Annotated in this window: 39 protein-coding genes; 22 read left to right on the top strand and 17 right to left on the bottom strand. The window is 75.8% G+C overall.

Annotated elements, in window-relative coordinates:
- Positions 1-523: 523 nt before the first annotated feature.
- Together AAHH18_RS14955 and AAHH18_RS14950 are read right to left on the bottom strand one after the other, a co-directional pair.
- Positions 524-1,462: an endonuclease domain-containing protein gene (locus tag AAHH18_RS14955; RefSeq protein WP_343302142.1), complete on the bottom strand. Its 939-nt coding sequence runs from the start codon at positions 1,460-1,462 to the stop codon at positions 524-526.
- Positions 1,463-1,663: 201 nt separating this feature from the next.
- Entirely contained in the window at positions 1,664-2,650 is a 987-nt protein-coding gene (locus tag AAHH18_RS14950) for an LLM class F420-dependent oxidoreductase (protein ID WP_283319525.1), read from the bottom strand.
- A gap of 63 nt (positions 2,651-2,713) precedes the next feature.
- Between AAHH18_RS14950 and AAHH18_RS14945 the strand changes: the two genes are divergently transcribed.
- From AAHH18_RS14945 to rimI, 6 genes are all read left to right on the top strand, one after another.
- Positions 2,714-4,291, top strand: a complete 1,578-nt coding sequence (locus tag AAHH18_RS14945) for an NAD(P)H-hydrate dehydratase (protein WP_343302141.1) — start codon at positions 2,714-2,716, stop codon at positions 4,289-4,291.
- A 91-nt stretch (positions 4,292-4,382) separates the two neighbouring features.
- Positions 4,383-5,015 (top strand): nucleoside/nucleotide kinase family protein, encoded by a 633-nt coding sequence (locus tag AAHH18_RS14940; RefSeq protein ID WP_459349150.1) that lies wholly within the window; start codon positions 4,383-4,385, stop codon positions 5,013-5,015.
- Between the two features lie 114 nt (positions 5,016-5,129).
- Entirely contained in the window at positions 5,130-6,308 is a 1,179-nt protein-coding gene (gene alr / locus AAHH18_RS14935; RefSeq protein WP_343302140.1) for an alanine racemase, read from the top strand.
- A complete protein-coding gene (gene tsaE, locus AAHH18_RS14930; protein ID WP_283319528.1) occupies positions 6,305-6,838 on the top strand; it encodes a tRNA (adenosine(37)-N6)-threonylcarbamoyltransferase complex ATPase subunit type 1 TsaE in 534 nt (177 codons plus the stop codon). The genes alr and tsaE overlap by 4 nt, the downstream gene beginning before the upstream one ends.
- 93 nt (positions 6,839-6,931) lie before the next feature.
- The gene (gene tsaB, locus AAHH18_RS14925; protein WP_343302139.1) at positions 6,932-7,633 is read left to right on the top strand and encodes a tRNA (adenosine(37)-N6)-threonylcarbamoyltransferase complex dimerization subunit type 1 TsaB; all 702 of its coding nucleotides are present in this window, start codon (positions 6,932-6,934) and stop codon (positions 7,631-7,633) included.
- Positions 7,630-8,145 carry a ribosomal protein S18-alanine N-acetyltransferase gene (gene rimI, locus AAHH18_RS14920; RefSeq protein ID WP_343302138.1) on the top strand — a complete coding sequence of 172 codons (516 nt, stop codon included), beginning with the start codon at positions 7,630-7,632 and terminating at the stop codon, positions 8,143-8,145. Before tsaB ends, rimI begins: the two co-directional genes overlap by 4 nt.
- A 33-nt stretch (positions 8,146-8,178) precedes the next feature.
- Here rimI and AAHH18_RS14915 read toward each other — a convergent pair whose 3' ends face one another.
- Positions 8,179-8,814, bottom strand: coding sequence for a malonic semialdehyde reductase (locus AAHH18_RS14915; protein ID WP_283319531.1), 636 nt, complete (start codon positions 8,812-8,814; stop codon positions 8,179-8,181).
- A gap of 105 nt (positions 8,815-8,919) precedes the next feature.
- On the opposite strand from AAHH18_RS14915, the gene tsaD reads away from it, so the two are divergent.
- Positions 8,920-9,978 (top strand): tRNA (adenosine(37)-N6)-threonylcarbamoyltransferase complex transferase subunit TsaD, encoded by a 1,059-nt coding sequence (gene tsaD / locus AAHH18_RS14910; RefSeq protein ID WP_283319532.1) that lies wholly within the window; start codon positions 8,920-8,922, stop codon positions 9,976-9,978.
- A gap of 19 nt (positions 9,979-9,997) precedes the next feature.
- Here the strand turns inward: tsaD and AAHH18_RS14905 are convergent, their stop codons facing one another.
- Together AAHH18_RS14905 and AAHH18_RS14900 are read right to left on the bottom strand one after the other, a co-directional pair.
- A complete protein-coding gene (locus AAHH18_RS14905) occupies positions 9,998-11,146 on the bottom strand; it encodes a glutamate--cysteine ligase (protein ID WP_283319533.1) in 1,149 nt (382 codons plus the stop codon).
- On the bottom strand, positions 11,143-12,342 hold the full coding sequence (locus AAHH18_RS14900) for a class I SAM-dependent methyltransferase (protein ID WP_283319534.1): 1,200 nt from the start codon (positions 12,340-12,342) through the stop codon (positions 11,143-11,145). The genes AAHH18_RS14905 and AAHH18_RS14900 overlap by 4 nt, the downstream gene beginning before the upstream one ends.
- 225 nt (positions 12,343-12,567) lie before the next feature.
- Between AAHH18_RS14900 and groES the strand changes: the two genes are divergently transcribed.
- Positions 12,568-12,864, top strand: coding sequence for a co-chaperone GroES (groES, locus tag AAHH18_RS14895; protein ID WP_222170211.1), 297 nt, complete (start codon positions 12,568-12,570; stop codon positions 12,862-12,864).
- 240 nt (positions 12,865-13,104) lie between these two features.
- Here the strand turns inward: groES and AAHH18_RS14890 are convergent, their stop codons facing one another.
- Positions 13,105-13,401, bottom strand: coding sequence for a WhiB family transcriptional regulator (locus AAHH18_RS14890; protein WP_283319535.1), 297 nt, complete (start codon positions 13,399-13,401; stop codon positions 13,105-13,107).
- Positions 13,402-13,727: 326 nt separating this feature from the next.
- On the opposite strand from AAHH18_RS14890, the gene AAHH18_RS14885 reads away from it, so the two are divergent.
- The 3 genes from AAHH18_RS14885 to guaB all read left to right on the top strand — a co-directional run bounded on the left by AAHH18_RS14885 (position 13,728) and on the right by guaB (position 17,285).
- Positions 13,728-14,909, top strand: coding sequence for a MerR family transcriptional regulator (locus tag AAHH18_RS14885; protein ID WP_343302137.1), 1,182 nt, complete (start codon positions 13,728-13,730; stop codon positions 14,907-14,909).
- Between the two features lie 100 nt (positions 14,910-15,009).
- On the top strand, positions 15,010-15,687 hold the full coding sequence (locus AAHH18_RS14880; protein WP_283319537.1) for a LuxR C-terminal-related transcriptional regulator: 678 nt from the start codon (positions 15,010-15,012) through the stop codon (positions 15,685-15,687).
- A 68-nt stretch (positions 15,688-15,755) separates the two neighbouring features.
- Complete coding sequence (gene guaB, locus AAHH18_RS14875) at positions 15,756-17,285, top strand: IMP dehydrogenase (RefSeq protein ID WP_343302136.1); 1,530 nt, start codon at positions 15,756-15,758, stop codon at positions 17,283-17,285.
- Positions 17,286-17,441: 156 nt separating this feature from the next.
- Here guaB and AAHH18_RS14870 read toward each other — a convergent pair whose 3' ends face one another.
- Positions 17,442-18,977 carry a helix-turn-helix domain-containing protein gene (locus tag AAHH18_RS14870; protein ID WP_283321980.1) on the bottom strand — a complete coding sequence of 512 codons (1,536 nt, stop codon included), beginning with the start codon at positions 18,975-18,977 and terminating at the stop codon, positions 17,442-17,444.
- A 175-nt stretch (positions 18,978-19,152) separates the two neighbouring features.
- A complete protein-coding gene (locus AAHH18_RS14865) occupies positions 19,153-19,938 on the bottom strand; it encodes an exonuclease domain-containing protein (protein WP_283319539.1) in 786 nt (261 codons plus the stop codon).
- Between the two features lie 211 nt (positions 19,939-20,149).
- Between AAHH18_RS14865 and AAHH18_RS14860 the strand changes: the two genes are divergently transcribed.
- From AAHH18_RS14860 to AAHH18_RS14835, 6 genes are all read left to right on the top strand, one after another.
- On the top strand, positions 20,150-20,704 hold the full coding sequence (locus tag AAHH18_RS14860) for a type 1 glutamine amidotransferase domain-containing protein (RefSeq protein ID WP_283319540.1): 555 nt from the start codon (positions 20,150-20,152) through the stop codon (positions 20,702-20,704).
- 66 nt (positions 20,705-20,770) lie between these two features.
- Positions 20,771-21,895 (top strand): GuaB3 family IMP dehydrogenase-related protein, encoded by a 1,125-nt coding sequence (locus AAHH18_RS14855; RefSeq protein ID WP_283319541.1) that lies wholly within the window; start codon positions 20,771-20,773, stop codon positions 21,893-21,895.
- A 158-nt stretch (positions 21,896-22,053) separates the two neighbouring features.
- Positions 22,054-22,815, top strand: a complete 762-nt coding sequence (locus tag AAHH18_RS14850) for a DeoR/GlpR family DNA-binding transcription regulator (RefSeq protein ID WP_283319542.1) — start codon at positions 22,054-22,056, stop codon at positions 22,813-22,815.
- The gene (pfkB, locus tag AAHH18_RS14845; protein ID WP_343302135.1) at positions 22,812-23,789 is read left to right on the top strand and encodes a 1-phosphofructokinase; all 978 of its coding nucleotides are present in this window, start codon (positions 22,812-22,814) and stop codon (positions 23,787-23,789) included. The genes AAHH18_RS14850 and pfkB overlap by 4 nt, the downstream gene beginning before the upstream one ends.
- Before the next feature lie 64 nt (positions 23,790-23,853).
- A complete protein-coding gene (gene ptsP / locus AAHH18_RS14840) occupies positions 23,854-25,587 on the top strand; it encodes a phosphoenolpyruvate--protein phosphotransferase (RefSeq protein WP_343302134.1) in 1,734 nt (577 codons plus the stop codon).
- Between the two features lie 123 nt (positions 25,588-25,710).
- Positions 25,711-27,348, top strand: a complete 1,638-nt coding sequence (locus tag AAHH18_RS14835) for a succinic semialdehyde dehydrogenase (protein WP_343302133.1) — start codon at positions 25,711-25,713, stop codon at positions 27,346-27,348.
- 81 nt (positions 27,349-27,429) lie between these two features.
- Here AAHH18_RS14835 and AAHH18_RS14830 read toward each other — a convergent pair whose 3' ends face one another.
- The 4 genes from AAHH18_RS14830 to AAHH18_RS14815 form a co-directional block, all read right to left on the bottom strand.
- The gene (locus AAHH18_RS14830; RefSeq protein ID WP_283319546.1) at positions 27,430-29,133 is read right to left on the bottom strand and encodes a diguanylate cyclase; all 1,704 of its coding nucleotides are present in this window, start codon (positions 29,131-29,133) and stop codon (positions 27,430-27,432) included.
- 165 nt (positions 29,134-29,298) lie between these two features.
- On the bottom strand, positions 29,299-30,486 hold the full coding sequence (locus AAHH18_RS14825; RefSeq protein WP_343302132.1) for an acetate/propionate family kinase: 1,188 nt from the start codon (positions 30,484-30,486) through the stop codon (positions 29,299-29,301).
- Positions 30,483-32,564 carry a phosphate acetyltransferase gene (pta, locus tag AAHH18_RS14820; RefSeq protein ID WP_283319548.1) on the bottom strand — a complete coding sequence of 694 codons (2,082 nt, stop codon included), beginning with the start codon at positions 32,562-32,564 and terminating at the stop codon, positions 30,483-30,485. The genes AAHH18_RS14825 and pta overlap by 4 nt, the downstream gene beginning before the upstream one ends.
- A 209-nt stretch (positions 32,565-32,773) precedes the next feature.
- Positions 32,774-35,260, bottom strand: a complete 2,487-nt coding sequence (locus AAHH18_RS14815) for a phosphoketolase family protein (RefSeq protein ID WP_283319549.1) — start codon at positions 35,258-35,260, stop codon at positions 32,774-32,776.
- 262 nt (positions 35,261-35,522) lie between these two features.
- Here AAHH18_RS14815 and AAHH18_RS14810 point away from each other — a divergent pair, with 262 nt between their 5' ends.
- Positions 35,523-36,386, top strand: a complete 864-nt coding sequence (locus AAHH18_RS14810; protein ID WP_343302131.1) for an SURF1 family protein — start codon at positions 35,523-35,525, stop codon at positions 36,384-36,386.
- Between the two features lie 23 nt (positions 36,387-36,409).
- On the opposite strand, the gene AAHH18_RS14805 is transcribed toward AAHH18_RS14810, so the two are convergent.
- Both AAHH18_RS14805 and AAHH18_RS14800 read right to left on the bottom strand, forming a co-directional pair.
- Positions 36,410-38,143, bottom strand: coding sequence for an ABC transporter ATP-binding protein (locus AAHH18_RS14805; protein WP_343302130.1), 1,734 nt, complete (start codon positions 38,141-38,143; stop codon positions 36,410-36,412).
- Positions 38,124-39,995, bottom strand: a complete 1,872-nt coding sequence (locus tag AAHH18_RS14800; RefSeq protein WP_343302129.1) for an ABC transporter ATP-binding protein — start codon at positions 39,993-39,995, stop codon at positions 38,124-38,126. Before AAHH18_RS14800 ends, AAHH18_RS14805 begins: the two co-directional genes overlap by 20 nt.
- 125 nt (positions 39,996-40,120) lie before the next feature.
- Here AAHH18_RS14800 and AAHH18_RS14795 point away from each other — a divergent pair, with 125 nt between their 5' ends.
- Positions 40,121-40,534 carry a DUF3817 domain-containing protein gene (locus AAHH18_RS14795; RefSeq protein WP_283319553.1) on the top strand — a complete coding sequence of 138 codons (414 nt, stop codon included), beginning with the start codon at positions 40,121-40,123 and terminating at the stop codon, positions 40,532-40,534.
- Here the strand turns inward: AAHH18_RS14795 and AAHH18_RS14790 are convergent.
- Positions 40,449-41,579, bottom strand: a complete 1,131-nt coding sequence (locus AAHH18_RS14790) for an acyltransferase family protein (RefSeq protein ID WP_343302128.1) — start codon at positions 41,577-41,579, stop codon at positions 40,449-40,451. The two genes, AAHH18_RS14795 and AAHH18_RS14790, sit on opposite strands and share 86 nt — an antisense overlap.
- A gap of 227 nt (positions 41,580-41,806) precedes the next feature.
- On the opposite strand from AAHH18_RS14790, the gene AAHH18_RS14785 reads away from it, so the two are divergent.
- From AAHH18_RS14785 to AAHH18_RS14775, 3 genes are all read left to right on the top strand, one after another.
- Positions 41,807-42,211 (top strand): MerR family transcriptional regulator, encoded by a 405-nt coding sequence (locus tag AAHH18_RS14785; protein ID WP_459349149.1) that lies wholly within the window; start codon positions 41,807-41,809, stop codon positions 42,209-42,211.
- Between the two features lie 42 nt (positions 42,212-42,253).
- Complete coding sequence (gene guaA / locus AAHH18_RS14780) at positions 42,254-43,870, top strand: glutamine-hydrolyzing GMP synthase (protein WP_459349148.1); 1,617 nt, start codon at positions 42,254-42,256, stop codon at positions 43,868-43,870.
- Positions 43,871-44,189: 319 nt separating this feature from the next.
- Positions 44,190-44,681, top strand: a complete 492-nt coding sequence (locus AAHH18_RS14775; protein ID WP_283319555.1) for an aromatic ring-opening dioxygenase LigA — start codon at positions 44,190-44,192, stop codon at positions 44,679-44,681.
- Between the two features lie 67 nt (positions 44,682-44,748).
- Here the strand turns inward: AAHH18_RS14775 and AAHH18_RS14770 are convergent, their stop codons facing one another.
- A complete protein-coding gene (locus AAHH18_RS14770) occupies positions 44,749-45,405 on the bottom strand; it encodes a hypothetical protein (RefSeq protein ID WP_343302126.1) in 657 nt (218 codons plus the stop codon).
- Positions 45,402-46,156 (bottom strand): LiaF domain-containing protein (locus tag AAHH18_RS14765; protein ID WP_343302125.1); only part of this gene is annotated, 755 nt, incomplete at its 5' end. The genes AAHH18_RS14770 and AAHH18_RS14765, both read right to left, overlap by 4 nt.

Raw genomic sequence — 46,156 nt, 5'->3', positions numbered from 1 at the left:
CTCGCGTCGGCATGTCCTGGCTTCTCGACGCCGCGCAGCGCGCGCGTGCGCTGTGCGTGCCCGCGCTCTGCACGTGCGTGTGCGCGTGTGCTGCGTGTGCGTGTGCGTGTGCGTCTGCGCTGAGCGTGCGCTCGCGCTCTGCGCGTCTCGCTGCCTCCGTGCCGAGACTCCAGGACGCGCCCGGGTTTCGTGCGGCCGCGTCGGCGTGTCCTGGCCTCTCGACGCTGCGCAGCGCGCGGGAGTGCCGTGCGTGCCCGCGCGCTGCGCGTGTGCTGCGTGTGCGTGTGCTCGCGCTGTGCGCGTCTCGCTGCCTCCGCGCCGAGAGACCAGGACACGCCCGGGCTTCGTGCGGCTGCCTCGGCGTGTCCTGGCGTCTCGGTGTGGGAAGCGAGCGGGATGAAGGCTCGGGTACGTGGGCAGGCGGGTCGTGTAGGTGGGCGGGAAGGTCGGGCACGGGGGCCGGCGGGTCGGCAGGGCGGGCACGGGAACCGGCGAGGGGGCGTCGGACCGAGGGGCGGGCGCGTCAGCGCGCGTGGGGCGGCCAGGGGTCGCCGGCGCGGCGCGGGCCGAGCGCGGCGCGGATCCAGGCGAGTGCGCGGGCCGGCGCACGGACGTCGTCGGCGGTGCACGTGATGACGCGCCAACCCTCGTGCTCGAGGGCCTGCCGGCGCGCGACGTCGCGACGCCACGTCCGGGCGTCCGTGCGGTGCACGTCGCCGTCGTACTCGACGGCGAGGCGGCGGGCCGGGTAGCTGAGGTCGGGCAGCGCCACGAAGCGCCCGCCCGCGTCGAGCACCGGCCGGTTCACCTCGGGGCAGGGCAACCCGTCGCGCACCAGCGCCAGTCGGAGCCGGGTCTCCTGGCACGAGTCGGTCCCGGCGCGGAGCAGCGGCAGCGCGCGCCGTAGCCGTCGCAGTCCGCGCGCACCGGCGTCCAGCCCCTCGACGGCCCTCGTCAGCTCGGGCAGCCCGACGCGGGGGTCCCGGCGACGGAGCAGTGCGTCTCCGGCGACGACGAGCTCGTCCTCGTCCAGCTCCCCGGCGAGCTGGACCCAGAGCCGCGGCGCGGTGACGGCGGGGATGCCTCCGACGAGCCGGACCGGCGCTCGCGGTCCCGACCGGCGGTGGCCCACGACGCCCCGGCGACGCGGCGGACGGGCGCCGGACCCGACCTCGACGTGCACGTCGTCCGGTCGCCGCAGACCGCGCGGGCGGTCGACGCCGAGGAGGTCGAGGGCCGTCGTGTGGCTGAAGACGGCCTGGGGCGGCAGCACGGGCAGGAGCTCCCGGCAGCGGGCGAGCAGGTCCGCAGGGGAGGGACCGGTGGCGCGCAGGCCGCGCGCCGGTCGTCGCAGCGCCGGGTCGCGCAGGTCCCGGGACGACAGCCCTGCGGCGCGACCCTCCGCGACCGTGAAGGACCGCCCGGCGAGGTCGTCGGGGAGAGCGGGCGCGGACCGGACCATGCGCCGGACCCTCTCGCACGGCAGCTCGTCCACGCACATCGCCCGCCCCACCCTGTGGACGACCTCGCGCGACCGCAGCGCCCCGTGCGCCTCCCGGCACGACCGAGAGTCCAGGACACGCCGGCGATCTCGACGGATCCCGGGCGTGTCCTGGACTCTCGGTGAGCGGGTGAGCGGGCGAGGCGGTGAGCGGGCGCGCGGTCAGCGCAGGGCCGGGACGACCTCGCGCTCGAACAGCTCGATGCCCGAGCGGTCGTACGCGGCCTCGGCGAAGTACGTGATGGCGTACGTCATGCCGAGGGCCTCGAGCTCGCGCAGCTTCTCGACGATCTGCTCCGGCGTGCCGACCAGCGGGCCGTTGCGGAACTCCTCGGCGACGCCCGGCGCCTTGTCCGGCACGGTGCGTGCGTAGTGCTCCTCGACCCACGCGATGCGGTCGTCCACCTCGGCCTCGGTCGCGCCGATCACGACGTTGTAGTTGGCCGAGCGCGTGATCTCGTCGTAGTTGCGGCCGATCGCCGCGCAGTGCTCCTGCAGGACCTGCGACTTGTGGGCGAACCCGGCGGGCGTGCCGTCGAAGTTCGTGTACTGCGCGTGCTCGGCCGCGATGCGCAGCGTCTTGCGCTCGCCGCCGCCGGCGATCCACAGCGGCGGGCCGTCGACCTGGAGCGGCAGCGGGGAGAGCTGCGCGCCGTCGACCTGGTAGTGCGCGCCGTCGAGGGTCGCGACCCCGTTGGTCCAGAGCTGCTTCATGATCTGGACGCCCTCGTCCAGCATCGCGATCCGCTCGCCGGCGCGCGGGAAGCCGTAGCCGTAGGCGCGCCACTCGTGCTCGTACCAGCCGGCGCCGATGCCCATCTGGACGCGGCCGCCGGAGATGACGTCCGCCGTGGTCGCGACCTTCGCGAGGTAGGCGGGGTTCCGGTACGCCATGCAGGTGCACATCTGCCCGAGCTTCACGCGGCTCGTCGTGGCGGCGTACGCGTTCATGAGGCTCCAGGCCTCGTGCGTCGCCTCGCCGTTGGGCTCGGGGACGGCGTGGAAGTGGTCGTAGACCCAGATGGAGTCGAACGTGTCGCCGTCGTCGGCGTGCCGGGCGAGCCCGTTCATGACGGACCAGTGCTCGGCCGGCTCGATGCCGGTGAGGTCCTGCCGCCAGCCCTGGGGGATGAAGAGTCCGAAGCGCATGGGGCCGAACCTATCGCCGCCGGAGCCTGAGCGCCGCGCGACGAGGTCGGCCAGGATGGACGCATGATCATCGGGTACCCGGCGGCCCAGGTGCGTGCGGCGGAGGAGCCGCTGCTCGCGCGTGGCGTGCCGCTCATGCAGCAGGCGGCGGGCGGGCTCGCGACGCGGGTCCTGGCGGAGCTGGTGTCCCGCCGGGGCGCGGTCCGCGGGGCCTCCGTGGTGGCGCTGGTCGGCTCCGGGAACAACGGGGGCGACGCGCTGCACGCGGGTGCGGTCCTCGCCCGGCGGGGCGTGCGGGTGGTGGCGCTGTGCACGACGGGGACGCCGCACGCGGAGGGGCTGGCGGCGCTGCGGCGGGCCGGCGGGCGTGCGGTGCGCGTCGGGGACGCGAGGGACGCGGGGGACGGACGCCCGGGGGCGGGGGACGGGCCGGACCTGCCGGTCGTCTGGCTCGGTGACGCGGTCGCCGAGGCGTACGCCGCGGACGTCGTCCTCGACGGGCTGCTCGGCATCGGCGGCCGGGGCGCCCCGCGAGGCGTCGCCGGCCTGCTCACCGCCCTGCTCGCGGAGCTGCTCGCCGACGAGGGGGCCCCGGACGCGCCCGGGCCGCTGGTCGTCGCCGTCGACGTGCCGAGCGGGATCGGGGTGGACGACGGCTCGCTGCCGGACGGCCCCGTGCTGCCCGCGGGGCTGACGGTGACGTTCGGGACAGCGAAGCCCGGGCTGCTGCTGCCCCCGGCGTCACGGCTGGCGGGGCGGCTCGCCGTCGTGGACCTGGGGCTGCCGCTGCCGGGCGCCCCGGCCGTCGCGCGGCTGGGGCCGGCCGACGTCGCCGCGCTGTGGCCGGTGCCCGGCCCGGGCGACCACAAGTACAGCCGCGGCGTGCTGGGCGTGGTGGCGGGCACGCCCACGTACCCCGGGGCGGCGGTGCTCTGCGTGTCCGCCGCCGTGCGGGCGGGAGTCGGGATGGTCCGGTACGTCGGGCCGGCGGCGGTGCGGCGCGCGGTCCTGGCGGCGCGCCCCGAGGTCGTCGCCGGCGAGGGCCGGGTGCAGGCCTGGCTGCTCGGCCCCGGGGTCGACCCCGCGCACGCGAAGCAGGCCCGTCGGGTCGGGGACGCGCTCGAGCGCGCGCTGACCGAGGGGCAGCCGGCGGTGCTCGACGCGGGGGCCCTGGCCCTGGCGCCCGAGACGCTCGCCCCGTGGTGCGTCCTCACCCCGCACGCCGGGGAGCTGGCGACCCTGCTCACCCGCCTCGGCGAGGACGTGGACCGCGCGGCGGTGACGGCGGAGCCGCTGCGGTGGGCCCGCCGCGCCCACGAGCGCACCGGGGCGACGGTCCTGCTGAAGGGCAGCACCACGGTGGTCGCCGGTGCGGGCGGGGCGGTGTTCGCGCAGGCGGACGCGCCGGGGTGGCTCGCGACCGCCGGGTCGGGCGACGTGCTGGCGGGGCTGCTCGCCGCGCTGCTCGCGGGCCGGGCGGGCGACGTGCTCGCCGACCCCCCGCTCGCGGCCGCGCTCGCGGCGGCCGCCGCGCTCGTGCACGGGCACGCCGCGTCCGCCGCGGTCCCCGGCGGCCCGGTCGCGGCGCTGGACGTCGCGCACGCCCTGCCCGCCGTCGTGGCAGGGTTGCTCCGTGGCTGAGGACACCGACGTCGACCCGACCGGCACCACCGGCACCACCGGCTCGAACGGCACCGCCCGCGCCGCCGCGGCGGACCCCGTGCTCCCGCCGCTGCGGGACGACCTGCACCGCCGGGTCGCCGCGCTGCTCACCCCGGAGCCGGGCACGGACCGGCCGGCGCGCCGGCTGCTCGGGATCGCGGGGCCGCCCGGGGCCGGCAAGTCGACGCTGTCGGCCCAGATCCTCGCCGCGTTCGCGGGCTCGTGCGTCGTCGCCCCGATGGACGGGTTCCACCTGGCGCAGACCGAGCTGGAGCGGCTCGGTCGGCAGGACCGCAAGGGCGCCCCGGACACGTTCGACGCGGCCGGGTACGTCGCGCTGCTCCGGCGGCTGCGCGCGGCCGTGCCCGGCGAGACGGTGTACGCGCCCGAGTACCGGCGCGACCTGCGCAACGGGATCGCCGGGGCGATCGCCGTCCCGGCCGACGTGCCGCTCGTCATCACCGAGGGCAACTACCTGCTGCTGGACGACCACGGGTTCGGCCCGGTGCGGGGCCTGCTCGACGAGTGCTGGTACGCCGAGCTGCCGGAGTCCGTGCGGGCGGAGCGGCTCGTGGCGCGCCACCGGCTGTTCGGCAAGGCCCCGGAGGCCGCGTACGCCTGGACCCACGGCCCGGACCAGCGCAACGCCGACCTCGTCGCCGGCACCCGCGACCGCGCGGACGTGGTGGTGACGGTCGACTGAGGGCCGGGCGCGTCGCGCCGGGAGGGCCCCGTCCGTGCGCCGGTCCGCGCCGGATCGGACCGGCTCGCGCCGGCTCACGTCGGCCCGCGCGCCCGCCGGTGCGAGACTGGGGCGGTGAGCCTGTTCCCCGCCCGCGCCGTGGTCGACCTCTCGGCGATCCGCGACAACGCCCGCACCCTCGGGGACCTCGCGCCGACGGCCCAGGTGATGGCGGTCGTCAAGGCGGACGCGTACGGCCACGGCCTGGTGCCGGTCGCGCGCGCCGCGGTGCAGGGCGGCGCGACGTGGCTCGGGGTGGCGCAGCTCGGCGAGGCCCTCGCGCTGCGCGAGGCGGGGATCACCGCCCGCGTGCTCACCTGGTTGTACGCCCCCGGCGCGCCGCTGACCGAGGCCGTCGCCGCGGACGTGGACCTGTCGGTCGCCGCCCCGTGGGCGCTCCAGGAGGTCGCCGCGTCGGCGCGCGTCACGGGCCGGACGGCGCGCGTGCACCTCAAGCTCGACACGGGCCTGGGCCGCAACGGTCTGACCCCGGCGGACCTGCCCGAGGTGCTCGACGCGGCCCTGCGGCTGGAGGCCGAGGGCGTGCTGCGGGTGGTCGGCCTGTGGTCGCACCTCGCGTTCGCCGACGAGCCGGGGCACCCGACGCTGCACCGGCAGGCGGCGGCGCTGCGGGCGGCGGCGGACGACGCGGAGGCGCGCGGCGCGCGGCTCGAGGTCCGCCACATCGCGGCGTCGGCGTCCACGCTCACCGACCCCGAGCTGCACCTGGACCTGGTGCGGCCCGGCATCGCGCTGTACGGGCTCACCCCCGTGCCGCAGCTCGGCGGCCCGGAGAGGTTCGGGCTGCGCCCGGCGATGACCGTCGAGGCCGAGCTGGCGACCGTGAAGCGGGTCCCCGCCGGCCACGGCGTCTCCTACAGCCACCACTACGTCACGGACCGCGAGACGACGCTCGGCGTGGTGCCGCTCGGGTACGCGGACGGCGTGCCGCGGCACGCCTCCGGCGTCGACGGCGCGCCCGGGGCCCCGCTGGGCGTGCACGGGCGGCGGCTCGCGATCGCCGGCCGGGTCTGCATGGACCAGGTCGTGGTGGACCTGGGACCCGACGCCACCGAGTCCGCGGGCGACGTGGTCGAGCTGTTCGGCACGGGCGCCGACGGCGGCCCCACCGCGCAGGACTGGGCGGAGGCGTGCGGCACCATCTCCTACGAGATCGTGACGCGGCTCGGCGCCCGCGTCCCGCGCGTGCACGTGGACCCCGAGGCGCCGGGCGGCACGGGAGGAGAACGGTGAGCGGGCAGGACGGGACGACGACGGTGGCCGAGGTCGCGGTGGAGCTGGCGGACGCGGACGCGACGCGCGCGTACGGCGCGGCGCTCGCGGGGCTGCTGCGGCCGGGCGACCTGGTGGTGCTGACCGGCGACCTCGGTGCCGGCAAGACGACCCTCACGCAGGGGATCGGGCAGGGGCTGCACGTGCGGGGCGCGGTCGCGTCGCCGACGTTCGTCATCGCCCGGGTGCACCCGCCGCTGCCGCGCGACGACGGCACGACCGGCCCGGCCCTGGTGCACGTCGACGCGTACCGGCTCGGCTCGCTCGACGAGGTCGACGCGCTCGACCTGGACGCCTCCCTGGACGAGTCCGTGACCGTCGTGGAGTGGGGGGCGGGCCTCGTGGAGTCGCTGGCCGCCGACCGGCTCGAGGTCGCGCTGCGGCGCCCCCGCGGTGCGGTGGCGGACGCCGAGGACGCCGCCGCCGGGGTCCGGACCGTCACGGTCCGCGCGCACGGCGACCGCTGGCACGGCGTGCCGCTGCCCGGCTGACGGCCGGAGCCACCCGGACGCCCGTCCGACCCCGAACCCCCGACCACGCCCCGGGCCGCCCCGCCCGGACCCCACCCGGAAGGAACCCCACCGGTGCCCGTCCTCGCGCTCGACACCTCCGCCGCTGCGTCCGCCGCCGTCGTCGACGACGCGGGCCGCACCCTCGCCACCCGCTCGTCCGGGGAGACGCGCCGGCACGCCGAGGCCCTCACCCCGCTGCTCGACGCGGTGCTGGCCGAGGCCGGTGTGGCGCGCACGGAGCTCACGGCGGTCGTCGCCGGGACCGGGCCGGCTCCCTTCACGGGGCTGCGCGTCGGGCTCGTCACGGCCCGGACGCTGGGGCTGGCGCTGGGGATCCCGGTGCACGGTGTGTCCTCTCTCGACGCCCTGGCGCTCGCGACGGTCCGCGCGCTGCAGCCGGCGGGGGAGGTGCTCGTGGTCACCGACGCGCGGCGCCGCGAGGTGTACTGGGCGCGCTACCGGGCGGTGGTGGGCGCGGGCACGGACGCGACCGTCGAGGTGGTCGACGGCCCGGGGGTGGACACGCCCGCGGCCGTCGCGGCCCGTGGGGTCGAGGGGCTCGTGGTGGCGGGCGCCGGCACCGCGTTGTACCCGGAGCTGCTGCCGGCCACGCCGGGGACGCCGGCCGACGTCGACCCGGCCGACCTCGCGCGCGTCGCCCTGGCGCGGCTCGCGGTCGCGGGCGAGGGCACCGTCCTGCCGACGGAGCCGCTGTACCTGCGCCGGCCGGACGCGGTGCCGCCGGCCCCGGGCAAGCGGGTGCTGGGGTCGTGACCGTGCGGCTGCGGCCGCTGGTGCCCGCCGACCTGGACGACCTGGAGGCGATGGAGCACGCGCTGTTCGGCGCGGGCGCGTGGTCGCGGGCGTCCCTCGAGGAGGAGCTGGACGGGCCGGGGCGCTGGTACGTGGGGGCCGAGGACGCCGCGGGTCGACTCGTCGGGTACGCGGGCCTGTGGTTCGACGGCTGGGACGCCCAGGTCATGACCATCGGCACCCGGCCGGACGCGCAGGGCCGCGGCGTGGGGCGCGCCCTGCTGGACGCCCTGCTGGGCCGCGCGCGCGAGCTGCGCGCCGGGGACGTCCTGCTGGAGGTGCGGGTCGACAACGAGCCGGCGCTGCGGCTGTACGAGCGCGCGGGGTTCGAGCGGTTCGGCCGGCGCCGCGGCTACTACCAGCCGGAGAACGTGGACGCCTGGACGATGCGGCTGCGCCTGGCGGGCGCCGCGCCGGCCGGCGGGGACGACGCGGGCAGGGATGACGCGGGCGGGCAGCCGGCGTCGCTGTGACGCGGCTGCCCGCCCGTGACGGTGCGGGACGGCTCAGACGGTGCGGGCGACGTCCTCGAAGTCGAGGCGCGTCTGGCGGGGGTGCGACGCGGGCACGCCGAGGCCCTCGCGGTCGGCGGGCTCGGTGCCGACGTTCATGACGATGATCGAGCGCCACGACGTGCCGGCGAACAGGTCGGCGTCGAGCCCGGCGGCGTCGAAGCCGGTCATCGGGCCGACGTGCAGCCCGGCCGCGCGCAGGCCGACGATGAGGTAGCCGGCCTGCAGGAACGCGTTGTCACGGGACATGCGCTCGCGGACCGCCTCGGCCCCGGCGAGGTTGTCGCGCGCGCCGGCCATGTGCGGCGCGAGCCGGGGCAGGTGCTCGTGGAAGTCGAGGTCGGCGGCCACGACGATGCTGAGCGGCGCGAGCTGGGTCTTGGCCTTGTTGCCGTCGGCCATGTGCGTCACGAGGCGCTCGCGGGCCTCCGGGGTGCGCACGAGGAGCAGCCGCAGCGGCAGGGTGTTCATCGCGGTGGGGCCCCAGCGGACGACGTCCCACACGGCGCGGACCTGCTCGTCGGTGACCTCGCCGTCGGCGAAGCTGTTGACGGTGCGGGCGGACCGGAACACGAGGTCGGCGATCTCGGCGGGGACGCGGAGCTCGCTCGGGGCGGTGTCGATGCTCATGACTGGTTGAATCCGCAACCAATCCGGGGCATTCCGGTTGCCTGAGTGAACCGTGTCACACGGCGCCCGCGGAAGGCTCCCGCAGCCCGACCTAGGATGGTCCCCATGCCCGAAGCGCCGCTCGTCCTGGGGATCGAGACGTCCTGCGACGAGACCGGGGTCGCCCTGGTCCGCGCCCACCCCGACCGCAGCGAGCTGCTGGTCGACGCCGTCGCGTCCTCGATGGACGAGCACGCGCGATTCGGCGGGATCATCCCCGAGATCGCCTCCCGCGCCCACCTCGAGGCGATGGTGCCGACCGTCGAGCGCGCGCTCCACGAGGCGGGCGTGACGCTCGCGGACGTCGACGCGGTCGCCGTGACCGCCGGCCCGGGGCTCGTCGGGTCGCTGACCGTCGGCACCGCCGCCGCCAAGGCGCTCGCCTACGGCCTCGGCAAGCCGCTGTACGGCGTCAACCACGTCATCGGCCACGCCGCCGTCGACGAGCTCGTGCACGGCCTGTTCCCCGACCGGGTCATGGCGCTCGTCGTCTCCGGCGGGCACTCCAGCCTGCTGCTGGTCGACGACGTCGTCACCGGCGTGCACGAGCTGGGCTCCACGCTCGACGACGCCGCGGGCGAGGCGTTCGACAAGGTGGGCCGCCTGCTCGGCCTGCCGTACCCCGGCGGCCCCCACATCGACCGCCTGGCGCGCGAGGGCGACCCGACGGCGATCCGGTTCCCGCGCGGGCTGACGGCCGCGAAGGACCAGGAGAAGCACGCGTACGACTTCTCGTTCTCCGGGCTCAAGACGGCCGTGGCCCGCTGGGTCGAGGCGCGGCAGGACGCCGGCGAGGAGATCCCGCTGGAGGACGTCTCCGCGTCGTTCGCGGCCGCGGTGGCCGACGTGCTCACCGCCAAGACCATCGCGGCGTGCCGGCGGCACGGCGTGGACACGCTCGTCGTCGGCGGCGGGTTCTCCGCCAACTCCCAGCTGCGCGACCTCGCGGCCGAGCGCTGCGCGGAGGCCGGCATCGAGCTGCGCATCCCGCCCATCCGGTACTGCACCGACAACGGCGCGATGATCGCCGCGCTCGGGGCCGCGGTGGTCCGGCGCGGGCTCCCCGCCTCGGACTTCGGCATCGGCGTGGACTCGACGATGCCGCTGGAGACCGTGACGGTCTGAGACCGGCGTCCCGGCCGGGCTACAGCGGCCGGCCGGCCCGCATCTCGGCCACCAGCGACGCGACCACCGCGTCGAGCTCCCCGGCGTTCCGGCGGGCCACGGCCCGCTGCCGCTGGTACGACGCGCCCTTGCGGAGGATGACCCGCACCGCGTCCAGCTCGGCCGCGCAGCCCAGGCGCTCGGCCACGGGCTCCAGGTCGCGCAGCAGCCGCGCGACCGCGTCGGTGACGAGCTCCTCCTCGCCGGCGGCGTCGGTGATGATGATGGCGTCCATGCCGTAGCGGGCCGAGCGCCACTTGTTCTCCTGGGCGAACCACGGCGGGATCGTCGGCAGCGTCCGCCCGCTGTCGAGCAGCGTCGAGAAGTGCTCCACCAGGCAGTGCGTGAGGGCGGCGAGCGCCGTGACCTCCAGCAGGGTGGGGGAGCCGTCGCAGATGCGGGTCTCGACCGTGCCGAACCGCGGGGACGGGCGCACGTCCCAGCGCACCTCGTCGAACGCGTCGATCACGCCGGTGTGGAGCATGTCGCCGACGTACGCCTCGAGCTGCTCCCACTGCTCGAACTGGAACGGCAGCCCCGCCGTGGGCAGCTGCTGGAACATCAGGGCCCGGTTGGACGCGTACCCGGTGTCCTTGCCGCCCCAGAACGGGCTGGAGGCCGACAGCGACTGCAGGTGCGCGAAGCAGGTCAGCAGCGCCCGGGAGATCGGCAGCACCTTGGCGCGGTCCTCGATGCCGACGTGCACGTGCACGCCGTAGATGAGCATCTGGCGGCCCCACCACTGCGTGCGGTCGATGAGCGTGGCGTACCGCTCCTTGTCGGTGACCTTCTGCTGCGCCCAGCGGGCGAACGGGTGCGTGCCCGCGCTCATGAGCTCGACGCGCAGCGGGTCCGTGACGGTGCGGACCTCGTCGATCGCGCGCTGCAGGTCGGCGCCCGCCTCGCCGACCGTCCGGCAGACGCCGGAGACCACCTCGACGGTGTTGAGCAGCAGCTCCTGCTTGATGGCCGGGTGCTCGGCGCCGTCCGCGGGCCGCACCGCGTCGAGCACCGTGCTGGCGACCTGCCGGAGGTCGCCGGAGTCGGCGTCGACGAGCGCGAGCTCCCACTCGATGCCGACGGTGGACCGCTCCGACCGCGCGAACGGCAGCCGCGCCGGCGCCGTCATGCGCCGACCGGCTCGACGAGCAGCACCTGCTGCTGCCCGGCGACCCGGGTCAGCACGATCGTCGCGGGGACGGAGCCCCGCAGGTCGAGCTGGCGCCGGAGCTGCTCGGGCACGACCGCGGTGCCGCGCTTCTTGATCGTCAGCGCGCCGACGTCCCGCTCGCGCAGGTACGCCCGCAGCCGCTTGAGGCCGAACGGCAGGTCGTCCAGCACGCGGTAGGCCGTCGCGAACGGCGTGGCGTGCAGCGCGTCCGAGGTCACGTAGGCGATGGTGCGGTCCAGCAGCCGGCCCTGCACGCCGGCGACGACCTCCGCCACCAGCCCGGCGCGGATCACCGCACCGTCGGGCTCGTACAGGTACGCGCCGACCGGGCCCACGGGAGGGTGCGGGTCGGCGGTCGCGTCGCCGCCGCGCAGCAGCACGGACCCGCCGGAGCCCCCGAGCAGGAGCGCGGACCGTCCCGGTCCCTCCGGGGCGAGCGGGCCGAACCACAGCCCGAGCTCGACGACGTCGCCGTCCACGGACACCCACTGCGCCTCGGCGTCGTCCGGCAGCGCGCTGTGCGGGACGCCGGGCCCGAGCTTGAGGCCGAGCGCGGGCACGCGGGCCCGCAGGGCCAGCACGGCGTCCAGCGGCGGGGCGTACGCCGCGGGGTCGAACACCCGGCTGCCGCCCGCCGTGCGCCGCGCGGGGTCGGCGTACACGCCGTCGACGCCCTCGGCCTCCAGGTCGACGCCCAGGCCGTCGCCGTGGCGCACCTCGGCCTCCGGGAAGTGGCGCAGGTTGACCGTCGCGAGCGCGGCGGTCGTCTCGTCCGCGTCCACGGCCAGCACCCGCAGGCCGACGCCGGCGAACGCCATCGCGTCCGCACCGATCCCGGACGTGAGGTCCGCCACGCGCTGCACGCCCGCGGCCTGGTACCGGCGGGCGTGCTGCGCCGCGACGACCAGGCGGGTGGCCTGCTCCAGCCCGGCGGGCGTGAACAGCATGCCGTCGGCGAACTCGCCGAGCTTCGCGTGCGCCCGTGCGCGCAGCCGGGACTGCGTGAGCGCGGCCGCGACGAGGTCCGCGGGGAACCCGTCGCGCCGCAGCCGCTCCGACAGCGCCATCGCGTGCTGCTCGTCGTAGGGGGGCAGCGCCGACAGCAGGGCCCAGCCCTCGGGGCTGAGCAGCTTGGCGAGGCCGGACGCGTCCATGCCGCGATCCTCGCACGACGCGCCCACGCGGACGCGGCGCACGGGGTCGTCGTTGGCACTCGCCTTGACCGAGTGCTAACGGGTTCCTAGAGTGCTGATCGGCACTCTCGTACCGGGAGTGCCAACCGCCCCGCACGGCCGCCGGCACCCGCGACGACGGCCGGCCGTGAGCACGGTGCGGCAACGGACATCAGGCAGCACTCACACGCGAAGGGGAGGTCCGCTGTGTCGGTCTCCATCAAGCCGCTCGAGGACCGCATCGTCGTCAAGACGCTCGAGGCGGAGCAGACGACCGCCTCCGGTCTGGTCATCCCGGACAGCGCCAAGGAGAAGCCCCAGGAGGGCGAGGTCCTGGCGGTCGGCCCGGGCCGTGTCGACGACAACGGCAACCGCGTCCCGCTCGACGTGGCCGTCGGCGACAAGGTCATCTACAGCAAGTACGGCGGTACCGAGGTGAAGTACGACGGCGAGGAGTACCTGATCCTCTCCGCCCGCGACATCCTCGCGATCGTCACGAAGTGACACCGCGCCGGCCCTGAGCGGCCGGCCGGCGTCCGGGGCCCCTCTCCGCGCTGCGGAGGGGGGCCTCGGCGCGTCCGGGGGTCGTCGCCGGGTAGGCCCCGCGTCCGGGGCCCCGTCGTGCCCGGACCGCGCCGCACGCACGACGAGGCCCCCTCCGCACGCGGATGGGGGCCTCGTCGTCGTGATCGGCGACCGGGCGGTATCGCACCGCGGCGGTCGCCACGTCAGGGGGAGCCGGGGTCAGACCACCTGGCTCTGGGTGCGGCCGGCGGCGAGGACGGCGGCGCGCTCGTCCTCGGACAGCCCGCCCCACACGCCGTACGGCTCACGGACCGCGAGCGACTGCTCGCGGCACTCGTTGATGACCGGGCAGGTCGCGCAGATGGCCTTGGCCGCCTCGGCGCGGCGGCGGCGCGCGGCCCCGCGCTCGCCCTCGGGGTGGAAGAACAGGTCCTGGTCGGCGTCCCGGCAGGCGCCCTCGTACTGCCACTCCCAGAGCTCCATCACGGGGCCCGGGAGGCGAGAGATCTCGGCCATGTGCTCCTCCATACCTCCGGCGGCGCGAGCCACCGGGCTGATCGTGCGAGTGAGGCGGTCCGTCCGCCTCTGGGACCTCCGTCCCTGGTGCGGCGTCGAACTGCACTGCTGGAGACACTACAACCGCGCCAGGAGTTGTTCAAGACCGTGTCGCGATCTGGCGTGAAGCGATTCGTGACGGGCCTCACCTGCGTTGACGCGTTCTCGACGCGAACCGTCCGGCGCCGGGTCGGTCGCCGATCGCGCCGTCGCCGGTGGAAACCGCGCCACATCCCCGGCAGAATCGGCGGGGCGCGAGGACGACGGGCGCGGACGAGACGGGCGAGATGCAGATCGACGACGACGGCGGCACGGCGGGGCGGGCACCTTCGGTGGACCCGCACGCCACCGACGCGACCGAGCGGGCCGACCCCGCCGGACCCGTCGACCCCGCCGACCCGGGTGAGACCGCCGACCCGGGTGAGACCGCCGACCCGGACGAGACCACCGGCCCGGACGAGACCACCGGCTCGGACGGGTCGCCGGCCCCGGACGCCGGCGACGCCGCGCCGACGCTGACCGTGGCCGCCGTCGCGGGGCGGCTCGGGGTGGCGCCCGCGACGCTGCGCACGTGGGACCGCCGCTACGGCCTGGGCCCGTCCGAGCACACCGCCGGCGCGCACCGCCGCTACAGCGCGGCCGACCTGGCGCGGCTGATGAGGATGCGGGCCCTGACGCTGGACGGGGTGCCGCCGTCGGACGCCGCGCGCCTCGCCCGGGAGGGCGCCCCGCAGGAGCCGGTGGTGCGGCACCTGTCCGCCGTGCCCGACCTCGTCGGCGGTGCGGAGGGTCCGGGCGTCGCCCGAGGTGCCGGCGTGACGTCGCTCGGTGCCCTGCGGCCGCCGCCCAGCGCCGACCGGCCCGCCACCCCCACCGCCGTGATCGACGCGGCGCTGCGCGCGGACGCCGGCGAGGTCGCCCGCCTGCTCGCCCTGCCCGCCGGCGCCGACCTGACGCGGTGGTGGTCGGACCTGGTCGCACCCGCCCGGGCGGGGATCGCCTCCCGCACGGTGCTGGCGCGCCCCGGCGACGAGCCCGACGCGCTCGTGGTGGCCGCCGCGCTCGCGGTGCTGCGGGACCGCTCGGGCCGGGTGCCGGCGCACCCGTCGCGCCGGCGCATCGCGCTGCTGATGGCCGCGCCCGGGGAGCCGCGGCCGCTGTCGCTGCACGTGCTGGCCGGCGCGCTGGCGGACGCGGGCGTGGATGCGCGCGTCGTCGCGGGCCCCACCGGTCGGCACCGGTTGCTGGAGATCACCGCGATGACGTCGCCGTCGGCAGTCGTGCTCACGAGCGAGCAGGCCGCGCCGGACCTCGCCACGCTGGCGGCGCTCGTCGAGCAGCACCCGGAGCTGCCGGTCTTCGCGATGGTGCCCGACGAGGCGTCCCCGGCCGTGCCGCGCGGGCCGGAGGTCTACCGGGTGCGCACGGTCCCGGGGCTCGTGCACGAGGTGCTCGCGGTCTGCCGGTGACCGATCCGTGACCCGTTCGCGCTAACGTCCCGCCCGATCCGGCCGATACACCTAGAAGCCGGGTCCGCCAGGACCGGGCAGAGGCGGAAGGCGGAGGTCGATGGCTGGCGTCGTGGTGTGCCACGGGTCGACGGCGGTGCGGGAACGCATCGTCCTGACGGCACTGGGGGTCCCCTCGCTCGCGCCGGTCCGCGCCGCAGCCACGGTGGAGGAGCTGGTCACGCTCGCCCGCCGCGTGCCCCCGACGATCGTGCTGCTCGACGCGCACCTGCCGTCGCCAGGCCCGGTCGAGGCGATCCGCAGGCTGCGGGCCGTGCCGTCCCAGTCGACGGTCGTCATGCTGGCGGTGCCGGGCGACGAGATCGCGCTGGACCGGGCGATCGCCCTGGGTGCGCGCGGCTACCTCGCCCCGGACGTCGGCCGCGCGGAGCTCGCCGCGGTCGCCGCCCACATCCTCGCCAGCCCGGCGCTGCCCGCCGGCGTCCCGGACGCGGTCGCGGCGCACGGTGCCGTCGCCAGCGCCCCCACGCCCGCCGTCGCACGGGCGGAGCTGCCGGTGCAGGCCGGCGCGTCCCGCGACGAGGTCTCGCTGACCAAGCGCGAGGTCGAGGTGCTGGTCGGCATGAGCAACGGCCGGTCGAACGCCCAGATCGGCCAGGAGCTGTTCCTGTCCGAGGACACCATCAAGACCCACGCCCGCCGGCTGTTCCGCAAGCTCGGTGCGGCGGACCGGGCGCAGGCCGTCGCGATCGGCCTGCGGCGCGGCCTCATCCGCTGACGCGGGGCGTCGCGGAGGTCACCTCCCCGGCGTCCGGGTGCCGTCGGGAACCGCCGTATCATCGGGGGATGACCGACCTGGGTACCCCTGGATCCGCCGCGCCTGCCGACCCGTTCGGCTTCATCGGTCTCACCTACGACGACGTCCTGCTCCTCCCGGGCGAGACCGACGTCATCCCGAGCGAGGTCGACACCACGACCCGCCTCACGCGTGAGATCTCCCTGTCGATCCCCCTGGTGTCCGCCGCGATGGACACCGTCACCGAGTCGCGCATGGCCATCGCGCTCGCCCGCCAGGGCGGCATCGGCGTGCTGCACCGCAACCTGTCGATCGAGGCGCAGGCCCACCAGGTCGACCTCGTGAAGCGCTCCGAGTCCGGCATGGTGTCCGACCCCGTCACCGTGGGTCCCGACGCCACGCTCGCCGAGCTCGACGCCCTGTGCGCGAAGTACCGCGTCTCCGGCCTGCCGGTCGTGGACGACGACCGCCGGCTGCTCGGCATCATCACCAACCGCGACCTGCGCTTCGTGCCGCCGGCCGAGTTCGCCACCCGGCGGGTGCGCGACACGATGACGTCGATGCCGCTGGTCACCGGGCCGGTCGGCATCTCGAACGACGACGCCGCGGCGCTGCTCGGCAAGCACAAGGTCGAGAAGCTGCCGCTGGTGGACGCCGACGGCCGCCTGCAGGGGCTCATCACCGTCAAGGACTTCGTGAAGTCCGAGCAGTACCCGCTCGCCACCAAGGACGCGTCCGGCCGCCTGGTCGTCGCCGCGGCCGTCGGGTTCTTCGGCGACGCCTGGGACCGCGTGACCGCGCTCGTCGAGGCCGGCGTGGACGCGCTCGTCGTCGACACCGCCAACGGCCACGCCCGGCTCATGCTCGACATGGTGCGCCGCATCAAGTCCGACCCGGCCACGCGGCACGTGCAGGTCATCGGCGGCAACATCGCGACCCGCGAGGGCGCGCAGGCGCTGGTCGACGCGGGCGTGGACGCGGTCAAGGTCGGCGTCGGCCCGGGCTCCATCTGCACGACGCGCGTGGTCGCGGGCGTCGGCGTGCCGCAGGTCACCGCGGTCTACGAGGCGTCGCTGGCGGCCAAGCCGGCGGGCGTCCCGGTCATCGCGGACGGCGGCCTGCAGTACTCGGGCGACATCGCCAAGGCCCTCGTGGCCGGCGCGGACAGCGTCATGGTCGGCGGGCTCATCGCCGGCTGCGACGAGTCCCCGGGCGACCTGGTGTTCGTCAACGGCAAGCAGTTCAAGCGCTACCGCGGCATGGCGTCGCTCGGCGCGATGCAGAGCCGCGGGGACCGCCGGTCGTACTCAAAGGACCGCTACTTCCAGGGCGACCTCACCGACGACGAGATCATCACCGAGGGCATCGAGGGCCAGGTCCCGTACCGCGGCCCGCTCGCGGCGGTCGCGCACCAGCTGGTCGGCGGCCTGCACCAGTCGATGTTCTACGTCGGCGCGCGCACGATCCCGCAGCTGCAGCAGCGCGGGAGGTTCGTCCGCATCACGCCGGCGGGCCTCAAGGAGAGCCACCCGCACGACGTCCAGATGATCTCGGAGTCCCCGAACTACACGGTGCGCTGACCCGCGCGCCGCGCGTCCCGCCGCGAGGTCGTCACGTGCGGCCGAGGTCGTCATGCCGAGCTGACGACCTCGGCCGGGACTGACGACCTCGCGGCCGCCTCGGGCGGACGCGGACGGGGCCGGGTGCGCGTGCACCCGGCCCCGTCGCGTCGGCGGTCAGTCGCGGAAGGTCTCGATCTGCGCGCCCAGCTCGACCAGCCGCTCCTGCAGCTGCTCGTACCCGCGGGCGATGATGTCGACGTTGCGCAGCACGCTCGTGCCCTTGGCGGCGAGCATCGCCAGCAGGATCACCACGGCGGGCCGCAGCGCGGGCGGGCACGACACCTCCGCGCCGGACCAGTGCGTGGGGCCGGACACCTGCAGCCGGTGCGCGTCGAGCAGGCGCACGTCGGCGCCGAGCCGGGTGAGGTCCGTCAGGTGGATCGCCCGGCCCTCGTACACCCAGTCGTGCACGAGCGTCGAGCCCGTCGCGCACGCGGCGATGACCGCGAAGAACGGCAGGTTGTCGATGTTGAGGCCGGGGAACGGCATCGGGTGGATCTTGTCGAGCGGCGCGCGCAGGTCGCTCGGGTGCACGGTGATGTCCACGAGCCGGGTGCGGCCGTTGTGGGCGGTGTACTCCGGCGACAGCGTGTACCGCAGGCCCATCTCGGAGAGCGTCGCGAGCTCGATCTCCATGAACTCGATCGGCACGCGGCCGACGGTGATCTCCGAGCCGGTGACGATGCCGGCGGTGAGCAGGCTCATCGCCTCGACCGGGTCCTCGGACACCGCGTACTCCACGTCGGCGTCGATCTCCGCCTTGCCGTGCACGGTGAGCGTGGTGGTCCCGATGCCGTCGACCCGCACGCCCAGCAGCTCCAGGAAGAAGCACAGGTCCTGGACCATGTAGTTGGGGCTGGCGTTGCGGATGGTCGTGACGCCGGGGCGCCGGGCGGCGGCCATGAGGGCGTTCTCGGTGACGGTGTCGCCGCGCTCGGTCAGCACGATCGACAGGTTCTCCGTGCCCGGGTCGGTGACGCGGGCCAGGTAGCGGCCGCCGCTGGCGGTGACGGACAGGCCGAACGGGCGCAGGGCGATCATGTGCGGCTCGACGGTGCGGGAGCCGAGGTCGCACCCGCCGGCGTACGGCAGCCGGAACTCGTCGTGCTGCCCGAGCAGCGGGCCGAAGAACATGATGATCGAGCGGGTGCGGCGGGCGGCGTCGACGTCGATGGCCTCGAGGTCGAGGTCCTTCGGCACGACGATCTCGAGGTCGTGGCCGTCGTTCGACCACGTGGCGCGGACGCCGACGGACCGCAGCACGTCGACGATGCGGTCCACCTCGACGATCCGGGCGACGTTGCGCAGGCGCGTGGTGCCGCGGTTGAGCAGCGAGGCGCACAGCAGCGCGACGGCGCCGTTCTTGGAGGTGTTGACGTCGAGCCGTCCCTCGAGGCGGACGCCGCCCTGCACGCGCAGGTGGGTGTGCTGGGGGCCGCCGAGGGTCACGATGGGGGCGTCGAGCGCCGCGCCGATGCGCGTGAGCATGTCGAGGCTGAGGTTCTGGGAGCCCTGCTCGATGCGGTGGACGGCGGACTGGCTGGTGCCGAGGAGCTCGGCGAGCTGGGTCTGCGTGAGGCCGCGGTGGCGGCGGGCGGACCGGACGAGCGAGCCCACGTGGGCGAGCTGCTCGGGGAGCGTGGGAGTCACGGGGGAGTTGGGCGCGGGGACGGCGGGGATCGTGCCGGTCGCGGTCTCGGAAGTCGTGGTCACCGACCGAACGTATCTCATGGATGAGATATCGGCGCACCGCAGGATGGGGAGATCCTGTGTCCGACGCCGCCCCGTCGCCGGCGGGACGTCACGGGTGAGGTGACGGCGCAGGTCAGGCGATCAGCGTGTCCTGCACCGGGCGGCCGGCGAACCGCAGGTCGCGGGCCGGGTCGTGCACGGGCGGGGCCAGGGGCCGGCGACCGCGGCTGGGCCAGGTGTGCTCCGCGCCCGGGCCGGGCAGGCCGCGCTCGTCGCGCCAGGCGTTGAAGGCCTCCGCCCACGCCCGGTGCGCGGTCACCTGGTAGTCGTGCAGGGACACCAGGTCGAGGTCCCCGAGGTGCGGGAACCGGCCGACGATCCGCTCCAGGACGTCGAGCGTGGCGACCACGTCGACGTCGGCGGTGTGCAGGCTGCCGGTGTCGACCACCTGGTAGACGCCGCACAGGTCCACCAGCTTGCGCTTGCCCCTGCGGTACCGGTCCTCCGCGCGGTCCAGCACCAGCGGGTCGATCACCGGCCGCAGCTCGCCGTCGAGGCGGTCCTCCACGGTGGGCAGGTGGTGGCGACGCAGCTCGGCCTCCAGCAGGCACAGGTCGAACGACGCGTTGTAGGCGACCACGGGCACCCCGTCGCGGACGGCACCCGCGATGGCGTCCGCGATCTCGTCCAGCGCCGGTCGCGGCGCCGAGCCGTGCGCACGCGCGTGCTCGGTGCTGATGCCGTGGATCGCGCTCGCGGCCTCGGGGATCGGCACGCCCGGGTCGATCAGCCACGTCCGGACGTGCGTGCCGGCCGCGTCCCGCCGGACCAGTGCCGCGGTGACGATGCGGTCGCGGTCCACGTCGACGCCGGTGGTCTCCGTGTCGAAGCCCAGCAGGGGCCCGTCCGTCCAGGTCATGCGTCGTCCTCCTTCCTGCCCCGTCAGCATCGCACCGGCCACCCACGCGGCCGGGGAACCGGCCCCGGCCTGTCGCGGCCTGCCACGTCCTGTCACGGCCCGGGCCGTGCCAGACGGCCCGCGCCGCCCGGCGAGATGCGGCCCGGCCCCGCGGGGGTGAGGGTGGGAGGAGCCCGCGGACAGCGGGGAGCACCCACCGAGAGGAGACGTCATGGCACGCCTGACCGGCCGGACCGTCGCGTTCCTGACCAGCAGCAAGGGCATCGAGGAGCCCGAGCTGACCGCGCCCTGGCAGGCCGTGGTCGACGAGGGCGGCACGCCCGTGCTGGTGTCCGCGGAGGCGGGCACGGTGAGCGCCGTCAACAACGACCTCGACCCGGGCGGCGAGTACCCGGTGGACCGCACGCTCGACCAGGTGTCGGCGGACGACGTCGACGCCCTCGTCATCCCGGGCGGCACCGTCAACGCCGACACCCTGCGCACGCAGGAGGGCGCGCAGGCGCTCGTGCGCGCGGTGGTCGGCGCGGGCAAGCCGGTCGCGGCGATCTGCCACGGCCCGTGGACGCTGATCGAGGCGGGCGTCGTGGACGGCGTCACGCTCACGTCGTACCCGAGCCTGGCGACCGACCTGCGCAACGCCGGCGCCGACTGGGTGGACCGCGAGGTTGTCGTGTCGCAGGCGGGCGGCAGCACCCTCATCACGTCCCGCAACCCCGACGACCTGCCCGCGTTCTGCGCGGCGGTCGTGGAGGCGGTCGCGGGCTGACCCGCCCCGCTGCTCCGGCGTGGGCGCGCCCGGCACCGGGGGCGCCCACGCCGGTAACCTGGGCCGGTGAGCAACGAGATCGAGATCGGCCGCGGCAAGCGGGGGCGGCGCGCGTACTCCTTCGACGACATCGCCGTGGTGCCCTCCCGGCGCACGCGGGACCCGGAGGAGGTCTCGGTCGGCTGGCAGATCGACGCCTACCACTTCGACCTGCCGGTGCTGGCGGCGCCGATGGACTCGGTCATGAGCCCGGCCACGGCCGTCGCGCTCGGCCGCGCGGGCGGCCTGGGGGTGCTCGACCTCGAGGGGCTGTGGACCCGCTACGAGGACCCCGAGCCGCTGCTGGCCCGGATCGCCGAGCTCCCGGCCGACGAGGCGACCGCCCGCATGCAGGAGATCTACGCGGCGCCGATCCAGCCGGAGCTGATCCGCCGCCGCATCGGCGAGATCCGCGACGCCGGCGTGACGGTGGCGGGCGCGCTGTCCCCGCAGCGCACGCAGGAGTTCTGGAAGGACGTGGTCGACGCCGGCGTCGACCTGTTCGTCATCCGCGGCACCACCGTGTCGGCCGAGCACGTCTCCGGCCGGGCCGAGCCGCTGAACCTCAAGCGCTTCATCTACGAGCTCGACGTGCCGGTGGTCGTCGGCGGCGCGTCCACGTACACCGCGGCGCTGCACCTCATGCGCACCGGCGCGGCGGGCGTCCTCGTCGGGTTCGGCGGCGGCGCCGCGCACACCACGCGCGTCTCGCTGGGGATCCACGCCCCGATGGCCACGGCGGTCGCGGACGTCGCGGCCGCGCGTCGGGACTACCTGGACGAGTCCGGCGGCCGGTACGTGCACGTCATCGCGGACGGCGGGGTGGGCCGGTCGGGCGACCTGGTGAAGGCCGTCGCGTGCGGGGCGGACGCCGTCATGCTCGGGGCCGCGCTCGCCCGGGCGACGGACGCGCCGGGCGGCGGCTGGCACTGGGGCCCGGAGGCGCACCACCCGGACCTGCCGCGCGGGGAGCGGGTGCACGTCGGGCAGGCGGGGACGCTGCAGCAGGTGCTGTTCGGCCCGGGGTCGACCGCCGACGGGTCGCTCAACCTCATCGGGGCGCTCCGCCGGGCGATGGCCACCACCGGGTACTCGGACCTCAAGGAGTTCCAGCGCGTCGAGATCGTGGTCTCGCCGTACCAGCCCCGCTGAGCCGGGCGGGCGGGGCGGTTGCCCGTTCCTGCCCGGATGTGTGTGGATCCGCGCCCGAGTCGGTTTGTTTGCTTGCGTTTCGGGCCTGACCTGCGCCATGCTGGACCCGCACCGCCGCCGGGCGACACCCGACGGCACGGGACCCCGACGGAGCGGACGTGTACGCAACCGAGCGCCAGCAGCAGATCCTCGCCGCCGCGCGGCGCGACGGGAGGGTCGACGTCGCGTCGCTGGCCGCCCGGCTCGACGTCACGCCGGAGACGGTCCGCCGCGACCTGACGGTGCTGGAGCGCCACGGCCTGGTCCGGCGCGTGCACGGCGGCGCCATCCCCGTCGAGCAGCTCGGGTTCGAGCCCGGTCTCGCCCAGCGCGAGGGCCTGCTCGCGGGGGAGAAGGACCGCATCGCCAAGGCCGCGCTCGACGAGCTGCCCGACGGCGGCTCGCTGATCCTCGACGCCGGCACGACCACCGTCCGGCTGGCGGAGCTCCTGCCGGCCGACCGCGAGCTCACCGTCGTCACGCACGCGCTGCCGGTCGCCACCGTGCTGGCCACCCGCCCCGGCATCACGCTGCACCTGGTCGGCGGGACGGTGCGTGGTCGCACCCTCGCCGCGGTCGGCACCTGGGCGCTGCGCGAGCTCGCCGACATCCGGGCCGACGTGGCGTTCCTCGGGACCAACGGGCTGAGCGTCGAGCACGGGCTCACGACGCCCGACCTCGCGGAGGCCGCGGTCAAGCGGGCGCTGGTGCAGGCCGCGCGCCGCATCGTGGTGCTGGCCGACCACAGCAAGCTCGGCCGGGAGGACTTCGCGCACGTCGCACCGCTCGCGGAGGTCGACACGCTGGTGACCGACGCGGGCGTGCAGCCCGAGGTCGCCGACGAGATCGAGGCCGCCGGTCCCCGGGTGGTGCGGGCGTGACCGGGTCGCGGGCGGCCGGGACGCCCCGCGTCGTCACCCTGACGCCCAACCCGAGCCTGGACCGGGCGCTCGACCTCGACGTCCTGCTGCCCGGCGAGGTCAACCGGGCGGTCGGCACGCACCAGCACCCCGGCGGCAAGGCGATCAACGTGTCCCGGGCGCTCGCGGTGCACGGCGTCGCGACCTGCGCCGTGCTGCCGTCGGGCGGCGCGGACGGCGCCCAGCTCGTCGCGCTGCTGGCGGCCCAGGGGGTGACCGCCCGTCCCGTGCCGGTGTCGGGCGACACCCGGTCCAACATCACGCTCACCGAGTCGAGCGGCGCGACCACCAAGATCAACGCCCCCGGGCCGGCGCTGTCCGCCGCGGAGGTCGACGCGCTGCTCGCCGCCGTGGAGGCCGAGGTGCTCGCGGGAGCGACGGCGGTCGTCGCCGCGGGGAGCCTGCCCGCCGGCGTCGACGACGCGTTCTTCACGCGGGTGGCCGACCTCGGTGCGCGGCACGGCGTCCCGGTGGTGCTCGACACGTCCGGCGAGCCGCTGGCCGCGGCCGTGCGGCACGGCGGCCTCGCGCTCGTGAAGCCCAACGACGAGGAGCTCGCCGAGCTCGCCGGCCGGGACCTCGTGACCGTCGGGGACGTGCTGGCCGCCGCCGCGACCGTGCGGGCCGCGGGGACCGACGCGGTGCTCGTCAGCCTCGGGGCGCACGGCGCGCTGCTCGTGACCGGTGGCGGATCCTGGTGGGCCGGGGGGCCGCCGCTGCTGCCCGTCTCCACGGTCGGCGCCGGCGACTCCACGCTCGCCGGGTACCTGGCCGCCCCCGGGGAGCCGGCCGAGCGGCTGCGGCGCGCCGTGGCGTGGGGACGCGCCGCCGTGCTGCTCCCCGGCACCGAGGCCCCGTGCCCCGCCGACGTCCGCCCCGGCGAGGTGGCGGTCGTCGCCGACCCCGACCCGGCCCTCGCCCTCAAGGAGCTCTGAGGGCCCGCCCGGGCCCGCAGCCCCCGACCCCGCACCCGCTCGCCCCCACCTCGACGGAGAGACCATGAGCACGCGCACCGAGTCCACCGCCCCTCCCGCCCCCGGGACGCTCCTGCACGGCGTGGGGGTGGGCCGGCGCGTCGCCGTGGGCCCCGTCGTGCGGGTGCAGCCCGCCCCGGCCGTGCCCGCCGACGCGCCCGTGGTGCGGGACGGCGCCCGCGTACCCGAGGCCGACGTGCCCGACGCGGTCGTCGCCGCGTTCGCGGACGTCGCCGAGGCGCTGCGCGCGCAGGCCGACCGGGCGGGCGGGACCGTCGCCGAGGTGCTGGGCGCGACGGCGATGATGGCCGACGACCCGGCCCTGCGCGACCAGGTGCTCGCGCGCGTGCGCGGCGGCGAGCCGGCCGTCGGGGCCCTCGACGCGGTGGTCGGCCAGTTCGCGGCGATGTTCGAGCAGGCCGGTGGCTACCTCGCCGAGCGCGTGACCGACCTGCGCAGCGTCCGGGACCGCGTGGTCGCCCGCCTGGCGGGGCTGCCGGCCCCCGGCGTCCCCGAGCTGCGCGAGCCGTCCGTCGTCGTCGCCCGGGACCTGGCGCCGGCCGACACCGCCGCGCTCGACCTCGAGCGGGTGCTGGCGCTCGTCACCGAGGAGGGCGGCCCCACGGGGCACACCGCGATCATCGCCGGGCAGAACGGCATCCCCTGCGTGGTGCGCACCGCCGGCGCCGCCGGCCTGCCCGACGGGGTGGTGGTCGGGGTCGACGCCGCCGCGGGCACCGTGCTCGTGCAGCCCGAGGACGACGCGCGCGCGGCGTTCGCGGCCCGCGCGGCGGCGGAGCGGGCGCTGGAGGACGACACCGCGCCGGGCGCCACCGCCGACGGGCACGGCGTCGCGCTGCTCGCCAACATCGGCACCGCCGAGGACGCGGAGCGGCTGTCCGCGACCGCCGCGGAGGGCGTCGGGCTGTTCCGCACCGAGGTGCTGTTCCTGGGCCGGCAGCAGGCGCCGACGGTCGACGAGCAGGCCGAGGTCTACGCGCGCGTGCTCCGGGCCGTCGGGCCGGGGCGCAAGGTCGTCGTGCGGACCCTCGACGCGGGCGCGGACAAGCCGCTGGCCTTCGCGAACCTCACCCCGGAGGAGAACCCGGCCCTCGGCGTGCGCGGCTACCGGCTGGTGCGCTCCGCGCCCGGGCTGCTGGCCGACCAGCTCACGGCGCTCGCGCGGGCGGGCCACGAGACCGGCACGGACCCCTGGGTGATGGCCCCGATGATCGCGACCGCGGGGGAGGCGCGGGCGTTCGCCGCCGCCGCCCGGGACGCGGGCCTGCGCACGGCGGGCGTCATGGTCGAGGTCCCGGCCGCCGCGCTGCGCGCCGCCGGCGTGCTCGACGAGGTGGACTTCGTCTCGCTCGGCACCAACGACCTGGCGCAGTACACGATGGCCGCCGACCGGCTGCGCGGCGAGCTCGTCGACCTGCTCGACGCGTGGCAGCCGGCCGTGCTGGAGCTCGTCGCCGCCACCGCGCGGGCGGGCGCCGGGCGCGACCGGCCCGTGGGGGTGTGCGGGGAGTCGGCGTCGGACCCGCTCATGGCGCTCGTCCTCACCGGGCTCGGCGTCACCAGCCTGTCGATGTCCCCGGCCGCGCTGCCCGCCGTGCGGTACGCGCTGCGCCGCCACACCCTCGCGCAGTGCCGGGAGATGGCGGACGCGGCGCTCGCGGCGGCGGACCCCGCGGCGGCGCGGGCGGCGGTCACGGCGCGGGTGACGCCCGAGGCGCGGGCGGCGCTCGGGCTCTGACGCGCCGGCCGCGGGGAGCGGCCCGGTGGCACGCGGGCACGGCCCCGGTGCGGCCCGTCACGCCTCGGTGCGGCCCGGTGCGGCCCGGCGACTCCCGCGGGGCGCGCGCGTACCCTGGCGCGCATGGTGCCCGACCACGGCGTCCTGGACCCGGAGACCGACCCGCTCGCCACCCTGGTGCTCGAGCCGGACGACCTGCGCGACCTCGCCCGGCGGGTGGTGACGTCGCCCGGTGCGGGCACCGCGACGCACCACGCGCCCTGGACCCGGGCGCCCCTGGCGACGCTGCCCGTGTCCACGCCCGACGACGTCGCCCGCGCCGCGCGCGCCGCCCGGGCCGCGCAGCGCCGGTGGGCGGCCGTCCCCGCGCGGCGGCGCGCGGGCCTGCTGCTGCGCGTGCACGACCTGCTGCTGTCCCGGCAGAGCGACGTGCTGGACCTGGTGCAGCTGGAGAACGGCAAGGCGCGCGCCTCGGCGTTCGAGGAGGTCGCGGACGTCGCGCTCGTCGCCCGGCACCTGGGCCTGCGGGCGCCGGCGCTGCTCGCAACCGAGCGACGGCCGGGGCTGGTCCCGGGGCTCACGTCGGTGCGGGTCCGGCACGACCCGGTCGGGGTGGTCGGCGTCGTCGCGCCGTGGAACTACCCCCTCAGCCTGACGCTCGGCGACGTGCTGCCGGCGCTCGCGGCCGGGGACGCCGTCCTGCTGCGCCCGGACCCGCAGACGCCGCTGACGGCCCTGTGGGCGGTGGAGCTGCTCGAGGACGCCGGCATGCCGCCCGGGCTGGTGCAGGTGGTGCTCGGCGACGGACCCGTCGTGGGCGCGGCCGTCGCCGACCACGTCGACCACCTGGTGTTCACCGGGTCCACGGCCACCGGTCGGGTGGTCGCGGCGCGCGCGGGGGAGCGGCTGGTGCCCACGACGCTGGAGCTCGGCGGCAAGAACGCGATGTACGTGGCGGACGACGTGGACGTGGAGGCCGCGGCCGAGGGGGCGGTGCGGGCGTGCTTCGGCGGCACGGGCCAGCTGTGCGTGTCGGTGGAGCGGCTGCTGGTGCACGAGGCCGTCGCGGACGCGTTCCTGGCGGCGTTCGTGCGGCGCACGCGCGCGCTGCGGATCGGCGTGGGGCTGGACTACCGGTCGGATGTCGGGTCCCTGACCTCCGCGGAGCAGCTCGCCCGCGTGGTGGAGCACGTGGAGGACGCCCTGTCGGGCGGCGCGCGGGTCCTGGCCGGGGGGCGGCACCGGACGGACGTGGGACCGTACGTGTACGAGCCGACCGTGCTCGAGGGCGTGGGCGCCCAGGCCCGGGCGTTCCGGGAGGAGACGTTCGGGCCCGTCGTGGCGGTGCAGCGGGTCGCGTCGGACGACGAGGCGGTCGCGGCGGCCGACGACTCGTCGTCCGCGCTGCACGCGAGCATCTGGACGCGGTCCGCGCGCCGGGGGCAGGCGCTCGCCGCGCGGCTGCGGGCGGGCTCCGTCGCCGTCAACGACGGCTACCAGGCGTCGTGGGGCTCGGTCGCCGCCCCGCAGGGCGGCCGGGGGGACTCCGGCTGGGGCCGGCGGCACGGCCGCGAGGGCCTGCTGGCGCTGACCGTGACGCGCACGGTCGCGGTCCAGCGCGGCGTGCACGGGGTGCGGCTCGCGGGGCGCGCCGTCCTGCCGCCGGCGGGGCCGGGCCGCGTGCTCGCCGGGCCGCCGGAGCGGTGGACCGCGCAGGTGACGGCGGCGCTGCGGCTCGCGCGGCGGCTGCGGCTGCGCTGACGCCGCCTCGGCCGGCGCGACCGCCTCAGCCGGCGCGCACCGCCTCGGCCGGCGCGCACCGCCTCGGCCGGCGCGACCGCCTCAGCCGGCCCGCACCGTCTCCGACGGCGGGGCGGGGGGCGAGGGCAGCGCCGTCGCCGAGGCCGGCTCCGGGTCCTCCGAGAAGTGCACGCGGTTGCGGCCCTGGCGCTTCGCCCGGTACAGCGCGGCGTCGGCGCGGGCGGCCAGGGCGTGGGCGGACTCGCCGGTCGCGGCCATCGCGCCGCCGAGGCTGAGCGTGACCCGGAGCTGCGGCGACAGCTCCTGCCACGGGTAGCCGGCGATCGTGCCGCGGATGCGCTCGCACACCGCGCGGGCCTGCTCGAGCGGCGAGTCCAGCAGCACGAGCGTGAACTCCTCGCCGCCGATGCGCGCCACGACGTCGCCGACGCGGACCGCCCCGGTCATGATCTGGGCGACGCGACGCAGCACCTCGTCGCCGACCGGGTGGGAGTGCTGGTCGTTGACGGCCTTGAACAGGTCGATGTCCGCGACGACGTAGGCGAGCGACTCCTCCTGCCCGAGCCGGGCGGCGAGGATCGCGTCGAGGCCGCGGCGGTTGAGCAGCCCGGTCAGCGGGTCGTGCGCGGCGTCGTGCTGGAGCGTCTCGTTGAGGGCCGCGAGCTCCGCGAGCCGCTTGCGCGCCTGGTCCCGGGACTGGCGCACGCGCTCCACCTCGAGCTGGGCGTTGACGACGATGCCGCGGCGCTCGGCGGCGGCGTCGCGCTGCAGCATGACGGCCTCGTGGTAGCGGCGGTGGGTCTCCAGCGCCGCGCGCAGGTCGCCGGTGTCCTCGTGCACCTGGACCAGCTCGAGCAGCAGGTCCGCCCGCTCCATCGGGCGCAGCGTCTGCTCGGTCAGCAGCAGGCCGGCGGAGAGGGTGGCGCGGGCCGCGGCGTGGTCCCCGCGCAGCCGCCGGAGACGGCCGTGCGCGGCGTGGTAGCGGATGGTCAGGTACCGGGCGGCCACCTCCGGCAGCACCGCCGCGACGTCCTCGAGCGCCCGGTCGGCGGCGGCGAGGTCGCCGCGGGCCATGTGCGCGCGGGCGAGGCGGATCTGCGCCTCGGCGGCCATGCGCGGGTTGCCGTCCTGCGCGGCGAGCATGCCGCGGGTCGCGAGGGAGACGGCGCGGTCGGCCAGCACCCGGGCGCGCGCCGGGTCGGCCGACGCGAGGGCCTCGGACTCGTCGGTGTCGAGCTTGGCCAGGCCGGACAGCGTGGCGCAGGTGCCGTCGGGGCGGTCGAGCAGCGGCCAGAGCGTCGCGGCCTCGTCGAGGAGCTCGCGGGCCTTCTCCGGGAACCGGCCCATCGAGATGTACGTGTCCGCGAGGTTGTTCAGCGCGGCGGCGAGGCCCTCGGTGTCGTCGAGCTCGCGGCGGATCGCGAGCGACCGCTCGAGGAACTCCAGGGCCGAGAGGTTGTCGCCGAACCCGTTGTAGACCGCCGCGAGCCCCTGCAGCACCCGGCCCTCCCAGGGGCGCAGGCCGTGGGACGTCGCCAGCGCGAGGGCGCGCTCCATCGCGGCGAGTGCCAGCGCGTCGTCCCCTACGAGGTGGTGCGCCCAGCCGCCGTTGTACTCGAGCTCGATCTCCACCGGCACGGCGCCCTCCGCCTGTGCCCGGTCCAGCAGGTCGGGCAGGGCGGCGACGCAGAGTGCGGGGGCTGCGTCGCAGAGCCGGTCGATCCGGTCGAGCTCCGAGCGCCAGTCGGGAAGGCCACCCGGCTGCGCCGCTCGGGCAGTCGTCATACCGGTGGTATCGGGTACCCCGCCGGGGGCCTGGAGGCATCGATCGGGTGAAGTCCGCACGGCGGACGGATGACGTCCGGAGTGCGGACGGCTCCGTGTCCCGACGCGCGAGGGCCCCGCACCGGACGGATCCGGTGCGGGGCCCTCGCGCGTCGGCGGGCGCCGTCAGGCGATCGTCGCGACCGCCTGACGGGCGATCTCGAGCTCCTCGTTGGTGGGGATCACCAGCACGGTGACCTCCGCGCCGTCCGGGGAGATGACCGTCGGCTGCTTCTTGCGCCCGGCGTTGCGCTCCGGGTCGACCTGGATGCCCAGGCGCTCCAGGCCCTGCAGGGCGTTGAGGCGGACGATGTCGTCGTTCTCGCCGATGCCGGCGGTGAACGTGATCGCGTCCACGTGCCCGAGCTCGGCGTAGTACTTGCCGACGTAGCCCTTGATGCGGTGGTAGTACACGTCGAGGGCGGTCTTCACGCGCTCGTCGCCGGCCGCGACCGCGTCGTGCACGTCGCGCATGTCGGTGTAGCCCGACAGGCCGAGCATCCCGGACTTCCGGTTGAGCAGCTCGTCCAGGTCGTCGATGGTGTAGCCGCCGACGCGGGCCAGGTGGAACAGCACGGCCGGGTCGATGTCCCCGGAGCGGGTGCCCATGACGAGGCCCTCGAGCGGGGTCAGGCCCATCGAGGTGTCGATGCACGCGCCGCCGCGCACGGCCGACGCGGAGGCGCCGTTGCCGAGGTGCAGGACGATCGTGTTCAGCTCGGACACGTCCTTGCCGAGGAACTCGGCGGTGGCGCGGGACACGTACAGGTGCGACGTGCCGTGCGCGCCGTAGCGGCGGATCTTGTACTGCTCGGCGACGTCCCGGTCGATGGCGTACGTGTACGCGGCCGGGGGCATGGTGCGGTGGAACGCGGTGTCGAACACGGCGACGTGCGGGACGTTCGGGAACGCGTGCCGCGCCGCCTTGAGGCCCGCCACGTGCGCCGGGTTGTGCAGCGGCGCGAGGGGGGACAGGGCGTCGATCTGCGCGAGCACCTCGTCGTCGACGACCGCGGGGCCGTCGAAGACGTCGCCGCCCTGGACGACGCGGTGGCCGACGGCCGTCAGGTCCTCCTCGCGGAGCTGCGGCCCCTGCTGCTCGAACAGGTCGAGCACGACGCGCATGCCGGTCTCGTGGTCGGGCACCGGCTGCTCGAGCACCGTGGTGCCGGACGGGCCCTCGTGCTTCACCTTGCCGACCTCGAGGCCGATGCGCTCCACGATGCCGGAGGCCAGGGCCTCGCCGCTGGTGACGTCGACCAGCTGGTACTTGATCGACGAGGAGCCGGAGTTGATGACGAGGACCGTGTTCACTTCGTGCCTTCCGAGGTCGCGCCCATGGCCTGGGCCTGGATCGCCGTGATGGCGACGGTGTTGACGATGTCCTGCACCAGGGCGCCCCGGGACAGGTCGTTGACGGGCTTGCGCAGGCCCTGGAGCACCGGGCCGACCGCGACGGCACCGGCGGAGCGCTGCACGGCCTTGTACGTGTTGTTGCCGGTGTTGAGGTCGGGGAACACGAACACGGTCGCCCGGCCGGCCACGTCGGAGTCCGGCATCTTCGTGCGGGCCACCGAGGCGTCCACGGCGGCGTCGTACTGGATGGGGCCCTCGACGTTGAGGTCGGGGCGGCGCTCGCGGACCAGCTCGGTCGCGGTGCGGACCTTGTCGACGTCGGCGCCCGAGCCGGACATGCCGGTGGAGTACGACAGCATCGCGATGCGGGGCTCGATGCCGAACTGCGCGGCGGTGGCGGCCGACGAGATCGCGATGTCCGCGAGCTGCTCGGCCGTCGGGTCGGGGTTCACCGCGCAGTCGCCGTAGACGAGCACGCGGTCCTCGAGGCACATGAGGAACACGGACGAGACGACCGACGTGCCGGGCACCGTCTTGATGATCTCGAAGGACGGCTTGATGGTGTGGGCGGTGGTGTGCGCCGCGCCGGAGACCATGCCGTCCGCGAGGCCGAGCTGCACCATCATCGTGCCGAAGTACGACACCGAGGACACGATCTCCCGGGCTCGCTCCACCGTCATGCCCTTGTGCTTGCGCATCTCGGTGTACTCGGCGGCGAACCGCTCCAGCAGGTCGCCCGACTTCGGGTCGACGACGGTGGCGGCGGCCAGGTTGAGACCGAGCTCGGTCGCGCGGGTCCGGATCGCCGCCTCGTCGCCGAGGATCGTCAGGTCCGCGACCTCGCGCTGGAGCAGCGTGGAGGCGGCCCGCAGGATGCGGTCGTCGTTGCCCTCGGGGAGCACGATGTGCTTGCGGTCCGAGCGGGCCCGGTCGAGCAGCTCGTACTCGAACATCAGCGGCGTCACGACGTCGGGCGCCGGGACCTCGAGGGCCGCGAGCGCCTCCTCGGCGTCGGTGTACTTCTCGAACAGGGCGAGCGCGGTGTCGACCTTGCGCTGCGAGTCGGCCGAGAGGCGGCCGCGGGTGCCGGCCGCCTCGCTCGCCGAGCGGAACGTGCCCAGCTCGGTGCGGATCAGCGGCAGGCGGCTGCCCAGGCCGTCGACGAGGCGGGTGACGATGGCCGGCGGCTCGAACCCGCCGTTGAGGATGATGCCGGACAGCGACGGGAAGCCGTCGGCGGTGTGCGCCATGAGCAGGCCGAGCAGGATGTCCGAGCGGTCGCCGGGGACGATGACGACGACGCCGTCGGACAGGCGCTCCAGCAGGTGCTCGATGGACATCGCGCCGACGAGCACCTCGGTGGCCTCGCGGGACAGCAGCTGCTCGTCGCCGCCGACCAGCCGGCCGCCGACGGACTCCATGAGCTGGCGGACGGTCGGGGCCACGAGGAACGGGTCCTCCGGCAGCGCCCACGCGGTCGCGCGGGTGGCGAGCTCGGCGCGCACGGCGTCGACGTCCTCGGGGCGGCAGCGGTTCGCGACGATCGCGACCACCTGGGCGTGCCCGGCCTCGAGCTCCGCGGCGGCGACCTCGGCGACCTGGCGGACCTCCTCGGGGGTGCGGCCCTGCCCCTTGACGCACAGCAGCACCGGGGCGCCGAGGTTCGCGGCGATCCGGGCGTTGAACCCGAGCTCCGCGGGGCCGGCGATGTCGGTGTAGTCGGTGCCGACGATCACGACGACGTCGCAGGCGCGCGCGACCGCGTGGTACCGCTGCACGATCGTCGCGAGCGCGGCCTCCGGGTCGGCGTGCACGGACTCGTACGTGGTGCCGATGCAGTCCTCGTAGCTGAGGTCCACGCCGTCGTGGGCGAGCAGCAGCTCCAGCACGTAGTCGGGGGTCTCGGTGGACCGGGCGATGGGGCGGAACACGCCGACCCTCTGCACGGTGCGGGTCAGCAGGTCGACGAGGCCGAGTGCCACGGTCGACTTGCCGGTGTCCCCTTCCGGGGACGTGACGTAGATGCTGCGGGCCACGGGTGGGGCTTCTTCCTGGTCGGTTCGGTGTCGCCGGGTGGTGGGATGAATTCTGCCGGACGTCGGGGGCGGGATCGGCCCACGGAGCCGGTGACGGTCGCCACGACGGGCCCTCCGGGGCCCGCGCGACCCCCCGACGTGTGACCTAGGTCCCGGACGACCGATGGCCCGCACCGAGGTGGTGCGGGCCATCGGCCGCGAGGCGGGTGCTACTCGTTGTCACCGCCGGTCGCCGCGGTGGCGTTCTGCTGGGGGCCGCCGACCTCGGTGCCGGTCTCGCCCGCGTCGGGCCAGACCCAGTCGCGCACCTCGGGGAGGTCCTCGCCGTGCGCCCGGGTGTAGTCGTGGGCGCGGAGGCGGGCGTCCACCATGCGCTGGCGCAGGCCCGCGTACTTCGACCCCAGCGACGGCGTCTGGTCGATGACGTCGATGACCAGGTGGTACCGGTCGAGGTCGTTCAGCATCACCATGTCGAACGGCGTCGTGGTGGTGCCCTCCTCCTTGTACCCCCGCACGTGCAGGTTCTTGTGCCCCTTGCGGCGGTACGTCAGGCGGTGGATCAGCCACGGGTAGCCGTGGTACGCGAACACGATCGGCTTGTCCGTCGTGAACAGCGTGTTGAAGTCGCGGTCCGACAGGCCGTGCGGGTGCTCCCGCTCGTCCTGCAGGCGCATGAGGTCCACGACGTTGACGACCCGCACCTTGAGGTCGGGCAGCTCCTGGCGCAGGATGTGCGCCGCCGCCAGCACCTCGAGCGTCGGCACGTCACCGGCGCAGCCGAGCACCACGTCCGGGTCCTCGCCCTCGACCTCGGTGCCGGCCCACTCCCAGATGCCCAGGCCGCGGGTGCAGTGCGCGACGGCCTCGTCCATCGTGAGGAAGTTCGGCGCGGGCTGCTTGCCGGACACCACGACGTTGACGTACTGCCGGCTGCGCAGGCAGTGGTCGTACGTCGACAGCAGGGTGTTCGCGTCCGGCGGCAGGTACACCCGGACGATCTCGGCCTTCTTGTTCACGACGTGGTCGATGAAGCCCGGGTCCTGGTGGCTGAAGCCGTTGTGGTCCTGGCGCCACACGTGGCTGGACAGCAGGTAGTTCAGCGAGGCGATCGGCCGGCGCCACGGGATGTGGTTGGTGACCTTCAGCCACTTCGCGTGCTGGTTGAACATCGAGTCGACGATGTGGATGAAGGCCTCGTAGCTGGTGATCAGGCCGTGCCGGCCCGTCAGCAGGTAGCCCTCGAGCCAGCCCTGGCACTGGTGCTCGGACAGCATCTCGACGACGCGGCCCATCCGGGCCAGGTGGTCGTCGACGTCCGTCGGCAGGTACTCGGCGTTCCACTGCTTGTTCGTCACGTCGAACACGGCCTGCAGGCGGTTGGACGCCGTCTCGTCCGGGCCGAAGATCCGGAAGTTGTCCGGGTTCCGGCGGATGACCTCGGTGAGGTACTTGCCGAGCTCGCGGGTGGCCTCGGAGATCGAGCCGCCCGGCACCGGCACCTCGACCGCGAAGTCGCGGAAGTCCGGCAGCCGCAGGTCCTTGAGCAGCAGGCCGCCGTTGGCGTGCGGGTTGTCGCTCATCCGCAGCGTGCCGCCCGGGGCGAGGGCCGTGATGTCCGCCTTGACCGAGCCGTCCGCCTCGAACAGCTCCTCCGGGCGGTACGACTGCAGCCAGCCCTCGAGGACCTTCAGGTGCTCGTCGGTGTCGCGGGCGCTGGCCAGCGGGACCTGGTGCGAGCGCCAGGAGTTCTCGACCTGCTTGTCGTCGATGACCGGCGGGCAGGTCCAGCCCTTCGGGGTCTTGAAGATGATCATCGGCCACGCCGGGCGGGACTCGTCGCCCGCGGCGGCGCGCGCCTTGATCTCGGAGATCTCGTCGAGCACGACGTCCAGCAGCTCGGCGAACCGGGCGTGCACCGCGGCGTGGTCCTCGCCGTCGAAGCCGCCGACGAACAGGTGCGGCTTGTGGCCGTACCCGCGCATGAGGTCGAGCAGCTCCTCCTCGGGGATGCGCGCCAGGACGGTCGGGTTGGCGATCTTGTACCCGTTGAGGTGCAGGATCGGCAGCACGACGCCGTCCTTGGCCGGGTCGATGAACTTGTTCGAGTGCCAGGACGTCGCCAGCGGGCCGGTCTCGGCCTCGCCGTCGCCGACGACCGCCGCGACCAGCAGGTCCGGGTTGTCGAACGCCGCGCCGTACGCGTGCGACAGGGCGTAGCCCAGCTCGCCGCCCTCGTGGATGGAGCCCGGCGTCTCCGGCGCCACGTGGCTCGGGATGCCGCCCGGGAAGGAGAACTGCCGGAACAGCCGGCGCACGCCCTCCTCGTCGGGGGTGATGTCGGAGTAGACCTCGGAGTACGTGCCGTCGAGGTACGCGCTCGCGACGAGGCCGGGGCCGCCGTGGCCGGGGCCCGTCAGGTACAGCGTCGACTGCTCGCGCTCCGCGATGACGCGGTTCAGGTGCGCGTACAGGAAGTTCAGGCCCGGCGTCGTGCCCCAGTGGCCGAGCAGCCGCGGCTTGACGTGGTCGCGGGTCAGCGGCTGTCGCAGCAGCGGGTTGTCCAGCAGGTAGATCTGGCCCACCGACAGGTAGTTGGCCGTCCGCCACCAGGCGTCGATGCGCCGGAGCGTCTCCTCGGAGACCGGCTGGCCGGACCCGGCCCGCCAGGTCTCGAGCGGCGCCGTCGTCGTCGTCATGTCTCTCCCCGTTTCGCAGAACCACGGATGAGCCGTGGGCCCGGACGAGCGCCCCCCGCCGGGCATCCCCCAGCCTTGCGGCGCCGGACGCCGCGAGCCGGGACGTCCGACCTAGCCGGCAGCCCCGTGGCCGTACCTCGGCCCCGCCCCATCCAACCCCATCGGGTGACGGGGTGCACCCGCCCCCACGGGCGCGGGGACGGGGCCGTCCGGCCGGGGTCCCGGCGCGGGTCCCGCCGCCCCGGCCGGGTACCGTGCTGAGGTGCCCGAGACCTCCCGCGCCGAGCGGCGCGCGACCCTGTGGCGGGTCGCGCGCACGCCGCGCATGATCGGCCTGCTCGTGGTCCTGCTCGCCGCCGCGGCGGTCTGCGGGCGGCTCGGCGCCTGGCAGCTCGAGCGCGCGGAGGTCCGCGGGGCGGCCGCCCAGGCGCGGGCGCTCGCGGAGGTCGAGGCGCAGCCGCCCGTGCCGCTCGAGGACGTGCTGGCCCCGCAGTCGACGTTCGACGGGTCGCTCGTGGGGCGCCGGATCGAGGTGACCGGGCGGTACGAGGCGGACGGGCAGCTGCTCGTGACGGACCGCGGCCTGGACGGGCGCACCGGCTCGCTCGTCCTGACGCCGCTGCGCGTCGAGTCCGCGGACCCGGGGGCCGACGGGGCGGTGCTGCCGGTGGTGCGCGGGTGGGTGCCCGCCGACGTGCAGGATCCCGCGGCGCCCGAGCTGGCCGTGCCCGAGGGCACCGTCACGGTGACCGGTTACCTGCAGGCGTCCGAGGACTCCGGCGCGCCGCTCACCGGCGACGGCACGACCGACAGCGTGTCGTCCGCCGAGCTGCTGGGCGTGTGGGGCGGCCCCATCTGGACGGGCTACGCGGTGCTCACGACGTCCGACCCCGCGCAGCCGGCCGCCGTGGAGCTGCTGCCGCCGCCGAAGCGGTCCGGCACGGGGCTGAACCTGCAGAACCTCGGCTACGCGGCCCAGTGGTTCGTCTTCGGCGTGTTCGCGGTGGCGCTCTGGGTGCGGCTGCTCAAGGACGAGGTGCTGCGCGAGTCCGGCGAGCTCGGGCCGGCGGACGCCGGGACCGACCACGGCGCGGCCCCGGGCGACGCACCGCCGCCCGGGGCCTGAGCGGCGGCACGTCGCGCGGCGGCCTACTCCCGCTGCCAGGAGCTCCAGAGCGAGGCGTACTCCCCGCCGGCCGCCACGAGCTCGTCGTGCGGCCCGATCTCCGTGATGCGCCCGGCGTCGACCACGGCGACGCGGTCGGCGTCGTGCGCGGTGTGCAGCCGGTGGGCGATCGCGACGACCGTGCGGCCCTCGAGCACCGCCGACAGGGAGCGCTCCAGGTGCCGGGCGGCCCGCGGGTCGAGCAGCGACGTCGCCTCGTCGAGCACCAGCGTGTGCGGGTCGAGCAGCACGAGCCGGGCGAGGGCCACCTGCTGCGCCTGCGCCGGCGTGAGCGCGACGCCGCCGGAGCCCACCTCCGTGGCGAGCCCGCCGGGCAGCGCCGCCACCCACTCCCAGGCGTCGACGGCCCGCAGCGCCCGCTCGAGGGCGTCGTCGTCGGCGTCCGGGTCGGCCAGCCGCAGGTTGTCGGCGAGCGGCCCGACGAACACGTGGTGCTCCTGCGTCACGAGCGCGACGTGGCCGCGCAGCTCGTCCAGCGGCAGGTCGACCAGCGGGACCTCGCCGACCGTCACGGCGCCGCCCGTGGGCGGGTGGATGCCGGCGAGCATCCGCCCGAGCGTCGACTTGCCGGCGCCGGACGGCCCGACGACGGCGAGCCGCTCGCCGGTGCGCAGCGTGAGGTCCACCCCGTGCAGCACGTCGCGGCCGGGCCGGTACGCGTACCGGACCTCGCTGGCGACGACGGCCTCGTCCGCGGGACGGGCGTCGCGGGCCGTGCGGTCCGGGGCGACGTCCGCGACCCCGATGATCCGGGCCAGCGACGTCGCGCCGACCTGGATCTCGTCGAGCCAGAAGATCAGCTCGCCGATGGGGTGGATGATCTGCATCGCGTACAGCGCGATCGTCGTGACGGCCCCGACCGTCGCGTGCCCGGTCGAGATCAGGTACGCGCCCCAGGCCAGCACGGCGACCACCGGCAGGATGAACGCGGTGTCCACGCCGGGGAACAGCACGGTCCGCAGGCCCAGCGTGCGGGTCTCGGCGGCGAACGCCTCCCGCAGGTCCGCGTCCAGCCGGGCTCGCCGGCGTGCGCCGAGCCCGAGCGCGTCCACGGTGCGGGCGCCCTCCACGGACTCCGTGATGGTCCCGTTGATGGTCGCGTAGGCCGCGGACTCGCGCAGGTACGCCGGGGCGGCCCGGCGCAGGTACCAGCGGGTGACGCCGAGCAGCAGCGGCAGCCCGGCGAGCAGGCCGATCGCCACGAGCGCGTTCGTCACCACGGCCGCGACCGCCGTCAGGGCGATGGTCGCGACCGTGACGAGGATCCGCGGCACCCCGAACCGGACCGTGTACTGCACCCGGTCGATGTCGGTGGTGGTCCGCGCCACCAGGTCGCCGGTGCCGGCCCGCTCCACGGTGGACAGCGGCAGCCGGGTGACGGTCGCGACGAACTCCTCGCGGAGCTCCGCGAACACCGTCTCGCCGAGCACCATCGCCGACCGCTGGGCGTAGCGGATGAGGACGGTCTGGGCGAGCACGGCCACGACGAGCACGAGGATCGTCCGGTCGACGGCGGCCGTCGTGGTGCCGTCGACGACGGCGTCCACGAGGCGGCCGAGCAGCCACGGCCCGGTGAGGCCCGCGGTGGCCGCGAGGACGTGCAGCACCACGACCAGCACGAGGCCCCGGCGGTGCCGGCGGAGCAGCGCGGCGGTGTGCCGGCGCAGGGCGGTCGGGTCAGCGACGGGCAGCTTCACGGCTCACCTCCGGTCGGTCGTGGTCCTGGTGGTCGGGGCGGGGGACGGGGGAGTCGACGCCGGGGGAGTCGGTGCGGGACACCACGGCGCGGTAGGCGGCGCCGGTCGCGTCCCGGGCCGCGACGAGGTCGCGGTGCCGCCCGGTGGCGACCACCCGGCCGCCGGCGACCAGCGCGACCTCGTCGACCACGTCGAGCACCAGGGGGCTGGCGGTGACCACCACGGTCGTCGCCCCGCGGCGCGCGTCGGCGAGCCGCCGGGCGATGCGGGCCTCGGTGTGGGCGTCCACCGCGCTGGTCGGCTCGACGAGCACGAGCACCTCCGCCCCCGTGAGCAGGGCGCGGGCCAGGGCGACCCGCTGCCGCTGCCCGCCGGACAGCGAGCGGCCCTTCTCCTCCACGGCGCCGTCCAGGCCGCCGGGCACGGAGTCGAGCACGTCGCCGGCGTCGGCCACGGTCATCGCCGCCAGCAGGGCGTCGCGGTCGGCCCCGCCGCGCACGTCCAGCTCGTCGGCGAGGGTGCCGGTGAACAGGTGCGGCGTGGACTCGGCGACGACGACCCGGCCGCGGACCTCGCCCAGGGCGAGCTCGTGCAGCAGCGCGCGGCCCCAGCGCACCGAGGACAGCGGGGCGTCCGCGGGCTCGCGGACGGCGGCGTGCTCGTCGGCCCCGCCCTCGTCGGCCTCGCGGCGGGCGGGCCCGAGCCGGCCGAGCCGCAGCGCGATCCGCGCCGTCTCGTCCGGGTCGGCGCCCACGAGCGCGGTCAGCCGCCCCGGCCGCACGACGACGCCGCTCGCCTCGTCCACCAGCGCCTCGCCGGGCCCGGGGGCGGTCGCCGGGTGCGCGGGGTCGTCCGACCCGGCGACCGGGACGGACAGGACGCGGATGATCTTGCGCGCGCCGACCACCGCCCGGGTGACCACGCGGATCGCCTCGCTCGCGGTCCACAGCGGCTGCGTGAGGAACGCGGCGAACCCGTAGAACGACACGAGCTGCCCCGGGCTGATGTCGCCGGACAGCGCGAGCCGGGCGCCCGCCCACACGACGACCGCGAGGAACAGGCCGGGCAGCAGCGTCTGCAGGGCGTCCAGCAGCGACTGCGTCTGCGACACCCGCACTCCGGCCGCCCGCACCTCCTGGGACTGCGCGCGGTACCGGTCGGCGAACACGTCCTCGCCGCCGATGCCGCGCAGGATGCGCAGGCCCGACACGGTGTCGGCGCCGAGCGTCGTCAGCCGGCCGGTGGCCTCGCGCTGGGCGGCCTGCCGGCGCTGCAGCGGCGGGACGAGCAGGGACAGCACCGCGACCACCACGGGCAGGCCCAGCAGCACGAGCAGCCCGAGCGGGACCGACGTGCCCAGCAGCAGGGCGCCGAGCGTGAGGTACGCCGCGATCCCGCCGACCAGCCGGGGGAGGATCGCGAACACCTCGCCCATCCGGAGCGCGTCCGTGGCGACGGTGGCGACGACCTCGCCGGTCGGCAGCTCGTCGGTGATCGCGTCGCCGGTGCGCGTCACGTGGTGGCCGACCTGCTGCGACGACGCGAACGCCGCGCGCAGCCAGTTCTCCACCTCGAGCCGGTGCCCCCAGACGTTCGCGCCGACCTGCACCAGTCCGAGCCCGGACAGCAGCAGGCAGCCCAGCCAGAGCTCCCGGCCCAGGCCGTGCTCGAGCCCGCCGTCGACGATCCGGCCGAGCTGCCAGGGCAGCAGGGCCGCCGCCACGTTCCCGACGACCGCGACCGCGGTCGCGCCCGCGAGCACGCCGGCCTGCCGCCGCGCCTGCCACAGCAGGAGCCGGCGGGGGCCCGTCAGCGGGGGGTGGCCGGGGTCCGGCAGGGGAAGGGGTCGCACGACGGACCACGCTACGGGTGAGCCCTGACACACCGGCAAGGGAATTGGCCGGTCGCGCGCGACGACCGCGCGGCCGCTGGGGGACAATCACCGGGAGCACCCCGCCGGCCGCCGAGAGGACCCCCATGACCGAGCCCGCCCCCGCCGGACGGCCCGCCCCCGCGCCGGTCCTCGAGAGCGCCCCCGGCAGGCTCGCCCGCTACCGCGCGATGGCGTGGGTCACCGGCACGATGCTGCTGGTGCTCTGCCTCGAGATGGTGCTCAAGTACGTGCTGCACGCCGGCGGCGTCGACCCGGCGACCGGGGACCCCGAGCCCGTCCTCGGCACGTGGGTGGCGATCGCCCACGGCTGGGTCTACGTCGTCTACCTGGCGACCGTCGTGCAGCTCTGGTCGGCCATGCGCTGGTCGCTCGGCCGGCTCGCCACGATGGCGCTCGCGGGCGTGGTCCCCGTCATGTCGTTCGTGCTGGAGCGGCGGGTGCACGCCGACGCCGTCGCCCGGATCGAGGGCCGGCCGGCGTCCGCCCCCGCCCGCTGACCCGGCGCCCGCCGAGCAGTCGCGCGCGCAGCCGTCCCGCGGGACGCTCGACCAGCCACCAGCTAGCGGTGGCGGCGACGAGCGTGAGCGCGATCGTGGCGAGGGCGCCGAGCGCGTCCTGCGGGTGGTGCAGCCACCGCACGATCGCCGCGTTCCACAGGTAGGCGGCGTAGGAGATCGTGCCGAGGGCGACCGCCGGACGCAGCAGCCGGCTGGGCAGGACCGGCCAGCGGCCGGCGTACGACACGAGCACGACGGTGGCCGCGGCCACCGACGGCACGCCCAGCAGGTACCACCAGGGGTGCGCCCCGGTGGGCCCGGACAGGGAGGTCGCCAGCAGCAGCGCCACCAGCACGACCAGGAGCCGCCGCCGGGGCCCGCGTTCCGGCGGCAGCAGCTGCTGCAGCGTGTCCTGCCCGAGCCGGCCCGCGCAGCCGATGAGCAGCGCGGCGGCCCAGGACGTGGGCAGCGCGTAGACGCGTGCGACGTCCGGCGCCACCAGCAGCATCGTGACGGTGCACGCCGCGAGCGTGCCGAGGACGCCGATCCCGACCGCCACCCGCAGCAGGCCGCGCCGCCACGCCCAGGCCAGGACGAGCGGCCACAGCAGGTAGAACTGCTCCTCGGTCGCCAGGGTCCAGAAGTGGTAGAGCGACTCGCTCCCGTGGGGGAGCAGCGGCAGGTTCATCGTGTAGGTCACGGCGGCCAGCAGCGACTCCGGGACGAGGTGGCGGTCGCCGAGGTGGTCCAGGGCGCCCTCGACGACGACGAAGCCCGCGAGCATGAACAGCATGGGCGGGTAGAGGCGCAGGGCACGCGCGGCGGCGAAGCGGCCGTAGCGCACGCGGCCGTGCTGCTCGACGTCGCGGAGCAGCAGGCCCGTGATGAGCCAGCCGGAGAGGGCGAAGAAGATGGTCACGCCGACCACGCCGGCGGCGCCGAACGTCGCGGGCCAGGCGTGGTTGAGCAGGACGAGCGACACGGCGAGCCCACGGAGCGCGTCGAGGCCGGGCAGGCGGCGGGGCGTCGCGTCGGCATCTCTCACGTTACGGAAGATATGTCCTGTTTGTCCCGTTTGGGAAGACTGCAGGCCGGGATGCCGCCGACGACCGGGAGGGTGCGCCCCGGTCCGGTCCGACGCTGACGTCACAGGAGAGTGGGCTGGGCGGGTGCACTCGCCCCGGTCGTCCGCGCAGGTCAGCGGGGCGCGCGGCGCGGCTATGCTGTGCCGCGCCGGCCCGGAAGGAGGTGTCGCCCGTGTCCCTGCACCTGATGCAGATCGGGGAGGTCGCGGAGCGCACCGGGCTCTCCCTGCGCACCATCCGCTACTACGGCGAGGTCGGCCTGGTCCGGCCCTCGGCCCGCACGCACGGCGGCTTCCGCCTGTACACCGAGCCCGACATCGCACGGTTGGAGCTGATCAAGCGCATGAAGCCGCTCGACTTCTCCCTCGACGAGATGGGCGACCTGCTGGGCGTCCTCGACCGGATCAACGCCCCGGGCGTCAGCCAGGAGGACCACGACGTGCTGCTGGAGCGCCTCGCGATGTACCGGCTGGCCGCGGAGGAGCGCTCGCGGGCGCTGCGCGAGCAGCTCGCCGTCGCCGAGGACTTCCACGAGAGCCTGCGCCAGGAGATCTCCCGGCAGCGGCGCATCGGGGACCGCTCCGGCTCCTGAGTACGCGGCCGTCGCCCTCCCGCGGAGCACTACCCTGGTCCGGTGACCGACGCCTCTCCCGTGCCCGTGCCACCGCCCTCCGGCTCCTCGCCCGCCGACCAGCACCGCCCGGTGCTCGTGGTCGACTTCGGGGCCCAGTACGCCCAGCTCATCGCGCGCCGCGTCCGCGAGGCCAGCGTCTACTCCGAGATCGTGCCGCACACCGCGTCGGTGCAGGACATGCTGGCCAAGGACCCGGCGGCCATCATCCTGTCCGGCGGCCCGTCCTCGGTGTACGCCGAGGGCGCGCCGTTCGTCGACCCCGCGCTGTTCGAGGCCGGCGTGCCGGTGCTGGGCATCTGCTACGGGTTCCAGGCGATGGCCAAGGCCCTCGGCGGCGAGGTCGCGCAGACCGGCAACCGCGAGTACGGCGGCACCCCGGTGGACGTCGTCCGCACGGGCACCGTCCTGGCGGGCAGCCCCGAGCAGCAGACCGTCTGGATGAGCCACGGCGACGCCGTCCACGCCGCCCCCGAGGGCTTCGAGGTCCTGGCGACCTCCGCGGGGTCCCCGGTCGCCGCGTTCGAGGACCGCGAGCGCCGCCTGTTCGGCGTGCAGTGGCACCCGGAGGTCAAGCACTCGCCGCTGGGGCAGCGGACGCTGGAGCACTTCCTGTACGAGGGTGCCGGCCTGGCCGCCGACTGGAACCCGGGCAACGTGATCGCCGACCAGGTCGAGCGGATCCGCGCCCAGGTCGGCAGCGCCCGCGTGATCTGCGGCCTGTCGGGCGGTGTGGACTCCTCCGTCGCGGCGGCGCTCGTGCAGAAGGCCGTCGGCGACCAGCTCACGTGCGTGTTCGTCGACCACGGCCTGCTGCGCACCGGCGAGGCCGAGCAGGTCGAGCAGGACTTCGTCGCGTCCACCGGCGTCAACCTCAAGGTCGTCGACGCCCGCGAGCGGTTCCTCACGGCCCTGGCCGGGCACACCGACCCGGAGACGAAGCGCAAGATCATCGGCCGCGAGTTCATCCGCGTGTTCGAGGACGCGGCGCGCGAGGTCGTCGAGGAGGCGGGCGCGCACGGCGAGGAGGTGAAGTTCCTCGTCCAGGGCACGCTGTACCCGGACGTCGTCGAGTCGGGCGGCGGTGAGGGCGCGGCCAACATCAAGAGCCACCACAACGTCGGCGGCCTGCCGGACGACCTGCAGTTCGAGCTGGTCGAGCCGCTGCGGGCGCTGTTCAAGGACGAGGTCCGCGCCGTCGGCCTGGAGCTCGGCGTGCCGGAGGCCATCGTCTGGCGCCAGCCGTTCCCGGGCCCCGGCCTGGGCATCCGGATCATCGGCGAGGTCACGCAGCAGCGGCTGGACGTGCTGCGCGCCGCCGACCTCATCGCCCGCGAGGAGCTGACCCGCGCCGGCCTGGACCGCGAGATCTGGCAGTGCCCGGTCGTGCTGCTGGCCGACGTGCGCTCCGTGGGCGTGCAGGGCGACGGCCGGACGTACGGGCACCCGGTGGTGCTGCGGCCGGTGTCCTCCGAGGACGCGATGACCGCCGACTGGACGCGGCTGCCCTACGACGTGCTCGCGACCATCTCGACCCGGATCACCAACGAGGTGCCCGAGGTCAACCGCGTGGTGCTGGACGTGACGAGCAAGCCGCCGGGCACCATCGAGTGGGAGTGACGCGCGGCGCACGCGCGGACGCCGACGGCCCGGGACCCCGAGGGGGTGCCGGGCCGTCGCGCTCCCGGCCGCGGCGTCCCTCCCGGAGACCGGGACCTCTGTCCTAGGCTCGACGGGCGACTCTGCGTGGGACGAAAGACCCGATCGGCACGAATCCGGTCTTTGTGCGTGGCGTCACGAAGCCTCTCCGGGCGGATCGCATGACCAACGTCCCACCTTCCGGCCGCCGCGTGGGAGACGCTCTTCCCGTGGGGCTCACAGGTTCCACCGGGCCGGCAAGGGGTCGGTCCGCAACGGGGGTATCTGAAGGGATCACCACATGTCTACCGTGGCAGCGACGGGCGGCTCGAAGGCTGCGCGCGTCATCGGCATCATCTCGGCGGTCGCCGGTCTCGTCCTCATCATCGCCGGCGGCGTCACCTGGGGCTCGGTCTCCAGCCACCTCGCCGACGAGAACATCACCGTCTCCGAGGACGCGGCCAACTTCGCCGGGCAGCCGGTCACGACGCCGTGGACCGCGTTCGCCCAGGCGGACATCATCAACCACCACGCCCTCGAGGCGACCGGCGGCAAGACCTACGCCGAGCTCGACCGCGAGGACCCGCTGCGTGACACCGCGATGAACGCGTCGTTCCTCCGGGCCTCGCTCTTCACCTCGGTCGTGGCGTTCGGCGTCGCGGCGCTGGTCATGGGCCTGGGCGTGATGTTCATCCTCGTCGGCTACGCGCTGTGGGCCATCGCCGGCCGCTCGGTCGCGACCGTCGCCGAGACGCGCAGCACCACCCCGGCGGACGCGGGCCTCAAGGCCTGAACCACCCGCACGGCACGACGGAGGCCGGGACCCGATCGGGTCCCGGCCTCCGTCGTCGTCCGGGGGGTCAGCGGCCGGTCCGCGCCTCGCGGCCGCGGCGGCGTGCCGTGGTGAGCACCGACCCGACCAGCAGCGCGAGACCCGCGCCCGCCAGCAGCACGATCAGCGCGAGCTGCACGTCGATCCGCGCGCCCGCGGCGGCCGCGAGGATCCCGACGCCGACCACCGTGACGATCAGGCCCCACACGACGGTCGCGGAGCGCGGGCCGCGGTCCTCCGGCGGGACCGGCGGCTGCGCGGGCGCCGGCGCGGGGGCCGGTGAGGCGGCCCGGGCGGCGGGCGGGGCCTGGTACGCGGGCGCCGGTCCGGAGGCCGGGGCGGTGCCGTATCGGGGCGCCGACTCGGGCGCCGGGGGAGCGCCGGGCGCGGTGCCGCTGGGCCCGGGGCCCGGGGCCGGCGCGGCGGCGGGCGTCACGGGCTGCTCCGGCGCCGGGCCGGTCCCGCCCGGGGCGGTCGCCGACGGCATCTCCCGCGTGGCGTCGACGGGCGCGATCCGCTCGGTCGCGCCGGCGGGCTGCGCCGTGGCGAGCTCCACGGTCTCGCCGGCGGGCTCGACGTGGGCGATCTGCTCCGTCGGTCCGTCGGTCGCGGGGCGGTCGATCCGCTCGGTCACGTGCTCGTCCGCGTCGTCGGGCCGGGGGGTGCCGGGTCCGGTGCTGGTCATCGGTCCTCCTCGATGGTGATGTTGCCGACGCCGAGCTCGATGGTCAGCGCGATCTCCGCGTCGCGGCCGTCGGCCATGGCCTCGCTGGTGAAGAGCCGGTCGTTGCCGACGCCGTCGGCCCGCTGCCGGTTGCCGTCGACCCGCCAGTCGATGTCGCCGACCCCGGACGTGACCTCGGCGGTCACCGCGGCGCCCTCCGGGACGACGACGGTGATGTCACCCATGCCGCCGCTGACGGGCACGACGAGCGTTTCGTCCGTCAGGGGGACGTCGGTGAGGTCCACGTGGGCGTCGCCGATGCCGAACGCGTAGCCCTTCTCGGCCGCCGCGCGGCTGGTCACCGCGACGTCGACGCTGCGGAACGTGTCGCGGTCCACCCGCCACTCCCCGCGCCCGTCGACGACGACCGCCGGGCCGGCGATCAGCATGCCGATGATCGCGAGGGCCGTCAGGCCGCCGGCGGTGCGGCCGCGCAGGCCGGACACGATGATCGCCACGCCGACGAGCACCACGCCGCCGCCGATGACGACGGGGAGGATCGGGCCGGTGTACCAGCCCGCGCGGTCGGCGGCGAGCAGGCCCGCGAGCCCGAGCAGGATGACGGCCACGACGACGCCCGTCAGGGCGGCGCCCGGTCCGCGACGCGGGGGCCGCGGCGGGGCGGGCGGCACCGGGGGCACCGGCGGGACCGGGGGAGCGGGGGGCGGCGGGTTCCAGCCGCGCGCCGGGGCGGGGGCGGCGGCCCACGCGG

Source organism: Cellulomonas olei, assembly GCF_039548315.1.
Classification (GTDB): Bacteria; Actinomycetota; Actinomycetes; order Actinomycetales; family Cellulomonadaceae; genus Cellulomonas.
This window is presented reverse-complemented; position numbering and strand designations above follow the sequence as displayed.

Excerpts from the sequence above, each read along its gene's own strand:
- AAHH18_RS14955 (WP_343302142.1), bottom strand. The coding sequence starts at position 1,462 with ATGGTCCGGTCCGCGCCCGCTCTCCCCGACGACCTCGCCGGGCGGTCC.
- AAHH18_RS14950 (WP_283319525.1), bottom strand. The coding sequence starts at position 2,650 with ATGCGCTTCGGACTCTTCATCCCCCAGGGCTGGCGGCAGGACCTCACC.
- AAHH18_RS14945 (WP_343302141.1), top strand. The coding sequence starts at position 2,714 with ATGATCATCGGGTACCCGGCGGCCCAGGTGCGTGCGGCGGAGGAGCCG.
- AAHH18_RS14915 (WP_283319531.1), bottom strand. The coding sequence starts at position 8,814 with ATGAGCATCGACACCGCCCCGAGCGAGCTCCGCGTCCCCGCCGAGATC.
- tsaD (WP_283319532.1), top strand. The coding sequence starts at position 8,920 with ATGCCCGAAGCGCCGCTCGTCCTGGGGATCGAGACGTCCTGCGACGAG.
- AAHH18_RS14905 (WP_283319533.1), bottom strand. The coding sequence starts at position 11,146 with ATGACGGCGCCGGCGCGGCTGCCGTTCGCGCGGTCGGAGCGGTCCACC.
- AAHH18_RS14900 (WP_283319534.1), bottom strand. The coding sequence starts at position 12,342 with ATGGACGCGTCCGGCCTCGCCAAGCTGCTCAGCCCCGAGGGCTGGGCC.
- AAHH18_RS14890 (WP_283319535.1), bottom strand. The coding sequence starts at position 13,401 with ATGGCCGAGATCTCTCGCCTCCCGGGCCCCGTGATGGAGCTCTGGGAG.
- AAHH18_RS14885 (WP_343302137.1), top strand. The coding sequence starts at position 13,728 with ATGCAGATCGACGACGACGGCGGCACGGCGGGGCGGGCACCTTCGGTG.
- AAHH18_RS14880 (WP_283319537.1), top strand. The coding sequence starts at position 15,010 with ATGGCTGGCGTCGTGGTGTGCCACGGGTCGACGGCGGTGCGGGAACGC.
- guaB (WP_343302136.1), top strand. The coding sequence starts at position 15,756 with ATGACCGACCTGGGTACCCCTGGATCCGCCGCGCCTGCCGACCCGTTC.
- AAHH18_RS14865 (WP_283319539.1), bottom strand. The coding sequence starts at position 19,938 with ATGACCTGGACGGACGGGCCCCTGCTGGGCTTCGACACGGAGACCACC.
- AAHH18_RS14860 (WP_283319540.1), top strand. The coding sequence starts at position 20,150 with ATGGCACGCCTGACCGGCCGGACCGTCGCGTTCCTGACCAGCAGCAAG.
- ptsP (WP_343302134.1), top strand. The coding sequence starts at position 23,854 with ATGAGCACGCGCACCGAGTCCACCGCCCCTCCCGCCCCCGGGACGCTC.
- AAHH18_RS14835 (WP_343302133.1), top strand. The coding sequence starts at position 25,711 with ATGGTGCCCGACCACGGCGTCCTGGACCCGGAGACCGACCCGCTCGCC.
- AAHH18_RS14830 (WP_283319546.1), bottom strand. The coding sequence starts at position 29,133 with ATGACGACTGCCCGAGCGGCGCAGCCGGGTGGCCTTCCCGACTGGCGC.
- AAHH18_RS14815 (WP_283319549.1), bottom strand. The coding sequence starts at position 35,260 with ATGACGACGACGACGGCGCCGCTCGAGACCTGGCGGGCCGGGTCCGGC.
- AAHH18_RS14795 (WP_283319553.1), top strand. The coding sequence starts at position 40,121 with ATGACCGAGCCCGCCCCCGCCGGACGGCCCGCCCCCGCGCCGGTCCTC.
- AAHH18_RS14785 (WP_459349149.1), top strand. The coding sequence starts at position 41,807 with ATGCAGATCGGGGAGGTCGCGGAGCGCACCGGGCTCTCCCTGCGCACC.
- AAHH18_RS14775 (WP_283319555.1), top strand. The coding sequence starts at position 44,190 with ATGTCTACCGTGGCAGCGACGGGCGGCTCGAAGGCTGCGCGCGTCATC.
- AAHH18_RS14770 (WP_343302126.1), bottom strand. The coding sequence starts at position 45,405 with ATGACCAGCACCGGACCCGGCACCCCCCGGCCCGACGACGCGGACGAG.